Annotated in this window: 56 protein-coding genes and 4 tRNA genes (2 of these 60 cut by a window edge); 34 read left to right on the top strand and 26 right to left on the bottom strand. The window is 51.5% G+C overall.

The annotated features are described in order from the left end of the window. Positions 1-1,066: the 3' portion of a hypothetical protein gene (locus tag LWL52_RS19970; protein WP_242923717.1), read on the top strand. The gene continues 20 nt to the left of window position 1, outside the view; only the last 1,066 of its 1,086 coding nucleotides appear in the window; the start codon falls outside the window, past its left edge; it ends in the stop codon at positions 1,064-1,066. Between the two features lie 98 nt (positions 1,067-1,164). On the opposite strand, the gene murQ is transcribed toward LWL52_RS19970, so the two are convergent. The 4 genes from murQ to LWL52_RS19950 form a co-directional block, all read right to left on the bottom strand. Next, on the bottom strand, positions 1,165-1,989 hold the full coding sequence (gene murQ, locus LWL52_RS19965) for an N-acetylmuramic acid 6-phosphate etherase (protein WP_255749840.1): 825 nt from the start codon (positions 1,987-1,989) through the stop codon (positions 1,165-1,167). A gap of 117 nt (positions 1,990-2,106) precedes the next feature. Next, on the bottom strand, positions 2,107-2,970 hold the full coding sequence (locus LWL52_RS19960; RefSeq protein ID WP_242923716.1) for a hypothetical protein: 864 nt from the start codon (positions 2,968-2,970) through the stop codon (positions 2,107-2,109). A gap of 64 nt (positions 2,971-3,034) precedes the next feature. Next, entirely contained in the window at positions 3,035-3,292 is a 258-nt protein-coding gene (locus LWL52_RS19955; protein ID WP_242923715.1) for a cytochrome b5 domain-containing protein, read from the bottom strand. A gap of 136 nt (positions 3,293-3,428) precedes the next feature. Next, positions 3,429-4,595 (bottom strand): formimidoylglutamase, encoded by a 1,167-nt coding sequence (locus tag LWL52_RS19950; RefSeq protein WP_242923714.1) that lies wholly within the window; start codon positions 4,593-4,595, stop codon positions 3,429-3,431. A gap of 236 nt (positions 4,596-4,831) precedes the next feature. Between LWL52_RS19950 and LWL52_RS19945 the strand changes: the two genes are divergently transcribed. The 8 genes from LWL52_RS19945 to LWL52_RS19910 all read left to right on the top strand — a co-directional run bounded on the left by LWL52_RS19945 (position 4,832) and on the right by LWL52_RS19910 (position 14,734). After that, positions 4,832-6,595, top strand: coding sequence for an AMP-dependent synthetase/ligase (locus LWL52_RS19945; protein WP_242923713.1), 1,764 nt, complete (start codon positions 4,832-4,834; stop codon positions 6,593-6,595). A gap of 245 nt (positions 6,596-6,840) precedes the next feature. Continuing rightward, on the top strand, positions 6,841-7,275 hold the full coding sequence (locus tag LWL52_RS19940) for a MarR family winged helix-turn-helix transcriptional regulator (protein WP_242923712.1): 435 nt from the start codon (positions 6,841-6,843) through the stop codon (positions 7,273-7,275). Between the two features lie 25 nt (positions 7,276-7,300). Further along, complete coding sequence (locus LWL52_RS19935) at positions 7,301-9,703, top strand: 3-hydroxyacyl-CoA dehydrogenase/enoyl-CoA hydratase family protein (protein ID WP_242923711.1); 2,403 nt, start codon at positions 7,301-7,303, stop codon at positions 9,701-9,703. A gap of 92 nt (positions 9,704-9,795) precedes the next feature. Next, on the top strand, positions 9,796-10,974 hold the full coding sequence (locus LWL52_RS19930; RefSeq protein WP_242923710.1) for a thiolase family protein: 1,179 nt from the start codon (positions 9,796-9,798) through the stop codon (positions 10,972-10,974). A 36-nt stretch (positions 10,975-11,010) separates the two neighbouring features. Then, positions 11,011-11,340: a four helix bundle protein gene (locus LWL52_RS19925; RefSeq protein WP_242923824.1), complete on the top strand. Its 330-nt coding sequence runs from the start codon at positions 11,011-11,013 to the stop codon at positions 11,338-11,340. 90 nt (positions 11,341-11,430) lie between these two features. After that, on the top strand, positions 11,431-13,224 hold the full coding sequence (locus LWL52_RS19920) for an acyl-CoA dehydrogenase FadE (RefSeq protein WP_242923709.1): 1,794 nt from the start codon (positions 11,431-11,433) through the stop codon (positions 13,222-13,224). Between the two features lie 172 nt (positions 13,225-13,396). Beyond that, on the top strand, positions 13,397-14,140 hold the full coding sequence (locus LWL52_RS19915) for a glycosyltransferase family 2 protein (protein WP_242923708.1): 744 nt from the start codon (positions 13,397-13,399) through the stop codon (positions 14,138-14,140). A gap of 366 nt (positions 14,141-14,506) precedes the next feature. Further along, positions 14,507-14,734, top strand: a complete 228-nt coding sequence (locus LWL52_RS19910; RefSeq protein WP_242923707.1) for a hypothetical protein — start codon at positions 14,507-14,509, stop codon at positions 14,732-14,734. 7 nt (positions 14,735-14,741) lie between these two features. Here the strand turns inward: LWL52_RS19910 and recG are convergent, their stop codons facing one another. From recG to mutY, 5 genes are all read right to left on the bottom strand, one after another. Continuing rightward, on the bottom strand, positions 14,742-16,841 hold the full coding sequence (gene recG / locus LWL52_RS19905; RefSeq protein WP_242923706.1) for an ATP-dependent DNA helicase RecG: 2,100 nt from the start codon (positions 16,839-16,841) through the stop codon (positions 14,742-14,744). 250 nt (positions 16,842-17,091) lie between these two features. After that, on the bottom strand, positions 17,092-17,634 hold the full coding sequence (gene gldD, locus LWL52_RS19900; protein ID WP_242923823.1) for a gliding motility lipoprotein GldD: 543 nt from the start codon (positions 17,632-17,634) through the stop codon (positions 17,092-17,094). 37 nt (positions 17,635-17,671) lie between these two features. After that, positions 17,672-18,943: a gliding motility-associated protein GldE gene (gene gldE / locus LWL52_RS19895; RefSeq protein ID WP_242923705.1), complete on the bottom strand. Its 1,272-nt coding sequence runs from the start codon at positions 18,941-18,943 to the stop codon at positions 17,672-17,674. 125 nt (positions 18,944-19,068) lie between these two features. Further along, positions 19,069-19,545, bottom strand: a complete 477-nt coding sequence (locus tag LWL52_RS19890; protein ID WP_242923704.1) for a single-stranded DNA-binding protein — start codon at positions 19,543-19,545, stop codon at positions 19,069-19,071. A 107-nt stretch (positions 19,546-19,652) separates the two neighbouring features. Continuing rightward, a complete protein-coding gene (gene mutY, locus LWL52_RS19885) occupies positions 19,653-20,747 on the bottom strand; it encodes an A/G-specific adenine glycosylase (RefSeq protein ID WP_242923703.1) in 1,095 nt (364 codons plus the stop codon). A 334-nt stretch (positions 20,748-21,081) separates the two neighbouring features. Here mutY and LWL52_RS19880 point away from each other — a divergent pair, with 334 nt between their 5' ends. From LWL52_RS19880 to LWL52_RS19870, 3 genes are all read left to right on the top strand, one after another. After that, positions 21,082-21,387 carry an HU family DNA-binding protein gene (locus tag LWL52_RS19880; RefSeq protein ID WP_242923702.1) on the top strand — a complete coding sequence of 102 codons (306 nt, stop codon included), beginning with the start codon at positions 21,082-21,084 and terminating at the stop codon, positions 21,385-21,387. A 66-nt stretch (positions 21,388-21,453) separates the two neighbouring features. Next, the gene (locus LWL52_RS19875; RefSeq protein WP_242923701.1) at positions 21,454-22,326 is read left to right on the top strand and encodes a tetratricopeptide repeat protein; all 873 of its coding nucleotides are present in this window, start codon (positions 21,454-21,456) and stop codon (positions 22,324-22,326) included. Positions 22,327-22,536: 210 nt separating this feature from the next. Continuing rightward, a complete protein-coding gene (locus LWL52_RS19870; protein ID WP_242923700.1) occupies positions 22,537-24,135 on the top strand; it encodes an Rne/Rng family ribonuclease in 1,599 nt (532 codons plus the stop codon). Between the two features lie 73 nt (positions 24,136-24,208). Here LWL52_RS19870 and LWL52_RS19865 read toward each other — a convergent pair whose 3' ends face one another. Beyond that, positions 24,209-24,871: a porin family protein gene (locus LWL52_RS19865; RefSeq protein WP_242923699.1), complete on the bottom strand. Its 663-nt coding sequence runs from the start codon at positions 24,869-24,871 to the stop codon at positions 24,209-24,211. Positions 24,872-24,977: 106 nt separating this feature from the next. On the opposite strand from LWL52_RS19865, the gene gldB reads away from it, so the two are divergent. The 3 genes from gldB to LWL52_RS19850 all read left to right on the top strand — a co-directional run bounded on the left by gldB (position 24,978) and on the right by LWL52_RS19850 (position 28,151). Then, positions 24,978-25,952, top strand: coding sequence for a gliding motility lipoprotein GldB (gene gldB / locus LWL52_RS19860; protein ID WP_242923698.1), 975 nt, complete (start codon positions 24,978-24,980; stop codon positions 25,950-25,952). A gap of 176 nt (positions 25,953-26,128) precedes the next feature. Next, positions 26,129-27,325 carry a glycosyltransferase family 4 protein gene (locus LWL52_RS19855; protein WP_242923697.1) on the top strand — a complete coding sequence of 399 codons (1,197 nt, stop codon included), beginning with the start codon at positions 26,129-26,131 and terminating at the stop codon, positions 27,323-27,325. Positions 27,326-27,686: 361 nt separating this feature from the next. After that, positions 27,687-28,151 (top strand): DUF4890 domain-containing protein, encoded by a 465-nt coding sequence (locus LWL52_RS19850; RefSeq protein WP_242923696.1) that lies wholly within the window; start codon positions 27,687-27,689, stop codon positions 28,149-28,151. Between the two features lie 90 nt (positions 28,152-28,241). Here LWL52_RS19850 and LWL52_RS19845 read toward each other — a convergent pair whose 3' ends face one another. The 9 genes from LWL52_RS19845 to LWL52_RS20700 all read right to left on the bottom strand — a co-directional run bounded on the left by LWL52_RS19845 (position 28,242) and on the right by LWL52_RS20700 (position 34,483). Beyond that, the gene (locus LWL52_RS19845) at positions 28,242-28,934 is read right to left on the bottom strand and encodes a hypothetical protein (protein ID WP_242923695.1); all 693 of its coding nucleotides are present in this window, start codon (positions 28,932-28,934) and stop codon (positions 28,242-28,244) included. A gap of 127 nt (positions 28,935-29,061) precedes the next feature. After that, positions 29,062-29,547 (bottom strand): GyrI-like domain-containing protein, encoded by a 486-nt coding sequence (locus LWL52_RS19840; protein WP_242923694.1) that lies wholly within the window; start codon positions 29,545-29,547, stop codon positions 29,062-29,064. A 10-nt stretch (positions 29,548-29,557) separates the two neighbouring features. Beyond that, a complete protein-coding gene (locus LWL52_RS19835; protein WP_242923693.1) occupies positions 29,558-29,956 on the bottom strand; it encodes a hypothetical protein in 399 nt (132 codons plus the stop codon). Positions 29,957-29,999: 43 nt separating this feature from the next. Next, complete coding sequence (locus tag LWL52_RS19830; protein WP_242923692.1) at positions 30,000-30,371, bottom strand: hypothetical protein; 372 nt, start codon at positions 30,369-30,371, stop codon at positions 30,000-30,002. A gap of 202 nt (positions 30,372-30,573) precedes the next feature. After that, the gene (locus LWL52_RS19825) at positions 30,574-31,107 is read right to left on the bottom strand and encodes a hypothetical protein (RefSeq protein WP_242923691.1); all 534 of its coding nucleotides are present in this window, start codon (positions 31,105-31,107) and stop codon (positions 30,574-30,576) included. Positions 31,108-31,308: 201 nt separating this feature from the next. Beyond that, on the bottom strand, positions 31,309-32,457 hold the full coding sequence (locus tag LWL52_RS19820; RefSeq protein WP_242923690.1) for an alpha/beta hydrolase-fold protein: 1,149 nt from the start codon (positions 32,455-32,457) through the stop codon (positions 31,309-31,311). A 145-nt stretch (positions 32,458-32,602) separates the two neighbouring features. After that, positions 32,603-32,788 (bottom strand): hypothetical protein, encoded by a 186-nt coding sequence (locus LWL52_RS19815; protein WP_242923689.1) that lies wholly within the window; start codon positions 32,786-32,788, stop codon positions 32,603-32,605. A 100-nt stretch (positions 32,789-32,888) separates the two neighbouring features. Continuing rightward, a complete protein-coding gene (locus LWL52_RS19810; protein ID WP_242923688.1) occupies positions 32,889-33,170 on the bottom strand; it encodes a hypothetical protein in 282 nt (93 codons plus the stop codon). Between the two features lie 119 nt (positions 33,171-33,289). Next, positions 33,290-34,483 carry a THUMP-like domain-containing protein gene (locus LWL52_RS20700; protein WP_242923687.1) on the bottom strand — a complete coding sequence of 398 codons (1,194 nt, stop codon included), beginning with the start codon at positions 34,481-34,483 and terminating at the stop codon, positions 33,290-33,292. Between the two features lie 164 nt (positions 34,484-34,647). Here LWL52_RS20700 and LWL52_RS19800 point away from each other — a divergent pair, with 164 nt between their 5' ends. Both LWL52_RS19800 and ahcY read left to right on the top strand, forming a co-directional pair. Then, on the top strand, positions 34,648-35,337 hold the full coding sequence (locus tag LWL52_RS19800) for a DUF4397 domain-containing protein (protein ID WP_242923686.1): 690 nt from the start codon (positions 34,648-34,650) through the stop codon (positions 35,335-35,337). Positions 35,338-35,481: 144 nt separating this feature from the next. Further along, positions 35,482-36,789, top strand: a complete 1,308-nt coding sequence (ahcY, locus tag LWL52_RS19795; protein ID WP_242923685.1) for an adenosylhomocysteinase — start codon at positions 35,482-35,484, stop codon at positions 36,787-36,789. A gap of 218 nt (positions 36,790-37,007) precedes the next feature. Here the strand turns inward: ahcY and LWL52_RS19790 are convergent, their stop codons facing one another. From LWL52_RS19790 to LWL52_RS19775, 4 genes are all read right to left on the bottom strand, one after another. Beyond that, positions 37,008-37,760 (bottom strand): LytR/AlgR family response regulator transcription factor, encoded by a 753-nt coding sequence (locus LWL52_RS19790; protein ID WP_242923684.1) that lies wholly within the window; start codon positions 37,758-37,760, stop codon positions 37,008-37,010. Between the two features lie 29 nt (positions 37,761-37,789). Beyond that, positions 37,790-40,759, bottom strand: coding sequence for a two-component regulator propeller domain-containing protein (locus LWL52_RS19785; RefSeq protein WP_242923822.1), 2,970 nt, complete (start codon positions 40,757-40,759; stop codon positions 37,790-37,792). Positions 40,760-40,877: 118 nt separating this feature from the next. Then, positions 40,878-41,984: a glycosyltransferase family 4 protein gene (locus LWL52_RS19780; RefSeq protein ID WP_242923683.1), complete on the bottom strand. Its 1,107-nt coding sequence runs from the start codon at positions 41,982-41,984 to the stop codon at positions 40,878-40,880. Positions 41,985-41,986: 2 nt separating this feature from the next. After that, positions 41,987-42,748, bottom strand: a complete 762-nt coding sequence (locus LWL52_RS19775) for a glycosyltransferase family 2 protein (RefSeq protein ID WP_242923682.1) — start codon at positions 42,746-42,748, stop codon at positions 41,987-41,989. A gap of 291 nt (positions 42,749-43,039) precedes the next feature. Between LWL52_RS19775 and LWL52_RS19770 the strand changes: the two genes are divergently transcribed. The 6 genes from LWL52_RS19770 to LWL52_RS19745 all read left to right on the top strand — a co-directional run bounded on the left by LWL52_RS19770 (position 43,040) and on the right by LWL52_RS19745 (position 47,455). Continuing rightward, positions 43,040-43,633 carry a sigma-70 family RNA polymerase sigma factor gene (locus LWL52_RS19770; protein ID WP_242923681.1) on the top strand — a complete coding sequence of 198 codons (594 nt, stop codon included), beginning with the start codon at positions 43,040-43,042 and terminating at the stop codon, positions 43,631-43,633. Between the two features lie 22 nt (positions 43,634-43,655). Then, positions 43,656-43,943, top strand: a complete 288-nt coding sequence (locus LWL52_RS19765; protein WP_242923680.1) for an anti-sigma factor family protein — start codon at positions 43,656-43,658, stop codon at positions 43,941-43,943. 6 nt (positions 43,944-43,949) lie between these two features. After that, the gene (gene gmk / locus LWL52_RS19760; RefSeq protein ID WP_242923679.1) at positions 43,950-44,534 is read left to right on the top strand and encodes a guanylate kinase; all 585 of its coding nucleotides are present in this window, start codon (positions 43,950-43,952) and stop codon (positions 44,532-44,534) included. Next, positions 44,531-45,103, top strand: a complete 573-nt coding sequence (gene nadD, locus LWL52_RS19755; RefSeq protein ID WP_242923678.1) for a nicotinate (nicotinamide) nucleotide adenylyltransferase — start codon at positions 44,531-44,533, stop codon at positions 45,101-45,103. Before gmk ends, nadD begins: the two co-directional genes overlap by 4 nt. 302 nt (positions 45,104-45,405) lie before the next feature. Then, entirely contained in the window at positions 45,406-46,518 is a 1,113-nt protein-coding gene (locus tag LWL52_RS19750) for a glycoside hydrolase family 26 protein (protein ID WP_242923677.1), read from the top strand. Between the two features lie 43 nt (positions 46,519-46,561). Further along, on the top strand, positions 46,562-47,455 hold the full coding sequence (locus tag LWL52_RS19745) for a 3-keto-disaccharide hydrolase (protein WP_242923676.1): 894 nt from the start codon (positions 46,562-46,564) through the stop codon (positions 47,453-47,455). 113 nt (positions 47,456-47,568) lie between these two features. Here LWL52_RS19745 and frr read toward each other — a convergent pair whose 3' ends face one another. The 3 genes from frr to LWL52_RS19730 all read right to left on the bottom strand — a co-directional run bounded on the left by frr (position 47,569) and on the right by LWL52_RS19730 (position 49,554). After that, positions 47,569-48,132, bottom strand: coding sequence for a ribosome recycling factor (gene frr / locus LWL52_RS19740; protein ID WP_242923675.1), 564 nt, complete (start codon positions 48,130-48,132; stop codon positions 47,569-47,571). Between the two features lie 59 nt (positions 48,133-48,191). Then, on the bottom strand, positions 48,192-48,977 hold the full coding sequence (gene pyrH / locus LWL52_RS19735) for a UMP kinase (protein WP_242923674.1): 786 nt from the start codon (positions 48,975-48,977) through the stop codon (positions 48,192-48,194). A gap of 79 nt (positions 48,978-49,056) precedes the next feature. Further along, complete coding sequence (locus tag LWL52_RS19730; protein WP_242923673.1) at positions 49,057-49,554, bottom strand: acyl-CoA carboxylase biotin carboxyl carrier protein subunit; 498 nt, start codon at positions 49,552-49,554, stop codon at positions 49,057-49,059. An 86-nt stretch (positions 49,555-49,640) separates the two neighbouring features. Here LWL52_RS19730 and LWL52_RS19725 point away from each other — a divergent pair, with 86 nt between their 5' ends. From LWL52_RS19725 to rplA, 11 genes are all read left to right on the top strand, one after another. Then, on the top strand, positions 49,641-52,184 hold the full coding sequence (locus LWL52_RS19725) for a M1 family aminopeptidase (protein ID WP_242923672.1): 2,544 nt from the start codon (positions 49,641-49,643) through the stop codon (positions 52,182-52,184). Between the two features lie 141 nt (positions 52,185-52,325). Further along, positions 52,326-53,345 carry a YncE family protein gene (locus LWL52_RS19720; RefSeq protein WP_242923671.1) on the top strand — a complete coding sequence of 340 codons (1,020 nt, stop codon included), beginning with the start codon at positions 52,326-52,328 and terminating at the stop codon, positions 53,343-53,345. A 638-nt stretch (positions 53,346-53,983) separates the two neighbouring features. Next, positions 53,984-54,066, top strand: a tRNA-Tyr gene (locus LWL52_RS19715). A gap of 85 nt (positions 54,067-54,151) precedes the next feature. Beyond that, positions 54,152-54,224: transfer RNA gene (locus tag LWL52_RS19710), tRNA-Gly, on the top strand. Between the two features lie 118 nt (positions 54,225-54,342). Beyond that, a tRNA-Thr gene (locus LWL52_RS19705) sits at positions 54,343-54,414 on the top strand. 73 nt (positions 54,415-54,487) lie between these two features. After that, positions 54,488-55,675: an elongation factor Tu gene (tuf, locus tag LWL52_RS19700; RefSeq protein WP_242923670.1), complete on the top strand. Its 1,188-nt coding sequence runs from the start codon at positions 54,488-54,490 to the stop codon at positions 55,673-55,675. Positions 55,676-55,785: 110 nt separating this feature from the next. Next, a tRNA-Trp gene (locus LWL52_RS19695) sits at positions 55,786-55,858 on the top strand. A gap of 28 nt (positions 55,859-55,886) precedes the next feature. Next, complete coding sequence (secE, locus tag LWL52_RS19690; protein ID WP_242923669.1) at positions 55,887-56,078, top strand: preprotein translocase subunit SecE; 192 nt, start codon at positions 55,887-55,889, stop codon at positions 56,076-56,078. 8 nt (positions 56,079-56,086) lie between these two features. Continuing rightward, positions 56,087-56,647: a transcription termination/antitermination protein NusG gene (nusG, locus tag LWL52_RS19685; protein ID WP_242923668.1), complete on the top strand. Its 561-nt coding sequence runs from the start codon at positions 56,087-56,089 to the stop codon at positions 56,645-56,647. A gap of 10 nt (positions 56,648-56,657) precedes the next feature. Further along, positions 56,658-57,101 (top strand): 50S ribosomal protein L11, encoded by a 444-nt coding sequence (gene rplK / locus LWL52_RS19680; RefSeq protein ID WP_242923667.1) that lies wholly within the window; start codon positions 56,658-56,660, stop codon positions 57,099-57,101. A 13-nt stretch (positions 57,102-57,114) separates the two neighbouring features. Then, positions 57,115-57,462: the 5' portion of a 50S ribosomal protein L1 gene (gene rplA / locus LWL52_RS19675; protein WP_242923666.1), read on the top strand. It continues 345 nt past the right edge of the window; the window shows 348 of its 693 coding nt (coding positions 1-348); the start codon lies at positions 57,115-57,117; the stop codon falls past the right edge of the window.

Raw genomic sequence — 57,462 nt, 5'->3', positions numbered from 1 at the left:
TACCCTTACCGTTCTCCTTCGGCAACAGGCCCTGTTGCTAGTATCAGGTATCTGCTTTGCTTTAGGAACGGCTACGGCCGTCGCCCAAACGCCTGATTATGTTAAAGTATACCACCCGGTAATAAACCAGGCGGAGCTAAGCATTGTAGCGGAAGCGTATGGCCCGGCTCTGGAAGCCTACCAGCAGGCCTTTGCCGCGGTACCCTCGCCCTTTGCCCGCGATTATTATAACGCGGCTATCTGCGCCCTGCTCGTGCAGGACGAGAAGCAGACCTACCATTACCTGCAGAAGCTGGTAGAGAAAGGCGTTAGCGTAGACTACCTTGAGCGCCAGCCCTTGCTTGACTCATTAGCCGGCACCAAAAACTGGAAAAAATTTAACCGCAAGTCTAAGAAATACCGGCGCATATATAAGCGCCATGTTAATCTCGATCTCCGCGCCGACCTGGACGAGCTGTATGCCCGGGATCAGTACTTCCGGCAGGCGCAGGGCGGCCTGCGTGTTTACGGCGACACGCTGCGCAAAATAGAGACGAGCAATGTAGAACAAATGCTGGCCTGGGTAGAGAAGTATGGCTATCCGGGAGAAGACGTGGTGGGGCTGGCAGATACCCTGGAGCAGCTGCCGCGCTTTTCCATCGTTATTCAGCGACAAACCAAGGCACGCAAAGGCTATGATTTTACTCCCATACTACAGGAAGCGGTACACCAAGGCAGGCTGTTACCGCATGCAGCGGCCTACCTGCTCGAGCAGCAGCAGGGCAAAAGCACGTATGGCGCCAAGGTCCTGTTCCGGGTTAATTGCAGCACCTGTGAGAAAGACAAGAAGCTGAAGCACCTGGGCCAGTACATGGTAGCGGACAGAAGCAAAAAAGAGCTGGCAAACGTAGCCGCCCAGCGCGAGGAACTGGGCCTGGAGCCCCTGAAAGATTACCGCAAAAAGGTGGTATACAGCCTGCGTGATAACCGCTTCAAGCTGAGCTACGACTGGTCGGTGGTGAATTATTATGTGCCGAGCAACGAGGCAGCCAAAGTGATGCTGGAAAATCTGGCCGTGCTGAAGTAAGGGGCCGGCAAAGTATAGCGATAGTATAACGGAAGTAAAAGAGCCGGGCCCCGGGAGTTCATACGAACCTCCGGGACCCGGCTCTTTTGTTTGGCAGTTTATAGTTGCTTCTGAGCGCCGCTGTTTCTGAAAGCATCGCTGGCGGCACGCACGCTGCCATACTTCTTTAGCAGGGCGGCTGCTTCGGGGCGGGGTAGTTGCAGTTCTTCCATCAGCATGCGGATGCCACGGTCTACCAGCTTCTTATTCGAAAGCTGCATGTCTACCATCTTGTTTCCGCGCACATGGCCTAGCTTTATCATTACCGAAGTGGTGAGCATGTTGAGCGCCAGCTTCTGGCCGGTGCCCGCTTTCATGCGGGTGCTGCCCGTTAAAAACTCCGCCCCCGTAATAACCTCTACCGGGAATGCTGCAACGGCCGCTACCGGCGTGCCTGCATTGCACACAATACAGCCGGTGCTTATCCCTTGCTGGCGGCAGGCTTCCAGGCCGCCAATTACGTAAGGTGTGCCCCCCGATGCGGCAAGGCCCACCACCATATCTTTCTCGTTTACGCCGTAATGCTGCAGGTCTTTCCAGGCCTGTTCGGTGTCGTCTTCGGCAAACTCCACCGCTTTACGGATGGCCCCATCACCGCCGGCTATAATGCCGATCACCAGGCCGTGCGGTACGCCGAAGGTGGGCGGGCATTCCGAGGCATCCACAATGCCCAGGCGGCCGCTGGTGCCAGCCCCGATATAAAACAACCGGCCGCCCTGCTGCAGGCGCTCCACAGTGGCATTTACAAGAGCTTCCAGCTGCGCAATAGCCTTTTCCACGGCAAAGGGCACGGTCTTATCCTCCCGGTTTATGTTTTCCAGCAGTTCCCGCACGCTCATCTGCTCTAGTGCATCGTAATTGGAAGCCGATTCTGTAGTAGACAATTTTATCTGATTATAAAGTCGAAATGATGCATTAAGAAGCGGAAAGTCAAAAGATAGGGATGCGGCAAATATGCCTGGCATTCCCTGCTACTTCTAGCTTTCCGCTTTAAGAAGAAATTATTTCTCGCCAATCGTTGCTAGCAGCTCCTGGTGATACTGGATTAGGCCTTCGCTGGGGCTGGTGAGTATCTGGCCTATTTTGGCGCCATACTTTTTAGCTACCTGCTGCAGGGTATCCGAAAAGTGGTAGGCAATAGAGCCCACAAAATGGATCGGAAGTTCTGTAAAGCCTTCATACTTGCTTACATGGTGCTCAAAAAAGCCATCAAAGTTCTCGTAGATCATGGCATGGATGGCAGGATGCTTTCGCTTGTCGAAGCAGAACTTGGCAAAGGTAGCCAGGTACGTGCTGGGCATATCAGAATAGTATACCGAGTCCAGGATGCCGTTTTTGGTCAGGCTGTAGGTGTTCTTCAGCGAGGTGGCCAGCTCCTCGGGCAGCTCACGGTACAGGAACGCGCGAATCAGCATTTTGCCCAGAAACGCGCCGCTGCCTTCATCTCCCATCAGGAAACCAAGGGAAGGCACATTGTCGGTGATGTTCTTGCCATCGTAGAGGCAGGAGTTGGAGCCTGTGCCCAGGATGCAGGCAATGCCCGGCTGGTGGCCGCAAAGCGAGCGGGCAGCAGCAAGCAGGTCGTGGTCTACATGCGGGTTGCTGTTCGGGAACGCTTTGCGCAGCGCCTGCTCTACCCGCAGGTTACGCTCGGGCGAGCTGCAGCCTGCGCCATAGTAATAAATAACCGTGGGGTTCTTCTCCTTTAAGTTGGGGAGCAGCTCGTCTTCGAAAATGGTATAGATCTGGTCGGCTTCCAGGTATTGCGGGTTGATGCCTGCCGTATATACCTGTTCCAGAACACCGTTGGTATCCATCAGGCGCCAATCTGTCTTTGTCGAGCCGCTATCAGCTATTAAAATCATAAGTATGCTATAGTTTAGGTGTTTCGGGGCATGTTCCGCTTTCGGAAGAAAGGGAACACTTCCTTTATACTTTATTTTCGGTAAAGTGATGCCTGACGAGGCCGACTGCCTCAAACTTATCAAACACATTTGCATTGTGTGGGGCGTCTTTCAGTTCCGCTGTCAGGTCCTGGCCTGCCCAATGCTCGTAGTGGCGGCCATTGCGCCACAGCCTTGATTTTTTTACATCGTAAATGATGCCCTTGTACGCTACCCAGATATCTTCCCGGTCCTGGCCATTGCGTAAGGCCAGCTGCTGCAGGGTGTATTCCGGGAGGTTCATAATTTTGAAGCTTTGAAGATGTGAAAATTTGAAGATGAAATAAAATCAGGTAAGGTAAAGCAGCTTAAGATTTTGTCATACATAAGAAAAGCTTAAACGCTGCATTTTCACATTTTCAAATTTTCAAATCGCCCAATTACCCAATGCGTGCCTGCGTCATGATCCAGCGGTTGGGCACTTCGCCTTTGGTTGCCTGCACATAATCGTCGTAGCTGCAGGGCACCACGCGGCTGCCATTGCCACTGCCCGAAAGGGGCTCTACTTCCAGCCACCATTTCTCGCTTTGCTTGCTTTTGTAAAACACCATCCGGTCTGGGCCTTCGTTAAACGCCACCGCATACTTGGTGAACTGCCGGCTGGTAAATCCCAGCTCATTTTTACGATGATAATAGCCTTCTATAAAATACCAGATCATGGTAGCAATGGTGGTGGCCGTTAGCTCGCGCTCGTCCAGTTCGGGCTGGTATTCATAAATGCCCAGCGAAGTGAGCGCATCGTTCTGGCCCGCATACCAGCAGAGCTGGCAAGCTTCCTCGCCCGTCAGGCCAAAAGGGTTTGCCGGTTCGTAGCCGGGCGCATCCTGGTGGCGTATGGCCGACACATCGAACGTGAGCAAGTCTGCCACGCGTACTACGGGTTCCATTTCCTGTACGTTGCGGTGCACTTCGCCCACCCGGTAGGCTTCGAAATGCATTTTCTCCAGGGTGCCCATTACTTCCGGCTCCACCAAATAGGATTGATACCCGATCTGGCCGAGGCTGAAAAGGTAGTTGGGCTCATGCATTAGGATCTGGCGGAGCTGCTTTTTATTGGGCATCACATCCTGGTCTTCCGTCATGTCCACGCTGCTGTCTACTGTCACCATGTTCACGGCGCGCTCCAGGTGCTCGTAGCCCAGGTACTGGCCATACTCCAAGTCCTGCGAGCCGCCGATGATGATGGGGATGGTGTGGTGCGAAAGCATCACTTCTACAATTTCTTTCAGGCGCAGGTAAGTATCCTCCAGCGTAATGCCCGGCCGCAGGTTGCCCAGGTCCACAAGCCGGCAGCGGCCGGCTCCTTTGTTCAGGCTGTAGAGCTTCTGGCGCACAGCACGGGCCGGCGCGCTGGCCGCGGGTTGCTCGGCGGGGGCGTCAGCCTGGCGGCCGCGGGTCTCGTTTATACCTATCAGGGCAATATCGGCCCCGCGCCAGTCCGGGAACTTGCTTACAAAGCGGCTGACGTAAGCGCCCAGCGTGCGCGGCTTTGTAAGGGAGGCAAATGCATCCTCGTTCAGGGGCTCAAAAAAGATGGCTAGGTTCATGTGGCGTTAACTGAGGTGCCAAAAATAGTAAAAATACAGGAGTGGCAAAGCCTTTCGGGGAAGTTGCTTTCTGTAAACCCAAGTAAATCCTTTAAATATAATACTGGTTAAATATTTATGGCTGCTAAAATGGCAGAATTTAAAAAAAATGGTTAAAATGCACTTAAAATAGTTCTCACAGCCGTTGCTGTACCCGTTACCAGGCACATTCCATCACCTTTTTGAACCTATAGAGCATGAATATCAGCCGTACGTTTGATCTGCTTCCTGATCAACTTCAGAAGTATCCGCAGCCCGATTGCCTGGCTGTTAAACTTAATGGTAAGTGGGAGAAATACAGTACGCAGGAGGTGCAGGACTATGCCAACCGGGTGAGTCTGGGCCTTTTGAAGTTAGGTGTCGGCAAAAACGATAAAGTAGCCATTATCTCGTTTAACCGCCCGGAGTGGGTGCTGGCCGATTTTGGCATTCAGCAGATCGGGGCCATCAGCGTGCCCATGTACCCAACCATTACGGTTGAGGATTACCGCTATATTTTTAACGATGCGGAGGTAAAGATCATTTTTGTATCGGATTCCAGCCTGTATAACAAAGTAGTGGCCGCTACCGAAGGCATGGCCAGTGTGCAGGCCATTTATACGTTTGAGGAGGTGAAAGGCGCCAGCAACTGGCAGGAAGTGCTGGCCCTGGGCGAAGGAGAGGACGTGCAGCAACTTGAGCCGCTGAAAGCCGCCGTGCAGCCCGACGATACCCTGACTATTATCTATACATCGGGCACCACCGGAAATCCGAAGGGCGTTATGCTGACGCACAAGAACCTGGTGAGTAACGTGCTGGGAACCGAACCTTTTGTGCCTTTTAACAACACGCACCGGGCGCTTAGCTTTTTGCCGCTTTGCCATGTGTTTGAGCGCATGCTGCTTTACTTATACTTTAGAATGGGCGTGTCTATTTACTATGCCGAAAGTATAGAAAAGGTAGCCGACAACCTGAAAGAAGTAAAACCGCATGTGTTTACCACTGTGCCGCGGCTGCTCGAAAAGATCTACGACAAGATCGTGGCTACCGGCATGGAGCTGACCGGTGCAAAGCGCAAGCTCTTTTTCTGGGCGCTGGAGCTGGGCCTGAAGTATGATACACAACAGGACCAGGGTTGGTGGTATAACCAGCAACTGGCGCTGGCCAATAAGCTTATCTTCAGCAAATGGCGCGAGGCGCTGGGCGGCAACGTCATCTGCATTGTGTCGGGTGGCGCGGCGCTACAGCCCCGTTTGGCGCGCGTATTCTGGTCGGCCAACATCCGCGTGTTGGAAGGCTACGGCCTGACCGAAACCTCGCCTGTGATTACGGTAAACCGCTACGAGCCTGAAAACAATATGATTGGCACCGTTGGGCTGCCCATTGATGGCGTGGAGGTGAAAATAGCCGAAGCCGATAGTGAAATACTGACGCGCGGACCGCATGTGATGAAAGGCTATTACAAAAAGCCCGAGCTGACAGCCGAAGCCATTGATGCGGACGGCTGGTTCCACACCGGCGACATCGGCGAAATGGTAGAGGGCAAGTACCTCAAGATCACGGATCGCAAAAAAGAGATGTTCAAGACCTCCGGCGGCAAGTATATCGCGCCGCAGCCAATTGAGAATAAACTGAAGGAGTCGGTGATGATCGAGCAGGTCATGGTGGTGGGCGAAGGCGAAAAGTATGCCGCGGCGCTGATCGTGCCCTCATTTGTAGCCCTGCAGGATTGGGCGAATCATAAAGGTATCAACTATACGTCGGATAAAGAGATGCTGACGCACCCGGACGTGCTGGAGAAATTCAAGCGTGAGATAGCCAAAACAAACGCCGACCTGCCGCAGTACGAAACCATCAAAAAGTTTAAGCTCCTGCCCAGCATGTGGACGGTAGAAAGCGGTGAGCTGACCCCAACCCTAAAAGTGAAGCGCAAGATGATCTCCGCCAATAACAAAAGCCTGATCGAAAGTATGTTTAAGTAAGCTGCGGCATTGCCCTGCAAGTGATACTGACGTATAAAAACGCAAACAAAAATCCCCTGCCGGGCTCCGGCAGGGGATTTTTGTTTGCTTATACTTTCAACTTGGCTCGGTTAGGTGCTGGTGTGCTGCGCCTCATTTTCCAGAACTGCCGTATAAAGAAGTATGCATGCAGCTAAAATATTTTACGCAAATAGTATGCAAGCATAACAAATTTTCCCTATCTTGGTATACCTCATAGATCGTACATGAAGCCCGAAGAAACTGTAGACTATAACTTTAAAGTATGTTGGCATGCCATCGCGCGGATGTATAACACCGAGGCGGCCAAAAACGATATTACCACTTCCATTGGTTTTGTGCTGCTCAACATAGACCAGGAAAATGGCACGCCCGCCACTAAAATTGCCCCGCTGCTCGGCCTGGAAGCACGCAGCCTCACCCGTATTCTCAAAAGTATGGAAGAGCAGGGACTTATCTACAAAGTATCTGACGAGCGCGACAAGCGCCTGGTACGCATTTTCCTGACTGAAAAAGGGTTGGAGAAAAAAGAAGTATCGCGCCTGACGGTAAAGCAATTCAATCATAAAGTGCGGCAGGAGGTACCCCAGGAAGAACTGGAGGTATTCTTTAAAGTATGCGGCCGCATTCTGGGCCTGATAGAGAACAAAGCAATCTTTTAAAACCATAGACAACCATAGCTCTTCTATGAAAAGAATTATTAAGAAAGTAGCGGTATTAGGCTCCGGTGTGATGGGCTCCCGCATTGCCTGCCACTTTGCCAACATTGGCGTGCAGGTGCTGCTGCTCGATATAGCACCGAAAGAGCTCCTGCCCGAGGAGGAGAAAAAGGGCCTGACGCTGGAAAGCAAAGCCGTACGCAACCGCCTGGTAAACGGCCACCTGCAGGCAGCCATCGCCTCTAACCCTTCGCCGCTTTACAGCAAATCCGATGCGCGTCTGATCCAGACCGGCAACTTCGACGATAACATGAAAGACATCGCCACTGCCGACTGGACTATTGAGGTAGTGGTAGAGAACCTGAAAATAAAGAAACTGGTGTATGAGCAGGTGGAGCAATTCCGCAAGCCTGGCACGCTTATTTCGTCTAACACTTCGGGCATTCCGATCCACCTGATGCTGGACGGCCGCTCCGACGATTTTAGAAAGCACTTCTGCGGCACGCACTTCTTTAACCCGCCGCGCTACCTCAAGCTGCTGGAGATCATCCCGACGCCGGAAACGGACCGCGAAGTATTGGATTTCCTGCTGCATTACGGCGATCTATACTTAGGGAAGACAACCGTGCTGGCCAAAGACACGCCGGCCTTTATTGCCAACCGTGTGGGCATTTATGCCATTATGCAGGGCCTGCAGGTGATGAACAAGCTCGGACTGAACGTGGATGAAGTGGACCGTATCTCCGGCCCGGTTATCGGTCGCCCTAAATCGGCTACGTTCCGCACGCTGGATGTAGTGGGGTTGGATACCCTGGCCAATGTGGCAAACGGCCTCTACCAGACCGGCGAGCAAGACGAATCCAGAGAGCTGTTTAAGCTGCCGGGCTACCTGCAGCAGATGGTAGAGAACAAATGGCTAGGCGATAAGACCGGTCAGGGCTTTTACAAGAAAACGAAAGACGCCAGCGGTAAAACCGAGATCCTGACGCTTGACCTGAACACGCTGGAATACGGCCCAAAACAACGCGCCAAGTTTCAGAGCCTGGAAGTGCTCAAGCCCATCGAAGACCTGAAGAAACGGGTAAAAGCATTTTCCGGTCAGTCCGATAAAGCCGCGCAGTTCTTTAATGAGTCGTTGTATGGTTTGTTCCAGTATGTGAGCAACCGCATTCCGGAGATCTCCGACGAACTATACCGCATAGACGATGCCATGCGTGCCGGCTTTGGCTGGGAGCTGGGCCCCTTCGAATACTGGGATGCTCTGGGCGCCCGCGAAGGCGTGCAGCGCATGTTGGAAGCGGGCTACAAACCGGCAGCCTGGGTCGAGGAGATGCTCAACCACGGCAAAGAATCCTTCTATATTGTGGAGAACGGCCAGCGCCGCTTCTACGACATCCAGAGCAAAGAATACAAAGCCATACCGGGTGCAGAGAGCTTTATTATACTAAATAACTTGCGCGGCAGCAAAACGGTGTGGGAAAACAGCGGCGCCAGCCTCATCGACCTGGGCGATGGCATCCTGAACGTAGAGTTCCACACCAAGATGAATACCATGGGCGGCGACGTGATCATGGGGCTGAACAAAGGAATTGAGCTGGCCGAGAAAGAATTCCGGGGCATGGTGGTCGGCAGCGACGGCGCTAACTTCTCTGCCGGTGCCAACGTGGGTTTGATCTACATGTATGCCCTGGACCAGGATTTCGATGAACTCAACATGATCATCCGCCAGTTCCAGAACACCATGATGCGCATGCGCTACTCGGCCATACCAGTGGTGGGCGCGCCGCACGGCCTTACGCTGGGCGGCGGCTGCGAGCTGAACCTACACGTGGACCACATTCAGGCAGCTGCCGAAACCTACATGGGCCTGGTAGAGTTTGGCGTAGGCCTGATTCCGGGTGGCGGCGGCACCAAAGAGATGACCTTGCGCGCTGCCGACATGTATGCCGACGGCGACATCGAGTATAACGACCTGAAGAACGTTTACCTCAACATCGGCATGGCCAAAGTGTCTACCTCGGCCAAAGAAGCGGTAGAACTGGGCTATATGCGCAAGCGCGACGGCATTACCATCAACAGCAACCGCTTGCTGGCCGATGCCAAAGCACAGGCCATCCTGCTGGCCGAAGCAGGCTATACCAGGCCGGTGCCGCGCACCAACATCAAAGTGCAGGGCAAAGGCGCGCTGGCCATGTTCCTGACCGGTGCCAACGCCATGTATACGGGCCGCTACATCTCCGAGCACGACAAGAAGATCTCGCACAAGCTGGCTTACGTGATGTGCGGCGGCGACCTGTCGGCGCCAACCGAAGTGAGTGAGCAGTACCTGTTGGACCTGGAGCGCGAAGCATTCCTGTCCTTAACCGGCGAGCGCAAAACGCTGGAGCGCATCAAAAGCATTCTAACCACCGGCAAGCCGCTGCGGAATTAAGGTATAAAATAGTGGTAATGTAGTTGGTACGAGCTGCAAGCTCGCACCAGCGAACAACAATCAACCATTTAACAATTTAGCAATTCATAGATATGAACAATGCATATATCGTAGCCGGATTTCGTAGCGCTGTGGGCAAAGCAGGCCGTGGCGGATTCCGGTTTACCCGGCCAGATGACCTGGCTGCCGATGTGATCAAACACCTGATGGCGTCTGTGCCGGTACTGGACCCGGAGCGCGTAGACGACCTGATCGTAGGGAACGCCGTGCCCGAGGCCGAGCAGGGCCTGCAGATCGGCCGCATGATTTCGCTGCTGGCTCTGCCGCTGTCCGTGTCGGGTATGACGGTGAACCGCTATTGCGGCTCGGGCCTCGAAACCATCGCTATTGCCGCCAATCGCATTTCGGCGGGTATGTCTGACTGCATCGTGGCGGGTGGCACCGAGTCTATGTCGCTGGTACCAACGGCCGGCTGGAAAACAGCGCCCAACTATACGATCGCCAAAAACAACCCGGACTGGTACTTAAGTATGGGCCTAACGGCCGAGGCAGTGGCAGCCGATTACAATGTTTCACGTGAAGACCAGGATGCGTTTGCTTTCAGATCGCATCAGAAAGCTATCAATGCCATCAAAAACGGCTACTTCAAAGAGCAGATTGTGCCGATTACGGTAGAGGAAACCTACCTGGACGAGAACGGCAAAAAGAAAACCCGCACTTATGTGGTGGATACCGACGAAGGACCACGAGCCGATACTTCGCTGGAGGCATTGGCCCGCCTGAAGCCGGTGTTTGCAGCAGGCGGCACGGTAACAGCGGGTAATTCTTCTCAGACGTCTGATGGTGCTGCTTTCGTTATAGTGATGAGCGAACGCATGGTAAAAGAGCTCAACCTGGAGCCGATAGCCCGACTGGTGGCTTACGGCACAGGCGGGGTAGACCCGCGGATTATGGGCATGGGTCCGATTGCCGCGGTGCCAAAAGCCCTGAAGCAGGCCGGCATGACGCTGAACAACATCGACCTGATCGAAATGAACGAGGCGTTTGCCGCCCAGTCTATAGCTGTGATGCGCCACCTCGATTTCGATCCGGAGAAGCTCAACATCAGCGGCGGCGCCATCGCACTGGGCCACCCGCTGGGCTGCTCCGGTGCCAAACTCAGCATCCAGCAGTTCCACGACCTGCGCCGCACCGGTGGCAAGTTCGGCCTGGTCACCGCCTGTGTCGGCGGTGGCCAAGGCGTAGCTGGGATTTATGAACTACTAAAGTAGACACAAGACACAGGACGTAGGACACAAGACTTTTTGATGCACAATTTTAAGGAGTTGATTATTTGGAAAGAGGCAATGGAATTAGCAAAAGCTGTTTACCAGGCCTCATCCTTATTTCCTTTAAACGAAAAGTATGGTCTTACTTCTCAAATAAACAGGTCTGCGGTGTCTGTTCCTTCAAACATTGCTGAGGGAGCAGGAAGAGGCTCAGACAAAGAATTTAATCAATTCTTAAACATAGCGCTAGGATCGGCTTTTGAGCTTGAAACACAACTTCTTTTAGCCCATGCATTTGGTTTTATTACTGAAGAAAGGCTTAAGGAGCTCCTGGGGCCACTTCGTAAGATTCAGAGAATGATTGATTGATTTAAGAAAAAACTAACAAAGCAAGCATAGAGACAAGTCTTGTGTCCTGTGTCTAATGTCTTGTGTCCAAAAGGTAAAATCTTTAAAATAATGGAAAACGCAACTAACCAAGCCGCTGCAATTAAAGGCGGCGAGTTCCTGATAAAGGAAACCAGTCCGCAGGACGTATTCATTCCTGCCGAATTTAACGAAGAGCAACGCATGATGGCCCAGACCTGCAAAGACTTTGTGCAGGACGAGGTGATGCCGTTGCTCGACCGCCTCGATAACCACGAGGAAGGTTTGATGGAAAGCCTGATGAAAAAAGCAGGCGAGCTGGGCCTGTTTGCCGTGTCAATTCCCGAGCAGTACGGCGGCCTGAACATGGATTTTAACACCGCCCTGCTAGTAACAGAATCAGTAGGAGGGGGCCACTCCTTTCCGGTAGCTTTTGCGGCGCACACCGGTATCGGCACCTTGCCAATTTTATACTTCGGCACCGAAGAACAGAAGCAGAAGTATATTCCCAAGCTGGTGAGCGGAGAGTGGATGTCATCTTACTGCCTCACCGAGCCCGGCTCTGGTTCGGATGCGCTAGCAGCAAAAACCAAGGCGGTCTTAAATGAGGCCGGTACGCACTACATCCTCAATGGCCAGAAAATGTGGATCACTAACGCCGGTTTTGCCGATGTGTTCATTGTATTTGCGCAGGTGGATGGCGATAAGTTCACGGGCTTTATTGTGGAGAAAGATTATCCCGGCCTGAGCCTGGGTAACGAGGAGCACAAAATGGGCATCAAAGGCTCGTCTACCCGGCAGGTGTTCTTCTCCGATTGCCAGGTGCCAAAAGAGAACGTGCTGGGCCAGATCGGCAAAGGCCACCTGATCGCGTTTAACATTCTTAACATTGGACGCATAAAGTTGGGAGCGGCTACCTTGGGAGCTGCCAAAAGTGTGGCGAACATTTCCATTAAGTATGCCAACGAGCGGGTGCAGTTCAAGCTGCCAATCTCCAAGTTCGGCGCTATCCGGCACAAACTGGCCGAGCAGGCCATCCGCATCTTTGGCGTAGAGTCGGCGCTGTACCGTGCCGGCACCGACATCGACCGCATGGAGCAGGAGCTGCTGGCTTCCGGCAAAGGCGAGAACGAAGCCCTGCTGGGTGCTGCCCGCGAGTTTGCCGTAGAGTGCGCCATCCTGAAGGTGGAAGGCTCAGAAGCGCTGGATTACGTGGTAGACGAAGGCGTGCAGATTTACGGCGGGTATGGCTTCTCTGCCGATTACCCCATGGATCGCGCCTATCGCGACTCCCGCATCAACCGCATTTTTGAAGGCACCAACGAGATCAACCGCATGCTCATTGTGGACATGATCCTGAAAAAAGGCATGAGCGGCGAACTGGACCTGATCGGCCCGGCACAGGCCGTACAGCAGGAGCTGATGGAGATCCCGGATTTTGGAGACCAGGAAGAAGGCCTCTTCGTTTCTGAGAGCAAAGCCATCCGCAACCTTAAAAAAGCCATCCTGCTGGTAGCTGGTACAGCCGTACAAAAGTACATGAACTCGCTGGCCAAAGAGCAGGAGATCCTGATGAACGTGGCTGATATGGCCATCAAAACCTACGTGGCCGAGTCTACGTTGCTGCGCGTGCAGAAATTGGTCGGTATGAAAGGCGAGGAAGCTGTAGCCAACGAGATCGATATGGTGCGCGTGCTTGTAAACGATGCGGTAGATATAAGCTTTGTGGCCGGCAAAGAAGCCATTGCAGCCATGGCCGAAGGCGATGAGCAGCGCCTGTTGTTCATGGGCCTGAAGCGCTTCACCAAAAAGGAGCTTTTCAATACCAAAGAGGCACGCCGCCGCATTGCTGCCCGCCTGATAGAGGCAAACGAATACGTGTATTAATTTTTGATTGCTTCAAGTATAAAGAGGCCCGTTCCGGCAGGAATGGGCCTCTTTTTTGCTTTTTAAAGAGGGTAACAACCGCAGTTTTCCCAGGAAGATAGCCGAAGGCGGGCAGGTAGAAGCGGTTTTGCCGTATTAGAAATAGCACGCCAGCTAAAATAAACCAGGAGCTATGGGAATAACCTGTTTGATCCCTTTTTACAATGAGCGCGAACGCATCAGCCAGGTATTGGAGGTAATTACAACTATACATGCTGTTACGCAGGTGCTTTGTATCGACGATGGCTCTACCGACGGAACAGCGGAGCTGATACACCGGCATTGCGCCGGGGCGGAGGTGGTGCGCCTGCCATACAACAAAGGAAAAGCGGCCGCTATCCGGTTCGGCCTGAAGTATGTGCGCCAGGAGCATGTGTTGCTGATGGATGCAGACCTGCAGGACATCAACAAAAAAGAACTGGTAGCCGCCATAGAAGCCTATACTTCTCATGCGGCAGCCATCGATATGCTGATACTCCGGCGCATCAACGCACCCTGGTTTGTGAAATGGTACCGCAGCGATATTCTGCTGTCGGGGGAGCGGCTGCTACGCAAGTATGACCTGGCGCAAGCCCTGCTGCATCCCATTAAATGCTACCAGCTGGAAGTGGCCATTAATCGCTACATGCTGCACCATAAAAAAGTGGTGCGCTGGATGCCCTGGTCGGCTATAAACACCTATAAAGTAGATAAACTGGGTGTGATCGACGGCTCGCGGAAAGAGTTTAAGATGTATGTGGATATTGTTTCTTATGTAGGATTCGCACACATGATGCTGCAACTGGCCTCCTTCACAAAACGGCTCCGCCACGAAAGGCAGCAAAAGGGATACTCGAACCTTAAAAAGCAGCTTGCCTTGCTCACCTTTAAAAGATAACAGGAGCTGTTTTATACTTAGCATGGCCTTGCCAGCAAGTTTTTAGCTGGCTATACTTCAAGGGTAGCGCAGTCGGTTATTGGCTGCTACAGGTATAGCAGTAATGCTATTGTTTCGCGTGGAACGAATGTATGAAGCTGGTGCAGGCTAGTGATGCTGCAGTGGCTGGTTATCGTTAGAGATGGGAGGGGAGCTTTCATGTATAAAATTCCCAGTTCTGCGTAAGTTTTCCCATCACCGGAAAACGAAAGCCCTGCAAGGTATAAGAAAGCCGCTTTTAACTTTAAATACCGCATTTCCCTAATATTGGCACATGGCTTGAAGCAGAAGCATCAGACAAGACGTTTCACTTCCAACAGGCGCCACATGGATTTTAAAATTTTACTTAAAGTACTTCCCTTTACTCTCTTACTCCTGGCTGGCCGTTTTCTGAAAGAAGCTTCCGCTCCAACAACTGTCGCCAGCAAACCTGCCGAAATCCTGGCGCACAACACGGTGCAGCCCGTAAGTCAGTTGATTGTTGCTACCGGTAAGGACCAGCTGGTTGTTGCCACCGGTAAAGAAATAAAGCCCCTTCCTGGCAAAAGGCTCTAACACTTTTTTAGCTGATCCGGCTCCAGTTCACTGCATATGCGCTTAGGGATTGAATGTGTCGCCGGATATTCTGGTTTTGTGCCTGCTCCAGTTGCGGATCGGCCTGCAGCACGCGTTGCGCCGCTGCCCGCGCCTCCTGAAGGATTGGCGCATCTTTGGCCAGGTCGGAGATCAGTAGGTCCAGCACGCCGCTTTGCTGCGTGCCCATCAGATCGCCGGGGCCGCGCAGTTTCAGGTCGATGTCGGCAATCTCGAAGCCGTTGTTGGTGCGCACCATCGTCTCCAGCCTTGTTTTGCTGTCTTTGCTCAGCTTGTAGCCCGTCATCAGGATGCAGTAGCTTTGCTCGGCGCCCCGGCCTACGCGCCCGCGCAGCTGGTGCAGCTGCGACAAGCCAAAACGCTCGGCACTCTCAATCACCATTACTGAGGCATTCGGCACGTTCACGCCAACCTCGATCACGGTGGTGGCTACCATAATGTGCGTCTCGTGCTTTACAAAGCGCTGCATCTCGTAATCTTTGTCCTGCGACTTCATTTTGCCGTGTACCATACTTACCTTATACTCCGGGAAAGCGCGTTTCACGCTCTCATAGCCGTCCATCAGGTCTTTGTAGTTCTCCATCTGCTCCGATTCCTCTATAAGCGGGTACACAATGTATACCTGGCGGCCCAGCTTTATCTGGTCGCGGATAAACTGGAAAACGCGCAGGCGGTGCGAGTCGAAGCGGTGCACGGTCACGATCTCTTTCCGGCCCGCCGGTAGCTCATCAATTACCGATACATCCAGGTCGCCATACAAGGTCATGGCCAAGGTGCGAGGGATCGGGGTAGCCGTCATTACGAGTACATGCGGGATTATGCGCGGGTTCTTGCGCCACAGCTTGGAGCGTTGCTCCACGCCGAAGCGGTGCTGCTCGTCCACAATGCACAGGCCCAGGTTCTGGAACTGCACCACTTCTTCGAGCAGCGCGTGCGTGCCCACAATCATTTTCATCTCGCCGGAGCGCAGTTGTTCGTGCAGCACCTTGCGTTCGCTGGTTTTGCTCGAGCCGGTCAGTTTGCCCAGGTTAATGCCTAAGCTGTCGGCAAATTTCTTCAGGCCCACATAATGCTGGTCGGCCAGGATCTCGGTCGGCGCCATCAGCACCGACTGCGCCCCGTTGTCGGCCGCAATGAGCATGGTAATAAATGCCACAATGGTTTTGCCGGAGCCCACATCTCCCTGCAACAGCCGGTTCATCTGCTTGCCAGCTGTCAGGTCTTTGTAAATTTCCTTTACCACCCGCTTCTGCGCGTTGGTCAGATCAAAGGTGAGGTGATTTTTATAGAAGTCGGTGAGCGTGGGCACCTGGTTAAATACCTGGCCTTTGAGATCGGCTTTGCGCACCAGCTTTTGCCGGAACAGGCGCAGCTGTATGTAGAAAAGTTCCTCGAACTTCAGCCGGAACGTGGCCGCTTTATACTTCTCCGCCGACTCCGGGAAATGAATGTTGCGCAGCGCATTGCGCTTGTCCATAAGCCGGTAGTGGTCGATGAGCTCTTCGGAAAGGGTTTCCTGCACCTGTGGCAGCGCCACTTTTAGCAGGTGCTCCATCATCTTACTGATGACTTTGCTGTCGATGCGGTGGGCTTTTAGCTTTTCGGTGGTATGGTACACGGGCTGCAGAAAGGCCGAGGTTTGTTTCTCCTCTTCCAGCTCCTCCAGCTCGGGGTGCGCCATACTATAGCGGCCGTTAAACTCGGTGGGCTTGCCGAACACGATGTAATCGGTATGGTTCTTCAGCGTTTTCTGCATCCACTGCACGCCCTTAAACCAGACCAGCTCCAGCTGGCCGCCATCCTCGTCTACCAGCGTGGCTGCCAGGCGTTTCTTGCGTCCCTCGCCCAGCACTTCTTTGCCCCGGATGCGGCCGCGCACCTGCACATACGGCATGCTTTCGTCCAGCTCGGCTACTTTGTAGAACTGCGTACGGTCGAGGTAGCGGAAGGGGTAATGCTGGATAAGGTCGCCGTAGGTGAACATGTTGAGCTCTTTCTGCAACAGCTCCGCCCGCATCGGCCCCACGCCTTTCAGGTACTCTAGCTTTGTATGGAAAAAGTTGCTCAAGGCTTTGGCTAAGGGTTCCGTATGAAGTATGGCAAGTATACGTACAAAAATAAGCAAAAGCCCCGACAGGTTGAAGTGCTGCCGGGGCTTTATACTTTATATATACTTGCTTTATACTTGTGCATCAAGTCTCAAAACCTCGCAGTGTGCGCAGCTCCTGCGAGTGTCTGGTGCTAGGTATCCAATCAGGCACTCGCAGCTACGAGGTAATCAGTTTATACTTGCTGATCAAACAAGCATGTATAAACACCTACTTCTCTTCCCGCCACTTGAGCGTGTTCAGCAAATGGATAATATCTTTTTTTACGAATTCAATTACCGGAGCCAGCGAGTCGTTGGCGGTAGCGGTGCGGAAGTATAAAGCGCCGCGCAGGAAGTGCTCGGTGGAGTCGGTAACGTAAAATTGGAACTGGCTGGGTACTTCGCCGGTCAGCTCAAACACAGCGGCTATATCGCCGGCCGGTGTTTTTATCTCCGATTCCTCAATAGAATAGGCCTTGATCTGGTGCTTGGACGTAAGCTTGCGGGAGTCTTCGATGAGGCTGTTGAGGACCTTGTCGCTGTGGCCGATGTTTTTGTAGGTAAGCTGCACGTTGGCACCCAGCTGCGGGTAGATGATGTTGATCCAGTGCGGCTGCGCTATACCCGAAGAATCGGGGCGGATCTTGGCATACTTAGAGTACTCAAAGGTATAAGGGTGCTGCGCCGGCAGGGACTGGTAGGCCGCTGTGGGCAGATCGATGCGGTTATAGCCTTTGGGTTTGGGTGTATACTCGGCACTGCAGGCGGCCATGGCAGCAGCCAGGCTCACCCACAAAAATGCTTTCAGCTTAGCCAACTTTATGGTAGTTTTCTTTTTTAGTGGCAACATTTATCTTCACTCGTTTTACACGCTTTAAGTCCGCCGACTCGATGGTGAAATGGAAACGGCCGTAGGAAGTTGCCTGGCCCACTCTCGGAATATTGGAGAAGAGCGCCAGCATCAGGCCTGCCACTGTTTCGTTGTCGCCTTTTACCTCGTTAAAAGCATCAAAAGGTACTTCTGTTATTTTACAAAAATCGTGTAGCGACGTTTTGCCGTCAAAGATATAGGTATTTTCGTCGAGTTGCGAGTAGATGATATCATCGTCATCGTCAAACTCGTCGTTTATCTCGCCCACAATTTCTTCCACAATATCTTCCAGCGTCAGCAGGCCCGAGGTGGTGCCATACTCGTTTACCACAATGGCCATGTGCACATGCTTTTCTTTAAAATCCTGGAAAAGGTCGGAGATGCGCTGTGTTTCGGGCACAAAAAAAGGCGGCCTGATGAGCTGCTGCCAGTTAAAACCAGCAGTTTCGGCCAGGTAAGGCAGCAGGTCTTTTATGTAGAGGATACCTTCTATTTTATCCATGCTCTCGGAGTAGACCGGAATGCGCGAATAGCCCCATTTCACAATTTGCGGCAGTAACTGGGGCAGCGTGGCCGATGTGCTGAAAGCTTCCATATCGATGCGCGGGCGCATGATCTGCCGTACCGTAATAGAGCCGAAATTCACTACGCCCCGCAAAATGCGGCGCTCTTCCGGCGAGGAGTCCTCGTTGGTCAGGGCCACGTCTAGGTTATGGTGCAGGTCTTCGATGGTATGGTTGTAGCCCCGGATCATGTAATGCTTTTCGATGTGGCCGCTGATAGCCATCAGCAGCTGCGAAAGCGGACTGGTAATGGTTTGCAGGGCCCGCAGAAAGGGAGCAGTGCGCCGGGCAATGTCAAGCCGTTTTTTCTGGGCGTATACTTTGGGCAATACCTCGCCGCAGAAAACGATAAGGAACGTAACAAACAGCAGGCAGGCAATGAGTGCACCGGCTGGCAGGCTGGTGGTGCCGTACAACTGCCAGGCTACATAAGCAAACAGTGTAATGATGCCTACATTGATGCCGTTGTTGAGTACCAGAATGTTGGTAAGCAGTTTGCGGGGCTGCTGCAGGAGGGAGTAAACCAGGAGCTCCGATTTTTTGGTGCTGGTTTTACAGCGTGCGATCTCCTGCTCGCTAAGCGAGAAAAAAGCTGCCTCCGCCCCCGATGTGAGGGCAGAGAGCAGCAATAGGAGAAACCCGGCCACAAGAGCTATTATATATTCTATCCTGAGTAAAGGAAGAGCATTCTGAAATAGCTGGATAAAACTATAACTCAGGGGGTCGCCGGAATCTATACTGTCCAAGATCAGATGATTTAGTTACACATAGGTTAGAACGGCAGGTCGTCCGGCTCATCGCTGTTCTGGAACGATGAGGCATTGCTGCCTGCCGAAGAAGCAGCGCTTCCGCCGCCAAAGCTGCCCGAAGAAGCAGCAGTTGATTGTTCCTGGAAGTTGCCGCTACCGCCATTTTCTGAGCGGCCGCCCAGCATGGTCATGTTATCGGCTACAATCTCGGTGCTGTAGCGTTGCACGCCTTCCTTGTCCTGGTAATTATTAGTGCGGATCTTGCCTTCGATGTAGACAGACTGGCCTTTGCGCAGGTATTTTTCGGCTACCTCGGCCAGGCCACGCCACAGCACAATGTTGTGCCACTCGGTACGCTCCTGCTTGGCGCCGTTTTTGTCTTTAAAGGTTTCAGAAGTCGCAATCGGGAAACGGGCTACTGCCACGCCACCTTCCAGGTGACGGATCTCGGGGTCCTTGCCTAAGTTCCCTACCAGGATTACTTTGTTTACACTTGCCATGATTTCTAAGATAATATTTATGTGAATTGGGCTACTCCAGCAACCAAGCTGGAGGCAATATGGCTTACTGAACCAGATAATGCTTTGTTGGCCTAAATAGTTTCAGTCTATAAATATACTAAAATCTTGGCATCTTTCAAATAGCTGTTTATAAGAATTGGTTTTGGTAATTGCTCTATTTGTGGCACGGTATAAAGTGCCAGCCGGGTTTCCTGCAGCACCTCTTCTTTTAAAGGCGCCGGAAGCAGGATGCGGTAAAAGCGGGCGGTTAATTTTTGATGGCTGAGCACGTGGGTATAATCCTTTGCGGGCAGTTGCAACTGCGCCTCCTGCACCGGAATGCCGGCCGCTGCCAGCTCCTGCAGCAGCGCCTTCGGGGGCAGGTTTTTCTCGTCGCTTTCGTAGAGGTAAAAATCATACAAGCCCTGCCAGATGTCGCCTTCCAGGCGCTTGCGCAGGTAAAAAGCACCTGCCAGCTCAAATACCAGGTAATGGAAGTAACGCGGGCGCGGCTTTTTTGCTTTTGCTTTTACAGGGAGTTCCTGCACCAGGCCATGCGTAAAAGCAAAGCACTCCTGTTGCAGCGGGCAAAAGAGGCAGTCGGGTATAACGGGCGTGCACTGGATAGCGCCAAACTCCATAATGGCTTGGTTGTAAGTGTCCGGGGCATCAGCCGGCACCAGCGTATCGGCCAGTTGCTGAAAGATCTTGCGCGAAGCCGGCAGGGCAATATCATCCGACAGGCCAAACACACGCGCCAGCACCCGGAAGACGTTGCCATCCAGCACGGCCACCTGCTCTTTGTAGGCGAAGGCCGCAATGGCCGCCGCGGTGTAGGTGCCTACGCCTTTCAGTTTTAGCAGCTCGGCATAGGTATTCGGAAAGGTGCCGTTATACTGCTCTACCACCAACCGGGCCGTATGGTGCATGTTGCGGGCCCGGGAGTAATAACCCAGTCCCTGCCAAAGCCGCAGTACTTCGTCCTGAGGCGCTGCCGCCAGTGCTTCCACCGTGGGGTAAGCATCTACGAACTTCAGGTAATAGGGCAGGCCCTGCGCCACACGCGTTTGTTGCAGAATCACTTCCGAGAGCCAGATATAATATGGGTTAAGGGTGTCGCGCCAAGGCAGGCTGCGTTTGTGCTGCCCGTACCAGCGGATAAGCGTGCGGGCAAAATGCGCATGAGCGGAGGGGTGCATCATTAAAGTATAGCGGATGGCAGGTAAGCAGGAAATTGAACAGCCAAAGGTAGCAATTTGTTTTCAGCGGGGCTGAAAGGCAGTAACATACTGAGTGGTTGAAATATAAACTGCAAACCTGCGTTAAGGGGTCATGTGCCTTGTAAAATACACAGCCCGGGGTGTAAAAGTTTAACACTCAGCAGGTAATAATTTAAAGGTAATGCTTTTACTTATCGAAAAGTCAAACTACCTTTGTGCCCCGAAAATCACTAAGTCAGGCGGCAAGCTGCCTGCTTTTTCGGGTCGCAATTGGACGTGAATTTATCTTATTATTTAATTTATAAAACCTAAAAAAGTGACTAAAGCAGAAGTAATATCAGAGATTGCTGATAAAACAGGGATCGATAAGGCGGATGTGCAGGCTACCATTGAAGCTTTCTTTAAAGTAGTGAAAGACTCTATGGCCGATGGTAACAACATCTATGTGAGAGGTTTTGGTAGCTTTGTGAACAAGAAACGTGCGAAGAAAGTAGCTCGCAACATTTCCAAGAACACATCGATCATCATCGACGAGCATTTTATCCCAAGCTTCAAGCCATCTAAAACCTTCATCCAGAAGATCAAAAACAGCAAAAAAATCAAAGAGTTAGCGCATTCCTAATTCTTTTGTATCTTTGTTGTCTTCATTTTTGTTATTGATTCATAAATAATCCCTTACGCAGGAAGAATGTCACGGTCTCAAATACTGATAGTTGTTGCAGCCATTGCTTTGGTGGCCGCTATGTTCTTCTTGCCGAAGGTGATTGTAAACGAAAAGGACAAAGAAAGCTTTGCCAAAGACGGCGCAGCCGCAACGGCAGAGGGGCACTCGGCTGATGATGGCCATGGCCATGAGGCAGAAGCGACTGCTGCAAGCCCTGCGGGCGCGCACACAGAAGCAACGCCGGAACAGTTAATGGCGCTCACCACGGCCCGTAGCAAGTATAACAAGGCCACTGACGAACATGCGCGGGCAAAAATGGCCTCGCAGCTGGCAGATGCTTATTTTTCGGCCAGCAAGTATGACAGTGCCGGCTATTATTTTGAAGAGGCTGCCAAAGCCCGACCAGGCGAGACAACCTACAAAAAAGCAGGCGACAGTTATTACGAAGCCTTTACGTATGCTCCTACACAGGAGCGTGCCAACGAGCTTGGCGCCAAAGCCCGCGAGATGTATGAGCAGGTGCTGAAAAACAACCCCGCTAACCTGGATGCTAAAACGAATGTAGCCATGACTTACATTGCTACAACCAACCCGATGCAGGGCATTACGCTGCTGCGTGAGGTGATCTCGGCAGACCCGAAAAACGAGAAGGCGCTCTTTAACCTGGGCGTGCTTTCCATGCAGTCGGGGCAGTACGACAAAGCAGCGGAACGTTTCCAGAAGCTTGTTGACCTGAACCCGGAGAACGTGGAGGCTACTTTTTATTTAGGTGTATCGCTGGCCAAAACAGGAAAGCGCGACGAAGCCAGAACGCTGTTTAACAACGCGAAGGCCATGAGCAAAGACCCGGCCCTGACAGCCTCGGTAGATGAAGCGTTGGCAGAACTGGACAAGTAGAAAAAAGAAATTATTTATACAATCAAAAAAACAAGACTATGCCTTGCGGAAAAAAAAGAAAAAGACATAAGATCGCTACGCACAAAAGAAAGAAGCGCTTAAGAAAGAACAGACATAAGAAGAAGTAATTTCTTCTGCGTGATTTGAGGCCCACATTGCTCGTGCAATAGTGGGCTTTGGTCTATACATCCAACTAATCTTTGAGAGAAATTGAGTAACGAACTAATCATCAATTCTACTCAGGATGGCGAACGCATTGCGCTTTTACAGGATAAAAGGCTCGTAGAATATCACTTCGAACGAAAAGACACGAATTACATCGTGGGTGATATTTTCCTGGGCACTGTAAAAAAAGTAATGCCCGGACTAAATGCTGCTTTTATTGATATTGGCTACCAGAAAGATGCTTTCCTGCATTACCATGACTTGGGCGCCAATTTCAAAACCCTCAACAAGTTTGTAAAAACAGCACAGACACAGAAGAACGCAACCCCCAAACTCAACCAGTTTAAGTTTGAGCCGGAAATAGACAAACTGGGCAAGATAGCCGACGTCCTTAAAAAAGGGCAGCAGCTGCTGGTCCAGATCGTAAAAGAACCTATTTCCACCAAAGGCCCACGGCTTTCCTGCGAGATATCTTTAGCCGGCCGCTACCTGGTGCTGGTGCCGTTTTCAAACACGGTCAGCGTATCCAAGAAGATCGTCAGCAAAGAAGAACGCACCCGCCTCAAGCGCCTGATCACAAGTATAAAGCCGGAGAACTTCGGCGTGATCATCCGTACGGTGGCCGAAGGACGTGAGGTAGCAGAGCTTGACAAAGATCTGCGCAACATGCTCGACAACTGGGAGGAAGGGTTTAAGACATTGCGGGTAGCCAAACCATGTGATAAGATCATTGGGGAGCTCAACCGTTCTTCTTCCATTTTGAGAGATCTGTTAAACGAGAGTTTTGACAACATAGTGGTGGATGATACCACGCTCTATGACGAGATCAAAACGTACATCGGCAGTATTGCGCCAGAGAAACTACGGATTCTGAAGCATTACACCGGTAAAACCAAAACCTACGAACACTTTAACATTGAAAAGCAGCTGAAGGCTGCCTTTGGTAAAACAGTAACTATACCTGGTGGCGGATACCTGGTAATAGAGCATACCGAAGCCCTGCATGTGGTAGATGTTAACAGTGGGAACAAGTCCAATACCGAAACCGATCAGGAGGCCACGGCGCTGAATGTGAACATGACGGCTGCCAAAGAAGTGGCCCGCCAGTTACGCCTCCGGGATCTTGGTGGTATCATTGTCATTGACTTCATCGATATGAAGTCGCCCGAAAACCGCCAGAAAGTTTTTGAAGTAGTGAAAGAGGAAATGCGGAGAGACCGTTCAAAGTCTACCATTCTCCCCATCTCTAAATTTGGCCTCATGCAGATTACCCGTCAGCGTGTAAGGCCGGAGCAAAACATTATTACCGGCGAAGTTTGCCCCACCTGCGGCGGCACCGGTAAAATTACCGCCAGTATTCTGGTGACAGACGAAATTGATGCAGCGGTAGACGACCTGCTGACAAGCCACAACCACAAAAGCCTGGAGCTTTACCTGCACCCTTTCGTGCATGCCTACTATACCAAAGGGCTGCTCTCGAAGCAGGTAAAATGGTTCTTTAAGTACTTTAAGTGGATCAAGCTGGTAAAAGATACATCGCTTGGCATTACCGACTTTAAGGTGATGGACGAACGGGGCGATGAAATTGAATTGCGTGCCACACTGACCGATGTGAGCGTGGTGCCGGATACTGACGAAGAATAATAAAAGGATTAAAACAAAGAAGCCGCTCCGATAGCTATCGGAGCGGCTTCTTTATGAAATAGGAAGTATAGGCTTAGAACTTGACGCCAAAGTCCAGCGAAACGCTGTTGTTCTTGACCGACACGTTTTTATCGTCGAGCACTTTGCGGTAATAATCATCTATATTGTTTAAGCCGCGGTGATAGGTGAGGCCGGCAAATAATTTGGTGCTTTCACCCAGCTGAAACTCGGCACCGGCACCCAGCAGGGCATCCGCTTCGAACACGTTAAAGCGCTTGCCTACCTTCTGGCCGTCTATTACTTTTTTGTCGTTCACGGTGGCCGCTACTTTGGTGTTTAACGAGCCGCCTACCTGGATGTATGCCACTGTGCCGGGGGCCACCTCGTTGGTGAACAGCTTAAGCGAAACCGGAATTTCAATGTACTGGAGCGAAATATCATCCTTTCCGCTAACAGGCGGGTTACCATCCTGGCGGTTGTAGCTATACTTGATCTCGCTACCCTTGCCGCGGTACATCAGGCCGGTGCTGAAAGCGTAGTTCTGTGCAAAGAAATAATCGGCTACCACGCCGACTCCCAGGTGCAGGCTGCTGCTCTCTTTTTGCAGGTTATACTTGTCTTCGGCCACAAAACGGTTGCCCGCAATGGTAGGCGATACCTGCAGGCCGATTTCGATCTGCGCCATAGCCGTGAAACCGGCGCATAAAAAGAGCAATAAAAGTGTAAGTTTCTTCATTAGCGTAGTTAAATTGAAGCAATGGTGTTACCCTAATACGTAACATCAGGCTATTTTTGTACAAACATACGAAACAATGTATTATAGATTTTCCATATTAGCAATAATGCTCTGCTGCCTGGGCTGCGGCAAGAAAGGCTGCGAGCTGCCGGACGATATTGCCAAAATGCCTGTGGATGTGAAGATTGAACGGTTGGAAAAGCCTTTTTTTGCAGCCACGAGCCGCCAGGATATTGCCCGCTTCCTGCAGGAGCACCCGCTTTTTGCAGATAAGTATTTGCAGCGCAGGCAATACCCCTCCGACTCGCTGCTAATAACGCCCCTTTATGAGCTGGCTACCAACCCGGCGCTGGACACGCTGGAGATGCAGGCCGAGCAAACATTTGCAGATATGCGCTCTGAAGAGCAGCAACTGGAAACGGCATTTAAAGTGATCAAATACCATTACCCCAAGTACCATGTGCCGCAGGTAAAGACCTTCGTGACCGGGCTGGGAAGTATGGGCAATGACCTGTTCGTGTCGGATAGCCTGCTGGTATTTGGCCTAGATTATTTTATCGGACCCAAGGCAAAGTACCGGCCCAAAGTATACGAGTATATCCTGAAGCGCTACCAGCGGCAGGGCATGGTGCCGGCGGCTATGTTGCTGCTGTCTAACAACTTTAACAAAACCAGCACAAAGGATCGTAATCTGCTGGCCGAGATGATCAACACAGGTAAGGCCTATTATTTTGTGCAGTCCGTTATGCCCTGCGCCCCTGATTCGGCTATTATCGGGTACTCGGGGCAGCAGGTGGCGGATATTAACTACAACGAAGGCCGCATCTGGGCACATTTTATTGAGAAAGGCCTGCTGTATGAAAAAAGCCCGTTCCTGGTAAACAAGTATATCGGCGAGCGGCCGGCCACGCCTGAGATCGATGCCAAAGCGCCCGGCCGGCTGGGCACCTGGGTAGGCTGGCAGATCGTGCGCAAGTATATGGAACGCAACCCCGATGTAACGTTGCCCCAGCTGATGGAGGAAACCGATTACCAGAAGATCTTCAGCGGATCAAAGTATAAGCCTGAGCGAAGACGTTAAGGTTGGTTGTTAATGGCTGTATTGTTAAATGGTTGATTGTTGTTTTGATGTATAAACATTACAGGAGCCCGGGCCAGAAGAAGTTTGATTCAGCCATTCAAGAAAAAACAATTCAACAATGCAGCAATTCAACCATTAACCATTAACAACTAACAAATAGCAATCAACAATCTGAAATGCACATTGCCGTTGTAAACCAGCACCACCACAACCCCGATTGCCCTGCTACCTGCCGCCATTATACTTTTCTGGCGCAGTTGGCCTTGCGGCACCGGGTAAGCCTGGTAGCCAGCGATGGTTGGCGGCGCACGCGCATTACGGATACCTATAGCTGGGCACCAACAGGGGTGGAGTTGCACGAGTGCCCGGTGCCCTATGCCAACAGCATGGGCGTGGTGCAGCGGCTCAAATCGTTCATTGGGTTTGCCATGGCTGCTTTTAGAAAAGCCATGCAGCTGCAAACGCCGGATGTGTTGTGGGCCGTGTCTACCCCGTTGAGTACGGCGTGGGTAGTAGCGCAGGTAGCCCGGCTGCGGGGCGTGCCCTGGGTGTTTGAAGTGCAGGACCTGTGGCCCAGTTTTCCGATACAAATGGGCGCCGTAAAGAACAGCCTGTTGCAGAAGCGCCTCTACCGCATGGAAAAGCGCCTTTACCGCAGCGCCAGCCATATTATTACGCTCTCGCCCGATATGACTGAGTATGTGGTAAGCCTAGGCATCAGCCCGGATAAGATCACCACAAACTATAACGGCACTGACCTGGCGCTTGCAGCAGCGGTGCAACCCGAAGAAATGGCGGAGCTGCGCCATACCTATAAACTGCAGCACAAAAAAGTAGTGTTATATGCCGGCACCTATGGCCGCGCCAACGACATACCTACCCTGCTGCAGACAATCGAAGCGATGGCTGCCAATCTAAGTATAACCTTTGTGCTGGCAGGCAGCGGGTACTATGAGTCGCAACTGCAGGCACTCGCACAACGCGTACCCAACCTGCTGCTGCTGCCGCCGCAACCCCGCCCCGAGATATTCAAGTGGTTTAAACTGGCCGACCTGAGTCTGATCACCTTTAACGACCTGCCGGTGCTGCAAACAAACTCCCCGGCGAAGTTCTACGACAGCCTTGCCTGCGGTACCCCGGTGATTGTGACGAACCCTGGCTGGACGAAGCGCTTTGTAGAGCAGCATGGCTGTGGCTGGTATGTGCCCGCCGAACAGTCGCAAGCATTGGCGCAAGGTATAGTGCAGGCGCTAGCCCAACCGCAGGAGCTGGAAGCAGCCGGCGCCCGTGGCGCAGCCATCAGCCGCCAGCTTTTCGACCGGCAGCAACTGGTCAAAGAGGTGGAGGCGGTGCTGGAGCAGGTGGTACGCTAAAGCCGTTTCAGCAATGTCTTTGGAAGCTCATGGTATTGCATCTGCGGCTTGCGGGCAAGTATGATGTTGAAGCCGGCTGGCGTTATTCCGGATCAATCCTTTCTGTCGCAAGCGTCTAGCTACAAGGCATAAGCGGACGATTACGCTAAGTGGATTTACAGAGCACACAATAACACCAGGCCCAAAGCGGTAAACAACGTCGTTATTTTCTTCTCCTATAAAATCCGTTTCATTACTGTTGCTTTTGTGAAAGTACTTGTTACAAAACTGGCATAGCCTTTGGTATAGTATAACCGAAGCAAAAAGAGGCCTTCCGCTTTGCGTTATATCAAGATCAATAACAGGTTTTAAGAGAAATAAAATGAAAAAGATAATCGTAGCCCTTGCCCTTGGGCTGTTTGTAACCGGAAGTACGTTTGCGCAGACTACCACGCCGCAAGAGAAAAAAACACGCACCGAACGCCATGACGGCAACCGGCAGCGGGTAAAGAAAAGCCCGGAAGAGCGCGCCAAACTACGTACTGAAAAGCTTACGAAGGAACTGGGTTTAAATAATTCGCAGGCCAAACAGCTGGAGGCACTTAATTTAAAGCAGTCGCAGGAAATGCAGGCCCTTCGGGCCGACCATACACGCGGAGAAAAGCTGAGCCCTGCGCAACGCGAGCAAAAGAAAGCGCACCATGCCGCCTATGAAGCCAGCTTGAAAGATATCCTGACCAAAAAGCAGTATGCCCAGTACCAGGAAAAGCGGGAGCAGATGCGGGCACAGCGTAAGGAAAGAGGCACACGCCAGGGCGGGGAGCGCCATCAGAAGTATAACGGCTAATACAAACCAAGTATCAGCATAAACGCAAAGCGGCAGGCCATTTGGCCTGCCGCTTTGCGTTGGTGAGGGCTATACTGCCTTTCTCTTTTTTTATAAAGCTGGCTGGATGCCGGAGGGCATTTGCAGGGGCTTTGCTTTCACGGCACGATTGCGGTCTACCCAGTAGGCCCATAGTATAAACAACCATTGCAGCTGCGAACCCCAGGCTACAGCTGTTTCGCTTGGTGGCACCGGGCCGAAAACATTGGCTACGTACACGATCACAAGAAAAACCACCAATGCCCATAAGCTGTATACACCCGTTTTGTTTTTAGGAGTCGTTCTGCGCAGGTATAGCCCCACGCCAAGTATAAAAAGCAGTCCCTCAACCAAAAGGGTGGCTGTGGTAGATTTCCAGAGGCCCAGCCCCAGCAGGGGCGAGTTGCCCGGGTATAACGGCAGGTCGGGCAGGTGCACCGCCAAGTCGAGGAACCAGTGGCTGATTACCAGTAAGCCCAGTACTACGGCGGTGCGCAGGTCTTTGCGCAGCATCCAGTAGACTGCCCCGAACAGCAAGCCCCAGCCCAGTACCAGCAGCAGGCTGTGTGAGATAGGATAGCTGGTAAAGTGCAACGGGTTAAAGCTCTCCGGCGAAGGAGCGATCTCGACATGCTCCAGGTGTAGGAGCAGCAACGTAGGCCAGAGCAGGTCTAAAAACTGTGCTGCCAGAAACAGCGTGCCGAGTGATAGTTTGGGTGCTGCGGATTTGCCTGCAAACCCGGCAGCAAAATGGCCGATAAACATAGTTTTACTCTTTCTAGTAGATGAAAGCATGGAAACACCTGCGGATCCTGGTTTCAGCCCGAACATAGTAACAGCCGGAGAGGGAGCAGACAGTACCGAAAGTTAGAAGTAAGACAAGAGGCCGGTACTATACTTTCTTTCTGATCGGGATCCAGATATCTTCTTCCGATGCGGGATCGTTGTTTTTGTATTTTGGCCCCAGGATTTCGAAATGCGGCCTGTTGTCCAGTTCGTACCCAGAATGTGGCAGCCAGGAACCGAAAATGTAGCGGAACGTTTCGGGACCGGTAGCCGCAGCACCTTTATGCAGGAAAACGGCATATAAGCCGCCCGACAGGGTAAAGGCTTCCATGCCGGCCGGCACATCCGCAAAGTCAGACACTTCTTTTGCCGCCCAATTCTCAAACTCTGCCGCGGGGTTCAGAAACGTAAAGTCATGGGCTGCCTCATACACCTGGAGCGAGAACAGGTCAGTAGAAACGCCGTGCTTTATGCTGTTGCGTTCCGGCATAAAGCTGCGCCACAACTCGAAGGTGCGGTCGTGGGCGAAGCTCATTCTAAGCCGCTTTCCGACCAGTTTCTTTTCCGCCAGCGTTTCTATCCGTGGTTCCATTCCATGTTGGTTATACTTTAGCGGGCTTGTTGTTCAGGGCAGGGGAGGTGAAGAAAACGTATCCAAAAAGCAAGGCAAAAACAACATAGATCAAAGTAGCAACCCACAAGTAAGGCAGGCTACCGGCATCCTTCACGGTAAGTTTGATCAGGGCAAGGGCCGCGATCATGAAATGCGCCAGGTTGCCCACAGCCACCGGCTTGCTGTAAATGCCCCCAATCAGGTTGGCTTTGGCTGTCCAGTTAAGGATGGCGAATCCGAAATACAGCGCGCCTAATACCTGCAGGAGTATGGCAGAAGCGCCGGTCATACCGAGGTGATTGGAAATCTCCTCTGGGAAAAAAGAGAGACAAAGGCCTGTTACGCCAAGTACAACAGCGCTTACCGACATGAGTAATTTTGTATTCATTTTAAAGGGTATAAAGGTTAGGTGATAAGTATGATTACGTTATTTACTCTGCCTTCTTAACCCGCATATGATACTGAATAGTAGTATCAGGTACGGCAGCGAGAATATGAAATTTTATGGAAGAATCTGGCTGCATAACGGGCATTTGAGACTGCAGCTTCTCTGTCTTCTGGCGCACATTTACTTCTTTCTGCTGTGTCAGGTATCTGCTCGCCACACCATACTTATTGATGCGCTCTAAAACAGAGGAGGAATCACGTCCAAGGTATTTTAGATCAAGCGGCTTATTCCCAATTGGTGGAAACTGCTTGACATGCCGTTCGGCAGTTTGCGCATAGGCACCAGCCATACACAAGTTCAGGAAGGCTGCGGTTAACATCACTCGTTTTATTTGTTCTATGGCTCTTGAGTTCATATAGCGTTGTTTATCCTTGCAGTGAAGCTCGGATTAATAATCTTATTCTTCTGTAGCGCAGCTTTGCACATAACGCGAGCAAGGCGTCAGCTGCAGTATGGCTTATGTGCTGGGTTGACAAAAGTTTGCTCAGAACCACTGTTATAGTATTAAGTAACTATAGGAGCACTGTAAATCTTATTTTTCAAACGCTCATCTTCCTTTAGAAGCTATACCCTGCTGAGACACCAAAATTTTGTGCTAAGAAGCCTGTGCTGTTAATTACAGGAGTCCAATTGAGCCTAAACATCAATCCTTTGCTCAACGGTTGAAAGCGGTACCCTACATTCAAATAGCCGTTTGTCCCCCAACCATTCTGATCTACAATTTCAGGTCTTGTGGAGCTGTAAATGTCAGTTTGCGCATAATGAGGCGTTAGTCCAATACCAGCTTCAAATGAGTTTCTATTTTCGCCAACCAGGTAATTTAAGCCTACTGGAAAAGCTATTACACCTGTGGCTTCCTTTCCTGCGTCAGCATTCGCTGTTCCTGTAAAAATTCCGCCAACACCCAAACGGAAACCAAGCCCACTCTGCACCCCCTTGTTAAATCGCATGTCGTAGTTAACAGATGCATGTAAGCCTTGACCAAAAGCTTCTACAAAGATTGCCTTTTTGCGACTGTCAGTAGATGCTGTTTGGGCTTTCACTTGAAAAGAGAAGGCTATAAGAAATGCTGCAAAGAGTTGTGTTCTCATTTATAAAAATTTTTGTCAACTACTTTACATCCTTCACTATGACGCTTCTCTGCCTTCTATCTATAGGTGCAGTTTCAGTTGAAAGATTACAGGTATAGCATATATCCTATACAAGATAAATAAAGATTATGATAATCAGTCGGAGAAACTAAACATATCAGCAGGAAGCTTTGAAATTCCATCTACCAGAAACCAGTCGGTTTACTTAGCCGGAAAAAATAGCTTTAATACGGCGGGCATGCGTTTGGACCAGTCCGCTTCTGAATGCCGGGCGTTGGGTGCTTTGTGCCAGTACAGGTCTTTGCCCTGCCGGTAGCCTTTTGCCTTCAGGGCAGCCAGCATCTCGTCTACTCCCGGTTGCAACCTGTTTTCCAGTTCTATGCCGCCATTGTCGATGTAAAAGGTGAGGTCCTTCTTTTTGCCCTGGTATGCCTGCACGTCGTCTACGTAATCAATGGTTTCGATCTTAAAGGCCGGCGACATACAAATGGCTTTCGAGAAAATCGCCGGATGTTCCCAGGCCAGCATAAACGCCATGATACCACCGGCCGAAGAACCGCCAGTAGCCGTGTGCCTGCGGTCGGGTTTGGTGCGGTACGTCTGATCGATGAAAGGCTTTACCGTGTTTACCACAAAATCCATGTAAGCGATGCCTTTCTCGCCGGGCACGTACTCCTCGCTCCGGTCGGGTGTGTTATAAATGCCTACTATAATAACGGGTGTCATGGCGTTTGCCCTAATCAGGCTATCGGCAATTTCGTCCATGCGCCAGTCAACGCCAAAGGTGCTGGTAGCCGGGTCGAAGATGTTCTGGCCGTCGTGCATGTAGAGCACTGGGTAGCGCCTGCTTTTATCCGTTTCATACTGCGGTGGCAGCCATACGGTCAGGTCGCGGCTTTGGAGGTTTTTGCCCTTCAGGTTGTGGTGGTAAGTTACGTGGCCGGTTACGCCACCCGTCAGCGGCTTTTTCTTTCCCTTTAGCCAGCTATTTACCTGGTTTTTTACCACGGTATCGTTTACCACCTGCAGCCGGAAGTTTGGCAAGGCTGCTCCCTCTGCATCGGTAGCTTCCTGCTCCCAGGAGCCCAGCGTATACTTGTATTCCAGGTAGTCGAGCTGCTGCAACTGTATCTGCTTCTGCCAGGTATGGTTTCCTGTAAATTCCATGGCCACTTTATCGGGGCGCCAGTTGCCCAACTGTGGTAGGTTGCCCGTGATGTATACTTTGGCCGTATCGGGCAGGGTAGGCGATTGAAGGATGAACGTTACTTTTTTGCCGGCACCAGGCTGCGCTACTGCGGAGAGGGTGCAAAAGGCGAGAAAGAGAAGTAAGAGTAGGTTTCTTTTCATAGGAGGCGGAATATCAGCAATCCTCTCCGATTTGCAAAACAGAAGCGGTTTCAGCAGGAATGTTGCCGGTATGCAGGGAGCACAAATAAAACAGCCACAACGGGTAAGGCTGTGGCTGTTTTGATTTGATAAAGTAACGGTTCGCTTACTTTTTATTGTTTTTCATCTGACGATCTTCTTCATTGTCGGTGCGGTTCTGAGGTGTTTTGCCGGCTGGCATGTCTTTGCGCACAACGTCCCGGGCCAGGCTGTTAGAAGTGTCCTTCTTATCGCCTTTGCTGGTATCCGTCAGATCGGAGTTTTTATTTTTATTCTCTTTGTCTTTGTTCATAGCTGTATGGTTAGGTAAATGGTTTTATGACTTGATCAAGGGCAAAAAGCATCCGATGCGTCCTGTTTTAGAAGGCAACCAGACTATTTGCCACTGGCGTTTACTTTTCTTTCTTGTTTCCGCTGTTCTTCTTATGGCTCTGGCTGCCGGCTTTGGCATGGCCTTCCGGGTCGCCGTGCCAGCCACGGCCCTGGTGGCTACTGCTGCTGCTAATGTTGGTAATGCTGCCGCTTCCGCCTAAGCCCGGGGAAGAGGTGCTGTTCTGGGACGTAGTGGTGGAGCCGTCCTTTATACTTCCGGGCTTCATGCTGCGGGACATGTCGTTCATATCCTGCTCTCTGCTGCCTGGCTTTTGCTGTTTCTTACCTTTCTCGTTTTCCATCTTCTGCCTCATTAAGTACTACAAAACCGGACAGCCACCTGGCACGCCCTTTATAGGTTGTACGGTGTTGCAGCCGGCTTGTTAACCCTGCTGCGGGAATGGCAGCCCCGGAAGCGGTTTTATACTTTGTGGCAAAAGAGAACCACAGGTTTCTGGTGCCTGTCGGTCGTGAAGAAGAGGTATGTGTCGCCGCCTTCGCGGATGCCTGTTTTGCGGCGTATTTCGGCCACAGATTCCGGGAAGTTGCGCACGGTGATATTGGCTTTACCCGATGGCAGCTGGCGCAGCAGTTCTTTTTTGCTGTAGCGGCTCACGTGCAGGCAGCGGAAAGAACGGCCTGGAAAGTCAGGCAGCAGCGCCGCCGACGTATACAGGTGACTGTTGGGGTGCAGCTTATCCAGGTGCAGGTGCTGCGCCAGGTAGCGGTAGGCCCCGGCTTTAAGGATGGCCGCATTGGGCTCATAGATATACTCCAGCGGATCGGTGTAGGTAACCTGAGCGGCCTCTTCGGCGGCTTTGGTGAAGGGTAGTTGCTGGGGCTGGCCGGTGGGCAGCAGGTTAACGGCCGTGCGCACAACCTGGCCAGGCTGCGGCGCAACCGGCTGTAACAAATAAAGAACCTCTTTCACCTCGTTCTGCACGGCTACTACCCACAGCTTGGCCACATGGCCCAATTGCGCCAGGGCGAGGTCAATATCCAGCATAGGCGATGTTTTCAGCAGCACGGAATCCGCTTTGGAGAACAGCTGCGGAAGCAGGTTAAGTATGTCCGGTTCACAGTCCTGCAGCAGGTGGAGCTTTTCGTTGCTGTTGCCGCGCCGCGCGGGGTCCAGGTACAGGATAGTGGCTTTACCTGTAAAGTGCTGCAGAAATTCCTCGGCCGTGGTATTCATACTTTGGATGTTGGCTGCCTGCAGCAGCTTAAAATTATAGCTTGCAATGGCCTGCAGTTCCGGGTTCTGTTCCACGTGCATCACCTGCCCAAAGCGTTTGGCAAAGTATAAACAGTCTACTCCAAAGCCGCCGGTCAGGTCTGCCAGCAGCTCGCCCTGCACAAGCGAGGCTTTAAAAGCGGCTGTTGCTTCCGAGGAGCTTTGCTCTACCGATAACGTAACCGGGAAGATCACATCAGGGTTTGCCGCCCAGGTGGGGAGCTTGCCCGCTGCTTTCTGGCGGGCCTGTATCTGCTGTACCAGTTCCAGCACCGGCAACTGCGGGTAGCGCCGCGCCTGCAGCATCAGTTGGGCCACATCCTGGTGCTGGTGCTCCTCTATAAACTGCTTTTCCTGCGGGGTAAAAATGCGTAAGGCCACGTGCTGTCCATTTTTCTTTGTGCAAAGATACCCATTTTAAAACGCGGTTGCCTGACAAGGATTATTGTTTAATTAAAAACATAAAAAGTTAAACAAAATAATTGCTGCCGGGTTCTTCCAGTAGTTTAATCTTCTTTCATTTAAACCGTTATACTTTCATTGCTATGAGAAACTGGTCAAAACTCTTGCTGCTGGCTGTACTGCCGGTGCTCCTTTTTACGCGTTGCGACGACAACGATGATGACGACGACATGATGCGCATGGCGCAGGTCATGGTGGTGCATGCCTCGCCTGATGCGCCGGGCGTAGACCTGCTGGTGGATAATACCAAAGTGAACGCCTCGGCGCTGAACTACCCCGACAACACCGGCTACCTGGCGGTGGCTGCCGGCAACCGGAACATTAAAGTGAATGCCGCCGGTACCTCCACCACGGTGATCGATGCTGATGTGCCGCTTTCCGAAAATAAAAGCTATACGATCTTTGCGGCCAATACCCTTGCCGACATAATGCCGGTGGTGCTCGAAGATGACCTGACCATGCCTGCCACCGGCAAAGCCCACGTGCGCTTTGTGCACCTCTCGCCGGATGCCCCGGCCGTGGACATTGCTGTGAAGGACGGCCCGGTGCTGTTCCCGGACAGGAGTTTTAAATCAGCCACTGCTTTTACCCCGGTAGATGCCGGCACCTATACCCTGGAGGTGCGGCTGGCCGGAACAGAGAATGTGGTGCTCACCGTGCCCGACGTGCAGCTGCAGAACGGCAAGATCTATACTGTGTTTGCAAGAGGGTTTGTAACGCCGCCATCCGGCAACAACAACAGCCTGGGCGCTGAAGTGATCGTGAATAAGTAAACTGAAAAAGGATAGGAGCAGGCCCGGCTATTCCGGGCCTGCTTTTTTATGTGTAGTGGCGGCTGGCAGGTAGGCGAGCACTAAAATTGTTGTTTCGCAACAAATTGCGTATTTTTGGGTTATAATTCGAAAAAACGATTGAGCATGGTAGAGACATATCTGAAATACAAAGTAAAAGATATCGCACTGGCCGAGTGGGGCCGCAAAGAAATTAGACTGGCTGAGGCCGAGATGCCGGGCCTGATGGCGATCCGTGAGGAATATGGCCCCAGCAAGCCGCTGGCCGGCGCTCGTATTGCCGGTTGCCTGCACATGACCATTCAAACGGCAGTGCTGATCGAAACGCTGGTAGAACTGGGCGCGGAAGTGACCTGGTCTTCCTGCAACATCTTTTCTACCCAGGACCACGCTGCCGCGGCGATTGCTGCTGCCGGCATTTCGGTGTATGCCTGGAAAGGCATGAACGCCGAGGAGTTTGACTGGTGCATTGAGCAGACCCTGTTCTTTGGCGAAGACCGCAAGCCTCTGAACATGATCCTGGACGATGGCGGTGACCTGACCAACATGGTGCTGGACACGTATCCGGAGTTGGCTGCGGGCATCAAAGGCCTGTCGGAAGAAACGACTACCGGCGTACACCGTCTGTATGAGCGCATGAAGAACGGCACCCTGCCGATGCCTGCCATCAACGTGAACGACTCGGTTACCAAATCCAAGTTCGATAACAAGTATGGCTGTAAAGAATCACTGGTAGATGCGATCCGTCGTGCCACCGATGTGATGATGGCCGGTAAAGTAGCGGTTGTGGCTGGTTACGGTGATGTGGGCAAAGGTTCTGCTGCTTCGTTGCGTGGTGCCGGTGCCCGTGTAATTGTAACCGAAATTGACCCGATCTGTGCACTGCAGGCTGCGATGGATGGCTTTGCCGTGAAGAAAATGGCTGATGCAGTAAAAGAAGCCGACATTGTGGTGACTGCTACTGGTAACAAAGACATCATTACCGAAGAGCACTTCCGCGCACTGAAGGATAAGGCGATTGTTTGTAACATTGGCCACTTCGACAACGAGATCGATATGGCCTGGCTGAACAACAACTATGGCCACACCAAAGACACGGTGAAGCCGCAGGTAGACCTTTATAACATCGAAGGAAACGACATTATTATACTGGCCGAAGGCCGACTGGTAAACTTAGGTTGCGCCACCGGTCACCCGTCTTTCGTGATGTCTAACTCCTTCTCGAACCAGACACTGGCGCAGCTGGAGATCTGGCTCAACGGCGATGCTTACGAAAACAAAGTATATACTTTACCTAAGCACCTGGACGAAAAAGTAGCTCGCCTGCACCTGGGCAAGATCGGGGTAGAACTGGACGTGCTGCGGCCGGACCAGGCGCAGTATATCGGTGTGGAAGTAGAAGGACCTTTCAAGCCGGAATATTACAGATACTAATTTCTGAAGAAATAAGGCAGAAGGTATATGCGCTTCTGCCACGCTTAAACACAAGGGGCCGGTGCAGCAATGCGCCGGCCCCTTGTGTTTAAGTATAACTGCTATCCAAAACCCTGGAGGCCGGGCTGTATAAACGTATCTTTCCCACCTCCGGATAACGGGCGTTAGCCGGAAAATGGGAAGCGTGCGGAAAGGAGGTTAAAGAAAGTAAGTATGCCTCATATAATATTGAACCGCGACATCAACGTTTTCTTGTAAGACTTGCCGATGGGGATATCTCCTTTGGCAAATACGACCGAGTTTTCTTCCAGCGCCTCTATCTTGTCCAGGTTGGCGATGTAGGAACGGTGCACTCGCACAAAGTTCTGGGAGGGCAGTTTCTGCTCCATATCCTTTAATGTAGAGCTGACAAGGTACTTCTGATCGGCCGTAACGATAAAGGAGTAGTTGTCATAGGCTTCTACCCACAGGATATCACTGTAGTGCACTTTAATGATGCGGTGCTTTACTTTTACGAAGATGTAATCGGCGGCTACTTCTTGTTCTTTTGTGGATTGCTGCATGCCGTCTATTTCTTTTCCATTAGTATGATGACTGGTATTGTCGTGTTTGTATAAAGCAATTTCGATAGCGGAGCGCAGGCCTTTCTCGTCAAACGGCTTCACCAAAAAGCCATCCGGCTCGGTTTTCTTGGCCCTGTCCAGCGTTCCTTTGTCGGCGTAGGCGGTCAGGTAAATGAACGGGATATTGAATTCCTGGCGGATGCGGTGACCAATTTCTACGCCATCTGCCTCGCCCCGCAGGTTAATGTCGAGCAGCACCAGATCCGGCTGGGTTTCCCGGATCATGTCGAGGGTATCTTCACCGGTATCTATTGCGCAGATTTCATAGCCCAGTTCCTTCAGGCTTGCGGCAATATCCTCGGCAATGATGACCTCGTCTTCTGAAATAAGGATTTTTGGTTTCGTCATAGCATTTAGAGCATACGAGAATAATTAAATTATGATGGCAAAACAAAATGTAATGTTGATTTTGTACCATTGTTATTTTCAAAGTACATCTCTCCCTTTAACTTTCTGCTGAGCGTTGAAACAAGCTGTAAGCCAAACGACTGGCTTTTACGGCTGGCAAAATCATCGGGTAAACCTTTCCCGTTGTCGGCAACTACTAACGTATAATGCTGGTTATCGTTATACTTCAACGACACCCACAAAGCGCCGTTATGCTCATTTGGAAATGCATACTTCAATGAATTGGATACAAGTTCGTTTACGATCAGCCCTAACGTAATGGCTGAATCTATGTCTGTTTTTATAGGCAAAATCTGCAGGTGTAAGGCTATTCTGGCCGGGTCAATGCCATAGGCTGCATACAGGCTCTCGCAGATACCTTTAAAATAATCTTCCAGGTCGATCTGCCCCAAGTCATCATGGCGATAGAGGCGCTCGTGCAAAATAGCCATCGACCGCACGCGGCTTTGGATGGCCCGCATCACATCCCGGGTCTGTGGGTCTTCCACATGCCGGGCCTGCAGGTTCACCAGGCTGATCACGATCTGTAGGTTGTTTTTTACGCGATGGTGAATCTCCTGCAGCAGGGTTTCTTTTTCCAGGTTCTTGCGCTCCAGCATGGTGGTCCGGTGGCGCACCTTCATCTCCAGCAGGCTGTTCATCTTCACCAAGTTCTGCTCGCGCAGGCGCACCACACTTAGTATAATGCCAGCCAGCACCAGGAGCATGAGCCCGATAAACCATTCGCGGCGCCAGATAGGTGGCACAATGGTAAAGGTATAGGTAAGCGGCTGCGGCGTCCAGATCCCGTCGCCATTGCGGGCCATCAGCTCGAATGTATACTTGCCTGGGCCCAGGTTGGCATAGGTGGCATATGTTTGCCGGGTTACTGCCGACCATTGCTCTTCGTTTCCTACCAGCCTATACTTGTACCGTACCTCGGTCGGGGACGAGAGGCTGATGCCATGGAAACTGAAGGTGACATGGTTCTGGTTAAAAGGCAGGTGCAGCTTAAGGGGCAGGCCGGAGGCAGAATCGGTTTTATATCCAAGCTTGCGCCACTCGGTAGGCTTTTGGTAGAGCAGAATGTCGGTTAGCAGCAGTTGCGGACACTCCTTGTTCGGTCGGTCCAGCTGCGGGAGGTACTTGGTCAGGCCCTTGGCCGTACCAAACCACATCGTACCGTCAGGCGTCTGGGTAATGGCGTTATACCCTACCTCGATGCCGCGGAAGCCATCCTGGTAGGAGAACACGCGGTAGCTGAGTTTGCGCTTGCGGCGCAGCGAATCCAGCTGTATTTTGAGCAGGTTGCGGCTGGTACCCACCCACAGGTTGTCGGCTGTATCTACATACAGGTTCCGGACCCCTTCGTTTGGCAACCCCCAGCCCGAATTGACCAGGTAGGAATCCTTTGCAGCGCGCAGCACCACAATCCCAAAGTTAAAGGCGCCGAAGTATAAATTGCCCGTTTTATCTTCTGCCATAGCCGTGACCTCCTCCATGGGGTAAGCGCTTAATTCGGGGGGACGTTGCAGTTTGCCGCTTACCAGCCGGTACACGCCCGACTCGGTGCCGAACCACAGGTTGTTTTTACGGTCATTGAGGATACAGAATACGCGCTGCGGGCTATCCGCTGTACCTGTTGTTACCTGCCGGAAGGTATTTCCTGTTCGGGTAGCGACGCCATTGGCGGTGGCAAACCACAGGTTTCCGGCCGAGTCGGGCATGCACTGGTAAATGGTGTTGGAAGGCAGCCCGTCGGCAACGGTATAGTGGCGTACCGTTTTGGGGGTCAGGTTCCAGAGGCCGTTGCTGGTGCACACCCATACATTGTCGCTGTTCTGCACCCACATGTTATACAAGGTGGTGCCGACAGGCCATACATCGGTATAAAGCCAGTTAAGCTTGTTGCCGTCCTGCACATAGGCCGCATGCCCATCGTCGGTGCCCAGCCATACGCGCCCGTGCATGTCCTGGGCCAAGGCTGTTACCCGCGATTCAGTATTGCCGGCAAAATCAAAGTAATGGACAAACCAGGGCGCTTTATACTGCTGCAGGCCGTAGCCATCGGTACCAATCCAGACGTTGCCTTCGGTATCAGAGGCCAGTGCTGTGACGTGGTTGGTCCGAAGCCCGTTTTGCCGTGTGATATGGGTGATGCTGTCGTTGCTGAGCTTGAGCAGGCCGTCTGTTGTTAAGCCGATCCACAGGTTGCCGTACTGGTCTTGGGTAAAACTGCTAACCGCCGGGGAAGAAACGGAGCGGGGCAGGCGCTGGCGGGTAAGTTTGCCCTTGCTGATGCGGGCAAGGCCTTGCTGGGTACCCACCCATACCTGGCCCTGGTGCAGCAAGAGGCTGGTAATGCTGTTACTGCCCAGGTCGCTGTTCGCTGCCGTGTAATGCCGAGGCTGTTTGCCAAGGGCATAAAGCCCGGCCGTTTTGCTGCCCACCCAAACCTCGCCGGCAGGGGTGGTAAGCAGCGCGGTGTAGGGCTGCAGGGGAAGTTGAGAATATAGCCGGAAGCCGTTGTCTGCTAAAAAGTACAGGCCTTTTTTGGTGGCCACCCAGATCTGCCCCGTCGCATCCTCGGCAACAGCAAGTATGCCCGTGTCGGGTAAGCTGTTAAAATGCCGGAAGTGCTGGTTTGTGTACAGGTTAAGGCCATGGTCGGACGTGCCTATCCAGAGGCGTTTGCGGCTATCCTGAAAAAGGCAGGAGATGTTGTTGCTGCTAAGTCCCTGTTGCCGGGTGTAGGTAAGAAACGTGCTGCCATCAAATTTGCTTACGCCGCCGCGGGTAGCCAGCCATAGTTGCTTTTTGTCGTCCTGCAACATGCCATTTACCTGCGACTGCGGCAGGCCGTCCTCCAGCATCCAGTTGCGGAAGTTATACTGCTGCGACCACACAGCATGTGGCGGAGCAAGCAGGCATAACAGCAAGGAAAGTCGCAGGAGGTACATCACAGCTTTTATACGTTTTACTCCGATAGCTGCAGCTTGCGGGCACCTTAACGAAGGTAGGAGGTTGTATAAAAGTTACTACGGATGTAAGACTAAAAGGTAAACAAGTAAAGGTTTGCTAAATTTTGCTAACCTCCAGAATTTCCTTGTAAACAGCTAGCGTGCGCTGGGCAGTATGCTCCTTCGAGAATTTAAGCACTTCCTGGCGGGCATTCTCCGTTAGGCTGTTGCGCAGCGTTGAGTTTTGCAGCACCTGCAGCACCTGTTGCGCCAGCAGGTCCGGGCGGCGGATGGGTGCCAGCAGGCCCGTGATGCCGTGCTTTACCATTTCCGGAATACCGCCCGCCTCGGTAGCTACCACCGGCACACTACAGGCAAAGGCATCGAGTACCGAGGAGCCCAGGCCTTCTTTCACGGTCGTGAAGAGGAAGAGATCCAGCTCCGGCAGGATTTCTTTTACATTGCTTACAAAGCCCGTGAAAATGACATCTGCTGCTAAGCCCAGAACTGCGGCATATTGCTTTATTTCCTGCTCCAAAGGGCCACTGCCAATGGCAAAATACCGGGCTTTTACCCCGCTCTCCTTTAAAAGCTTAACCGTGTCCAGGAAAGTATAATAGTCCTTGTGCTTATCTAAAGCCGAAACATTGCCAATCAGCAGGTGATCGGTGGGAATGGAGTACTTGCGCCGCAGGTAAGTGGCATTCTGGCGAGTATATTGCTCGAACGCCTCCAGGTTAATGCCGCTGTAAACAGTTACACACTTTCCGCTGTCTTTTATACTAGCGGCCATCTGTTGGCGCACGCTGTCTGAAACGCACAGAATACGCCTGATTCCGCTGTAATTGTATTTGAATTGGGAGAGTGGGTTGCGGCCGATTTCAAACTCTACCCGCCGGCTTAACACCAGTTCCGCTTTGGCGCCTAATACATGCGCCAGCACCCCCAACGTATGAGCATGGCTGGTATGCAGGTGCATCAGCTGGATGTGGTGGGAATTAACGTAGTTTTTGAGCTTTGTAGCCGAAGCAAAGGGGAAGACCTTCGAAAAAGAGAGCGTTACGTACGGAATTTGCATGCGCTGTGCATACGCCTCAAACCGGGAGCCTTTGCGGCAGCCAACAAAGTTCTCTACGCCGTGCCGCTGCAGTTCTTCTATCAGGTAAGCGGCTTGTTGCTCGCCTCCCCGCCACGTCTTTTCCGATATCAGATGCAGGATGCGCATGCTCAGGCAAGTATAAATTTTTCTTCCTGCATACGCCAGATCTTCAGGTAACGCATAAACACGCTGCCGGCGGCCAGGCAGGCAATCGTAAAACCTACTTTGCCATCCAGCACGCCCAGCTTCAGGATATACTGGCGTAGAAAACGCCCCAGCGGTTTTATAGCCAGATGAAAAAGCGTAACCTGCTTTGTTTTCCGGGCCCGGTCTTTGGCTGCAAGCCAGCTATACTCGTTCCACTTATCCAGGTAGTGGGGCAGGTCTTTGTAAGTATAATGCAGCATTTTGTGCTGCAGCGTGCCTGTGCTGCCCGGCACCTGCAGTTCCTCGTGCACATGCTTGTCGGAGTATTGGCACCTGCTCCGGTCAAAGAGGCGCACCACGGCATCGTTTCGCCAGCCACTGAAACGCACCCGCTGGCCCATAAAAAAGTTTTTGCGGAAAATGCGGTAAGCGGCATGTGTGGGAGAGCCGGTGAGCAATTGCTGTAATTCCTGCTGCAGCCCGGCTGGTATCCGCTCGTCGGCATCCAGCATCAGCACCCAGTTGTGGGTAGCTTGCGCTAAGGCCCAGTTGCGTTGGCGCGAATAATTCTCGAAGGCATGCTGCTGTATTTTTACCGGGTATCGGGCGGCAATTTCCAGCGTAGCATCTGTGCTGAACGAGTCGATTACCAGTACTTGGTCGGCCCACAGGAGCGATTCTATAGCCGCAGCTATATTTTTTTCCTCATTTTTACAGATGATAATGGCGCTAACTCCGGGCATGGCAACGTATATACACAATGGCTGTTGCTGCAAAAGTACGACAAAGCGGTATACAATTTTAAAATCCGGCTATAATTGCATCGGCCACCGCTGCCGGCAGCAACTGCGCCTAACGTGCTCAGGTATAGCACGGCCGCCTGTTTTGCGTATAGTGCAGGTATAGTAAAAAATTATGCGCTTGCCGTGAAGCCGCTGCAACCCTGCGGCGGCAAGCAGGGTATGTAATTAAAATTTCTATATTTGCGTATAATACGCGATGGCGGACTTCATTAAAGTACAAAATCCAGATAGATGAGCGATCAAACAGGGAAACAAATGAGTAAGGAGGAAAAAGATGCACGGTTTGAGGCCGAATTGCTGCCCGTGCTGGACCCTCTGTACAACTTTGCCTACAGGCTCACCCTAGACGAAGACGACGCGAACGACCTGGTGCAGGAGACATATCTGAAAGCCTACCGCTTCTTTGACTACTTTGAGCAAGGAACTAATGCAAAAGCGTGGCTGTTCCGAATCCTGAAGAACTCGTTCATAAACGAATTTCGAAAAAAGAGCAAGCAGCCGGCAAAGGTTGACTACAGCGAGGTAGAGGGGTATTATAACTCGGAAGATGTAGAAGGGGAAAGTGGCGTGGCCACCACCACCGATATGCGCACCGAAAGCGTGCAGGATCTGATAGGCGATGAAGTGGCCAGTGCCCTGAATGCTTTGCCTGTCGATTTCAGAACCGTGATCATCCTGTGTGACCTGGAAGGGTTTACGTATGAGGAGATGGCCAAAATACTGGACATTCCGATCGGAACTGTCCGTTCCCGCCTGCACCGCGCCCGAAATTCTTTGAAAGAGAAGTTAGAAAAGTATGCCAGAAGCATGGGGTATAATGATTAAAGAATTTTAAGAGTTTGAGGTAATGGAATCAAAATTTACGGAAGCTTACGAGCAGAGTGCCTCAGAGTCGGGGCATGAAACGAACTGTGAGAAGATCATAAAATTGCTGGACGCCGTCGTGGACGGAGAGGCCTCGGCAGAGGAACAGATCTTTTTCAACGGGCACATCGAAGAGTGTGTTCCCTGCTTTGAAAGCCATCAAAAGCAGAAGCTTCTCAAAGGCCTTGTCAGCGGCCACTTAAAGCGCAGGATCGTGCCGGACCGCCTGGCATTCTCGATCAAAGCTAAAATCCAAGAAACTACGGTATAACCCCTGATGCAAGGCAAAATCATCATCTTTTCGGCACCATCCGGTGCCGGCAAAACTACTATAGTAAAGCATCTGCTCAATGTCATGCCCCATTTGAGCTTCTCTATTTCGGCCTGCACCCGCGATAAGCGCGGCCGCACCGAAGAAAACGGCAAGGATTATTACTTTATCACCCCCGAAGACTTTAAGCAAAAGATTGCAAACGATGAGTTTGTGGAGTGGGAGGAAGTATACGAGGGGGCTTTTTACGGCACCCTTAAGTCCGAGATCGAGCGCATCTGGAAAAGCGGCAAGCACGTGATTCTGGATGTGGATGTGAAAGGCGGCCTAAGTATAAAGCACTTTTACAAAGAGCGCGCCCTGGCTGTGTTCGTAAAGCCTCCCTCCATCGAAGAACTGGCCAAGCGCCTCACAGCCCGCAACACCGACTCGGCCTCAAGTATTTCCAGCCGGGTTTTTAAAGCTAATTTTGAGTTAGGATTCGAAGACCAGTTCGATAAGGTGATCGTAAACGACAACCTTGAAAGAGCCTGTGCCGAGGCCGAAAAGCTGGTGCATGAGTTCCTGGCTTCCGAACCGGCCATTGTATGAAAGTAGGGCTGCTGTTTGGCTCCTTTAACCCCATCCATACCGGGCACCTGATCCTGGCCAATTACATGGCTACGAACACCGACCTGGATACCGTTTGGCTGGTTGTCTCGCCGCAAAACCCTTTTAAGCCCAGCAACACGCTGCTGCACGAGTTCGATAGGTTGCAGATGGTTACCTTGGCTATTGCCGATAATCCGAACCTGAATGTGTCTAACATCGAGTTCAGCATGCCCCGGCCCAGCTATACCATCGATACGCTCACCTACCTGCAGGACAAGTATCCAAGCTATGAGTTTGTGTTACTGATGGGCGAGGACAACCTGCCTCTGTTCCCAAAGTGGAAAAATGCCGACCGGATCCTCGAATACCACCGGGTCTATATTTACCCGCGTTCGGGCTCCGTTACCGTGGCGTTGCCGGAAATGCCCAACGTGACCTTTGTTAAAGCCCCTATACTTGATATATCTGCTACCTTTATCCGCAATTGTATCCGGGAAGAGAAAGACATCAAATACCTGGTACCCGATGAGGTAGCCGACTACATTAAAGTGCATAAACTGTACCGGTAGCTTTCCCAAAAAACAGCAGCTGCAAGGCACAAGCATCGTATAAAATAGAACGCACCCACGAAACGGTTTCGCAGGTGCGTTCTTTTTTACTGCAGTTTATATTTGCGTAGGCTAGGCCCAGGCAATGCGGCGCAGCAGAAACGATAGCGCCGCGCCGCTGGATGCCGGGCACAAGTATGGCTGCCCGTAAAATGGCCGCCCGTCCGGATTGCAAGTGCCGGGAAGCCATGCTATATTGCTGATAACTATATAGCTGCCTGATGTATACCCGACTTTTAATAAAGCCTATTTTACGATGGCCCTTGCTCTGCTGCCTGTTGCTGGCGGGGTGTGCTCCTTCAAAACCAATTGATGCCGGTGCCACTGCCGAAACCACAGCCCTGTATCAGAACCTGGGCAAGCTGGCAAAGCATCACACCCTGTTCGGACACCAGCACGCCACAGAGTATGGTCATGGCTGGGCAGGCGACAAAGACCGCTCGGATGTGAAATCGGTAACCGGTTCGCACCCCGCCGTAATCGGGGTGGACTTCAGCGGGTTTTCGGGCCGGCCGGCAGAGGAGGTGCGCCTGAACAAGGAGCGTGTGCGGCAAACAGTGATTGCTACCTACAACCGCGGCGGGGTAACCACAGCTGCCTGGCATTTTCCCAACCCGGTGTCCGGCGGTAGCTTTTACTGGGTCGATACCGTTTCGTTACCGGCCGTCAGTTACATTATTCCCGGTGGAGAAGCCCACGAGGCGTATAAACAGATCCTGAACGGCATAGGCGAATGGGCGCACACCCTGAAAGGAGCCAACGGCACGCTGGCCCCCGTCATTTTCCGGCCTTTCCATGAGTTTGACGGCGGCTGGTTCTGGTGGGGCAAACCACATGCCTCGCGCGAGGAGTTTATTGCCCTGTGGCGTTTTACAGTTGCCTACCTGCGCGACAGCCTGGATGTGCATAATTTTATCTATGCCTACTCGCCGGATAATAGATTCCGAACGGAAGCCAAATACCTGGAGCGCTACCCGGGCGATGAGTGGGTTGATATGGTGGGTATGGATAACTATGGCGACATGGGCCGCGACCGTTATGCCACTGATACGGCCGCTATGAAGCTGAAGATCCTGTCAGATTACGCCCGGAAAGCCGGCAAGCTGGCGGCTTTCACCGAAACCGGCCTGGAGTCGATACCCGATACGACCTGGTGGACGAAAACGCTTTTACAAACCATGAAACGGGAGGACCTGCACCTTTCTTACGTGCTGGTGTGGCGCAACGACACCCGCAGCCCCACGCACTTTTATGCCCCTTTTCCCGGACAGGTGAGTGTGCCTGATTTTATGCGGTTCTATCAAGACCCTTATACTTTGTTTGAAAAGGACCTGCAGCAAATTTATAAGAAGAAGAAATTTCTGGGCATTTTTTAGCGGCTACAGCAAGCACATTGTTATACCCATTTTAACCTGACATATGAAAAACAGATCTTTTATGGTGAAGGGGCTGGCAGCCTGTGCATCGGTTTTAATTTGCCTGTTCTGTCTGAGCTCCTTTAACAGGGAAGAAGTATGGACGCCGTTGCTCGACAAAAACCTTTCGAACTGGGAGATGTACTTGAGCTACCGGCACCAGGATGGCTACAAAGGCGAAATGCCGAAAGGCAAGGACGGGAAAGCGCTTGCGCCGATTGGGTACAACAAAAATGAGAACAATGTATTCTCGATGGTAGAAGAAAACGGGGAGCCGGTGCTGAAAATAAGCGGCGAAATTTACGGGTGCCTCTTTACAAAGCAGGACTTCGAGAACTACCATCTCAAGCTGAAAGTGAAATGGGGCAACAAGAAATGGGTACCCCGCACAGCAAAACTAAAGGACTCCGGTATTGTGTATCACTCCCAGGGCAAAAGCGGGGTAGATTACTGGCGCTCCTGGATGCTGGGGCAGGAGTTCCAGATCATGGAAGGGCACATGGGCGATTACTGGCCTATTGCTTCCTCGGCCATCGATGTGCGCGCTTACATTCCGGAAGGTGACATGAATACCGTAGCCAGCCCAAAGCAGCCTTTCCTGCCGCTTGGCGCCGGTTCTGATATCGGAAATTTCTGCCTGCGCAGCGAAGACCATGAAAGCCCGCCAGGCGAATGGACCGAAATCGAGCTGATCTGTTATAAGGGCAAGAGCCTGCATCTTGTGAACGGCCACGTGGTGATGGTGCTGCAGAACTCCCGTTATATGCAAAATGGCAAGCCGGTGCCGCTTACCAAAGGCAGGTTACAACTGCAAAGCGAGGCCGCAGAAGTATACTACAAAGACATCAAGATCAGGCCCCTGGCCGCGATGCCTGAAAAGTATGCCAGCCTGTTTTAAAGCCAGGCACAAGTATAGGCGCAGCAAAGTATAAACAAGTATAAAAAGGAAGCCCTTCTGATTTCTCAGAAGGGCTTCCTTTTTATCTAAAATCTAATGTCTAACATCTAAACTTACACCGTCATGATCTCTGCTTCTTTCTTAGAGAGCAGCTCGTCGATCTTCACAATGTAGGAATCGGTCATTTTCTGCACCTTGGCTTCGGCATCGCGCACGGCATCTTCGGCGGTACCTTCTTTCTGGAGCTTGCGCAGCGAGTCGTTCACATCTTTGCGGATGTTGCGGATGCTGATCTTGCCGGCTTCCGTTTCGTTTTTCACCTGCTTTACCAGGTCGCGGCGGCGCTCCTCGGTCAGGGCCGGAATGTTCAGGCGGATGGCATCAGCCTCTTGCTGCGGGTTCAGGTTCAGGTCGCTGTTTTTGATGGCTTTGTTTATCTCGCCCAGCATGTTTTTTTCCCAGGGCTTGATGAGCAGCGTGCGGGCGTCTGGCGTCATTACGTTGGCTACCTGCGAGATGGGCGTTGGCGTGCCGTAATAATCCACGCGCAGGTCTTCTACCATGGCAGGCGAGGCCTTGCCGGCGCGGATCTTGATCAACTCGCTGCCCGTATGCTGCACCGCTTTCTGCATCGACTCTTCTGCTTCGCTCAGGTAAAACTGAATTTCTTCCGTCATATCAATTGTAGCTTAATAGGATTCTGATAAAACTAATAAGTATGGTTTGTGCAAAAGTATTAAAAATTGCCGGATTTCTGATTGGCCTCTTCCTGCTGCAACTTCGTCATGGTTTCTTCCATGGCTTCGGCAATATCATCCATCGACACCAGCGTGCCGATCGACTCGCCTTCTACCAGGCGCTTCAGGTTGCCGGGCTTGTTCATGTTAAAGACTACAATGGGTAAGTTATTTTCTTTGCAAAGCGTAAAGGCGGTCATGTCCATTACGTTCAGGCCTTTTTCAAACACATCTTTGAACGAGATGTTGGAGTAGAATTCGGCATCCGGGTTTTTCTCCGGGTCGGCCGAGTAAATGCCGTCTACGCGGGTTCCTTTTAATACCACGTCAGCCTCGATCTCAATAGCACGCAGCGATGCGGCAGAGTCGGTGGTAAAGTATGGGCTGCCAATGCCGGCGCCAAAGATCACCACGCGGTTTTTCTCGAGGTGGCGTACGGCGCGGCGGCGGATGTAAGGCTCGCATACCTGCTGGATGTTGAGACCGGAGAGCAGGCGGGTATAAACGCCCAGTTTCTCCATGGCACTCTGCAGCGCCATACTATTGATAACGGTAGCCAGCATGCCCATGTAATCGCCCTGCACGCGGTCCAGGCCCACTTGCTCGGCCTGCACGCCTCTGAAAATGTTACCGCCGCCAATGACAACAGCTACCTGCACCCCCATTTGCGCAATTTCTTTAATCTCTTCGGCATACTTGAGCAGCCTGTTGGAGTCGATGCCATACTGCTGATCTCCCATTAGCGCCTCGCCGCTTAGCTTTAACAAAATTCTTTTATACTTCACGGTATCTATTGTATTGGTTATGGTTCTGGTTTACACAAAAAACGGCCACCGTGGCAGCCGCTCTCATTATACGCACACTTTAAAAAAGAATCAGGACCTGGTTTTTTTCCACGTTTTGCCTTACCTGTACTTTGATTTCCTTCACAACGCCGTCGCCGGGTGATTTGAGGATGTTCTCCATCTTCATTGCTTCCAGGATCATGATCGGGTCGCCTTTTTTTACTTCCTGGCCGGGTTTCACTTTTATTTCCAGTATAAGGCCCGGCATGGGAGCCTTTACGTCATTCACCTTCTGTATGTTGGCATCGCTCATGCCCAGTTGGTCGAGCAGTAAATCAAAACGATCTTTGACGCGTATGGTGTGCGTGGTGCCGTTTATTTTAAAAGTAAACGTTTTGGCCTGATAGTCTGCCTGCACCACTTCTGCCGTATAGGACTTATTATCCTTTAAAATATGAAAGGTACGGGGGCCGATAGGTGAAATGTCCCAGTTAAACGGAGTGCCATCCAGCAGGATCGCGTCTTTCTGCAGCTCAACCTGCCATGCTTTACCGTTTGGGGTGGTTACCTGGAGCATCTTTCGTGTGTTGGTTCAGACCTTAAAGTTAAAGGTTTTCTCAGAGTATTTTTAGAACTTGACCTCAAAATTAAAAACTATCCCGCATGAATCATAGATTTTTGAGTGCTGTAAGCCTGGCTGCTACCATGGCTTTTCTGGTAAGCTGCAATGCCAGCAAAGGCGTGAGTGAAAGCAGCAAGGTGCCGGCCGCCACTACGACCCATGTAGCCGCCCCGGCTGACAGCGTGCCTGCCTGGGCACCCAAAAAATTTGCCTTTAACCCCAGCCGCACCCTGGAAAACGACCTGCTGCACACCACCCTGCGCGTTAGCTTCGACTGGCAGAAACAATATCTGAACGGCACTGCCGAGATCACGGCCAAGCCCTGGTTCTATCCGCAAAATACCCTGGTGCTCGACGCCAAAGGGTTTGATATACACGCCGTGAGTTTGCTGAAAGGTACCGACGGTATGCCCCTCAAGTATGACTACAACGGCCAGCAACTCACCATCCACCTCGACAAGACCTATACCCGCAACGACAAGTATGTGGTGGAGATTAGTTATACTGCCAAACCAAACGAACTGCCGGCTGGCGGCAGCACCGCCATTACCGAAAACAAGGGCTTATACTTTATCAACCCGCTGAAGCAGGACCCCGACAAGCCGCAGCAGATCTGGACCCAGGGCGAAACGGAAGCAAACTCGGCCTGGTTCCCCACCACCGACTCGCCAAACGAGCGCATGACACAGGATGTCTATATTACTGTCGATCCGAAGTTTACGACCCTGTCGAACGGCGCTTTTGTGTACTCCCGCAAAAATGCCGATGGCACTAAAACCGATTACTGGAAGCAGGAGCTGCCTGCTGCGCCCTACTTAACTATGCTGGCGATAGGGGAGTTTGCAGTAGTAAAAGACAAGTGGCGCGACAAAGAAGTCAATTACTATGTGGAGCCTGCCTATAAGGGCACCGCTAAAAAGATCTTCGGCCATACCTCCGAAATGATGGAGTTCTTCTCTACCAAGCTGGGCGTGGCTTACCCCTGGGCCAAGTATGCGCAGGTGGTGGTGCGGGATTTTGTGTCGGGCGCCATGGAAAACACGTCGGCCACGGTGTTGATGGAAGATCTGCAACTGAACGAGCGCGAGCTGCTGGATAAGAACTGGGACGGCATTATTGCGCACGAGCTGTTTCACCAGTGGTTCGGCGATTATGTAACCACCGAGTCCTGGGCAAACCTGCCGCTCAACGAGTCGTTTGCCAACTATTCGGAATACCTGTGGGCCGAGCATAAATTCGGCCCCGATGAGGCGGCTTACCTGCAGCGCGATGAGCTGGACCAGTACCTGGACGAGGCGCAGACAAAACGCGAACCCCTGATCCGCTACTACTACAAAGACCGCGAAGACATGTTCGACAGCCACTCCTACGCCAAAGGAGGACGTGTGCTGCACATGCTGCGCAAGCTGGTTGGCGACGATGCCTGGTGGGCGTCGCTGAACCTATACCTGACGCGCAACAAATTCACCGCTGTGGAAATAGCCGAACTGCGCATGGCGTTCGAGGACGTGACAGGCCGCGACCTGATGTGGTTCTTCGACCAGTGGTTCGCCAAGCCCGGCCATCCGGAGCTAAAAGTAACGCATACGTATCAGAACGGGCAACTGGCCCTGCATGTGGTGCAGCAGCAGGATACCACCTACATGCCCGTGTACCGGCTGCCGTTGCAGGTAGCAGTATGGGCAAATGGCAAGCGCACCGATTATCCGATCGTGATCGAAAAGGCCGACCAGACCTTTACTTTCCAGGTGCCTGCGCAGCCGCAGCTGGTGCTCTTTGATGCCGAAAACCAATTGCTGGGCACCGTAACCGATGATAAATCACAACAGGAGCTGCTCTTCCAGTTTAATAACACGAAAGGCTATGCTACTAAAATAGAAGCCATGGAAAAGCTGCAGGACAAGCTTCCGGATCCAGAAGTGGTAGAAATGCTGCAGACAGCCCTGAAAAGTGATTACTGGCGACTGCGCAGCGCAGCCATTAACATTTTGAGCAACCTGAAAGCAAACGAGGCTACTGTAGTGGAAGGCGAGATCCAGCGCATGGCGCAGCAGGATAAGCAGGGCGCAGTGCGGGCCGATGCCATACTTGCGCTGGCCGGATGGGGAGGCGCCAAGTATAAAAACCTCTACGAACAGGCTCTGAAAGACAGCTCGTACCAGGTAGCCGCTTCGGCTATACTTGCCTATGCCGGCACCGGCGCCCCGGATGCTAAAGCCCGCCTGGCCCAGTTTGACCAGGAGAAAAGCGACGACATCATCCTGTCGCTGGCAGCTTATTATGCCGTGCAGGGCGGCCCCGAGAAGTATGACTGGTTTATGAAACAGCTCCGCCAGACAAAAAGCGGTACTTTATACTTTGTACTTCAGAGCTTTGGCGCCTATTTAGCCGGAAACAACAATGCCAACCGACCGGAAGCCATTGCCTTGCTGGCCGATATTGCGCAGAACAACAACATCTACCAGGTGCGGGGCTCTGCTTACCAGGCGCTTATGGTGCTGTCGGAGCAGCCCCAAATACAGGAACTGCTAAAGAAGATCAGGGAAAACGAGAAGGATGAACGGTTGCTGGAGATGTATAAGTAATCACCATTCCATCCTGAACGAAGTGCCATACTTCGTTCAGGATTACACTTCCGAGCAGCGAGCAAAGGCTTAAGGCGGCCATAGGCAAAACAGGATCGTAGAAAGAAGGGCGAATACTTACCATCTTAAACCGCTATGCGTTTGCCCTCTGGAATCAGTCTGAAAAGTATCTTTTTTGCCTTGCTCTCCGGGTTCGTGGTGCTTTCTTCCTGTTGCAAGGCGCAGGAAAGCTACGGCACCCGGTTTCTTTCCCTGCAGAAGGTGATAAAACTCCCCGGCGTTAGCGGCCGCATCGATCACCTGGCCGTGGATACAGCGCATCAGGTCGTATACCTGGCGGCCCTGGGCAACAACACCGTAGAGGTAATCGATCTTTCCAAAGGAGAAGTGGTTCATACCTTTAAAGGATTAAATGAGCCGCAGGGAGTTGCATACCTGCCCCGGACAAATGCGGTTTTTGTCGCGAATGGGGGGAATGGCATCTGTACCTTCTATGATGCCAAAACCTACAAACAGGTGGCGGCGCTGGACTTAGGAGAGGATGCTGATAATGTGAGCTATTTGCAGGCTGATCAGACTATTTATGTCGGGTATGGGAATGGCGGGATTGCAATGATCGATGCAGGAACCATGAAAGTGCTCGGAACCATCCGGCTTTCAGGTCATCCCGAGGGCTTTGTAATAGATCCGCTCACAAAGAAAATATGGGCCAATGTGCCCGATGCAAGCGTTGTGGCAGTGCTGGACGGTAAAAACAGCAAGGCCCTTGATGCGTGGAAAATAAAGTCGCCATTAGGCTGTTACCCGATGGCATACAGCAGCCGCGATCACCGCCTGTTCATTGGCGGCAGAACACCTCCCAGCTTACTTGTACTGGATAGTGAGACAGGCAGGAAGATAACCCAACCGCCCTGCGTAAGCGATGCCGATAACGTTTTTTATGACACAGCCTCTAAAAGAATCCTGGTCAGCGGAGGCGGCGGCTACGTCGATCTCTTTCAACAGCAAAAGGCAGATCGCTACACGCAAATTGCACATGTTGCGACACGCCCAGGGGCCCGTACTTCGTTATGGGTGCCGGAATGGAAAGAACTACTGGTAGCGGTACCAGCGCACAAAGGGCAGCCGGCAGAATTATTGGTTTATAGTATGAATGATTGAAGCACAAAAAGCCAAACTGCCTGCTTTTTTTAAGTATGTTAAAGGAGCACGCGTTGGAAAAGCCATGCTGGTTTTGTAGGAATTGAGGCGATTAAGCTATTCCGCCTGTAAATGGGTAGAAGTATAAACGGCAAGGTGTATTCCGCTAGTCATTGGTTGCCTGTTACTCTTTGTCCTGCAGCCAGGGGCTTCACGAAGCAGAAGAAGATGAGCTTTGGGGAGAAGGTAAAAGGAAGGCAGGCGACCGCACCAGCCAAAGGGCCATTGCTTGATACGAACCTATCCCCAGAGGAAACGAGCTTGGAATGCCGCCATATTAGGTGCAGACTGGCAAAAGCCATAAACAATGTAACAAGTCAAAGGAAAGCTTCCTCTTGCTTTATTCCTTCTATCCGAAAAAGTATAAAGTTCTCAAAACGAAGGTTCCAACGCACTTAAAGCTAGTTTTAAAAGCCAGCCGATAGGATTAAAGAGCAGCTTTAAAACATGCGTATCGTAATTTTTTTCACTTTTTTTGAGAGAATATTTGACAGGTAAGAAAAAGCGCTTAATTTTGCATCTCCTTAGAACAAAGACGGGTTCTGAAGCCAGCGGTTTTAAGGGAAATGTTCTGCTGATTTACTGTAAAATTAGCGTTTGGGGAGATTCCAGAGCGGCCAAATGGAACGGACTGTAACTCCGTTAGTGTAAACTTTCGCAGGTTCGAATCCTGCTCTCCCCACGAACTGAATTTTGAATGACTGAATGAGTGAATGATTTTGAATTATTCACTCATTCAAAATTTCTAAATGCAGCATTAAAAGAAAGCGGGAGTAGCTCAGTTGGTAGAGCGATAGCCTTCCAAGCTATAGGTCGCGAGTTCGAACCTCGTCTCCCGCTCGTAGAAATTTAAAGAAGAGATTAAGCTTAACTTACGGGTTTTGTCAGGGAGGAATTTCATCTAGATGAATTTCCTTTTTATTGTAAGTTAAGATTTAGGCGCTTCGGAAAGTTTTAAGCCGACGTAGCTCAGGGGTAGAGTACTTCCTTGGTAAGGAAGGGGTCGTGGGTTCAATTCCCATCGTTGGCTCAAAGTCCGTTACGTGTTTTTAAAAAAGCGCAACATAAACTTAAACGTTTTAACCTTAATTTAATATCATACAATGGCTAAAGAATCATTTGACCGTTCCAAACCGCACGTAAATATCGGTACTATTGGTCACGTTGACCACGGCAAAACTACTCTTACAGCTGCTATCACTACAGTGTTGGCTAAAAAGGGTCTGGCTGCTCTTCGTGACTTCTCTTCAATTGACAACGCTCCTGAGGAAAAAGAAAGAGGTATTACTATCAATACTTCTCACGTAGAATACGCAACAGAAAACCGTCACTATGCACACGTTGACTGCCCAGGTCACGCTGACTATGTGAAGAACATGGTTACTGGTGCTGCTCAGATGGACGGCGCTATCCTGGTAGTAGCTGCAACTGACGGACCAATGCCACAAACTCGTGAGCACATCCTTCTTGCTCGTCAGGTAGGTGTTCCTCAGCTGGTAGTATTCATGAACAAAGTGGACATGGTAGACGATCCGGAGCTTCTTGAGCTGGTGGAGATGGAAATCCGTGAACTGCTTTCTTTCTATGATTTCGATGGTGATAACATTCCTGTAATCCAGGGTTCTGCTCTTGGTGGCCTGAACGGCGACGAGAAGTGGGTGAAAACTATCGAAGAACTGATGGATGCTGTTGATAGCTGGATTCCGATCCCTGCTCGTCTGACAGACCTTCCATTCCTGATGCCAGTAGAGGACGTGTTCTCTATCACAGGTCGTGGTACTGTAGCTACAGGCCGTATCGAGCGTGGTGTAATCAACTCTGGTGAGCAGGTTGAGATCCTGGGTATGGGTGCTGAGAACCTGAAGTCAGTAGTAACAGGTGTTGAGATGTTCCGCAAGATCCTTGACAGAGGAGAAGCTGGTGACAACGTAGGTCTGTTGCTGCGTGGTATTGAGAAAACCGATATCCGTCGTGGTATGGTTATCTGTAAGCCAGGTTCAGTGAAGCCGCACATGAAGTTCAAGGCTGAGGTTTACGTTCTTTCGAAAGAAGAAGGTGGTCGTCACACGCCATTCTTCAACAAGTACCGTCCACAGTTCTACTTCAGAACCACAGACGTTACAGGTGAGATCATGCTGCCAGAAGGCGTAGAGATGGTTATGCCTGGTGATAACATCACTATCGAGGTAAACCTGATCAACAAGGTTGCCATGGAAAAAGGTCTGCGTTTTGCGATCCGTGAGGGTGGTAGAACAGTAGGTGCCGGCCAGGTAACTGAAATCCTTGACTAATATTATATTACAAACCCGTTCTCAGAAGATTTTTTGAGAACGGGTTTGTTTTTTTAAAAGGAATACCTAAATTTGCACTCCATTTAGCAAAAAGTGGCGTGCATTTTTTTACGGGTGTAGCTCAATTGGTAGAGTAGTGGTCTCCAAAACCATTGGCTGGGAGTTCGAGTCTCTCCACCCGTGCAATTTTAACCTTCTGGTAAAGCGAAGTATGAGCAAGATTAGCAGCTATATTAACGAAACAGTAGAGGAAATGAAATCGAAGGTTTCATGGCCTAGCTACCCTGAATTGCAGAGCAGCTCTATATTGGTACTGATTGGCTCCCTGATTTTTGCGCTCATAGTTGGTGTGATGGACTTTGCGTTCGATTCGACATTGACGTGGTTTTACAACCAGTTTTAAAGAAACCCATGGCTGACTTAAAGTGGTATGTAGTTCGCGCTGTAAGTGGACAGGAAAAGAAAGCGAAGGCTTATCTGGAAAATGAAGTGATCCGCCAGAACCTTGGGGAGTATGTTCCGCAGGTGTTGATCCCGGCAGAGAAAGTATACGAAATGCGCGCTGGCAAGAAAAGGATCAGAGAGCGCAATTTCTTTCCAGGTTATGTGCTGGTGCACGCCGACCTTTCGCATGGCGAGGCTGAGCACATCATCATCAGCACTCCGGGCGTGATTGGTTTCCTGGGTACAGAGGAGAAAGGACAAGTGAGTAAAAAGCCGGTGCCTTTGCGCCCGTCAGAAGTAAACAGGATCCTGGGCACGGTAGACGAAGCAGAAGAGCAGGCAGAAGTACTGGATACGCCGTTTATTGTAGGTGAAATGGTGAAAGTGATGGATGGTCCTTTCAGCGGTTTCTCCGGAACAGTAGAAGAGGTGTTTGAAGAACGTAAGAAGCTCAACGTGATGGTGAAGATCTTCGGAAGAAACACCCCGGTAGAGCTGAATTACATGCAAGTAGAAAAAGAATCGTAGTAAATAAATAATGGCAAAGGAAATAAAAGGTTATCTGAAACTTCAGATAAAGGGAGGTGCCGCGAATCCATCGCCACCGGTTGGACCTGCACTTGGTTCTAAAGGTCTTAATATCATGGAGTTCTGCAAGCAGTTTAATGCCAGAACACAGGATAAGCCTGGGCAAGTGTTACCAGTATTGATTACAATGTACGCAGATAAGTCCTTCGACTTCGTGGTGAAAACTCCACCTGCTCCTGTATTGTTAATGGATGCTGCTAAGATCAAGGGTGGTTCGAAAGAGCCAAACCGTAACAAAGTAGGTTCAGTAACCTGGGATCAGATCAGAGAGATTGCAGAAACGAAAATGCCTGATCTAAATGCTTTCAAAGTAGAAGCCGCTATGAGACAAGTAGCCGGTACTGCCAGAAGCATGGGCATTACAGTGTCTGGTAACGCTCCGTGGAACGAATAATTAGCTGAAGGATATGGCGAAGATTTCAAAGAAAAGGAAAGCAGCTTTAGAGAAAGCTGACCTTACAAAAGAGTATGCTTTAGCAGACGCAGCCGGTGTCGTAAAAGAGATTACGTACACTAAATTTGATGCCTCTGTGGATATCGACGTGCGCCTGGGTGTAGACCCGCGTAAGGCCGACCAGATGGTACGTGGTATTGTTACCCTGCCCCATGGTACTGGTAAAGATATCAAAGTTCTTGCCCTGGTTACTCCTGACAAAGAGCAGGAAGCAAAAGATGCCGGTGCCGACTTTGTAGGACTGGATGATTACATTCAGAAAATCGAAAAAGGATGGACGGATGTGGACGTGATCATCACG

It is taken from the genome of Pontibacter liquoris (assembly GCF_022758235.1).
Lineage (GTDB): Bacteria > Bacteroidota > Bacteroidia > Cytophagales > Hymenobacteraceae > Pontibacter > Pontibacter liquoris.
Note: the sequence above shows the minus strand (reverse complement) of the source record. Positions and strands in the feature narration are given on the sequence as shown.

Coding starts and splice junctions, on each gene's coding strand:
- LWL52_RS19960 (WP_242923716.1), bottom strand. CDS start 2,970: ATGATTTTAATAGCTGATAGCGGCTCGACAAAGACAGATTGGCGCCTG.
- LWL52_RS19955 (WP_242923715.1), bottom strand. CDS start 3,292: ATGAACCTCCCGGAATACACCCTGCAGCAGCTGGCCTTACGCAATGGC.
- LWL52_RS19950 (WP_242923714.1), bottom strand. CDS start 4,595: ATGAACCTAGCCATCTTTTTTGAGCCCCTGAACGAGGATGCATTTGCC.
- LWL52_RS19945 (WP_242923713.1), top strand. CDS start 4,832: ATGAATATCAGCCGTACGTTTGATCTGCTTCCTGATCAACTTCAGAAG.
- LWL52_RS19940 (WP_242923712.1), top strand. CDS start 6,841: ATGAAGCCCGAAGAAACTGTAGACTATAACTTTAAAGTATGTTGGCAT.
- LWL52_RS19935 (WP_242923711.1), top strand. CDS start 7,301: ATGAAAAGAATTATTAAGAAAGTAGCGGTATTAGGCTCCGGTGTGATG.
- LWL52_RS19930 (WP_242923710.1), top strand. CDS start 9,796: ATGAACAATGCATATATCGTAGCCGGATTTCGTAGCGCTGTGGGCAAA.
- LWL52_RS19925 (WP_242923824.1), top strand. CDS start 11,011: ATGCACAATTTTAAGGAGTTGATTATTTGGAAAGAGGCAATGGAATTA.
- LWL52_RS19920 (WP_242923709.1), top strand. CDS start 11,431: ATGGAAAACGCAACTAACCAAGCCGCTGCAATTAAAGGCGGCGAGTTC.
- LWL52_RS19915 (WP_242923708.1), top strand. CDS start 13,397: ATGGGAATAACCTGTTTGATCCCTTTTTACAATGAGCGCGAACGCATC.
- LWL52_RS19910 (WP_242923707.1), top strand. CDS start 14,507: ATGGATTTTAAAATTTTACTTAAAGTACTTCCCTTTACTCTCTTACTC.
- gldD (WP_242923823.1), bottom strand. CDS start 17,634: ATGGCCGCCTGCAGTGCCGAGTATACACCCAAACCCAAAGGCTATAAC.
- LWL52_RS19890 (WP_242923704.1), bottom strand. CDS start 19,545: ATGGCAAGTGTAAACAAAGTAATCCTGGTAGGGAACTTAGGCAAGGAC.
- mutY (WP_242923703.1), bottom strand. CDS start 20,747: ATGATGCACCCCTCCGCTCATGCGCATTTTGCCCGCACGCTTATCCGC.
- LWL52_RS19875 (WP_242923701.1), top strand. CDS start 21,454: ATGTCACGGTCTCAAATACTGATAGTTGTTGCAGCCATTGCTTTGGTG.
- LWL52_RS19865 (WP_242923699.1), bottom strand. CDS start 24,871: ATGAAGAAACTTACACTTTTATTGCTCTTTTTATGCGCCGGTTTCACG.
- gldB (WP_242923698.1), top strand. CDS start 24,978: ATGCTCTGCTGCCTGGGCTGCGGCAAGAAAGGCTGCGAGCTGCCGGAC.
- LWL52_RS19855 (WP_242923697.1), top strand. CDS start 26,129: ATGCACATTGCCGTTGTAAACCAGCACCACCACAACCCCGATTGCCCT.
- LWL52_RS19850 (WP_242923696.1), top strand. CDS start 27,687: ATGAAAAAGATAATCGTAGCCCTTGCCCTTGGGCTGTTTGTAACCGGA.
- LWL52_RS19845 (WP_242923695.1), bottom strand. CDS start 28,934: ATGTTTATCGGCCATTTTGCTGCCGGGTTTGCAGGCAAATCCGCAGCA.
- LWL52_RS19840 (WP_242923694.1), bottom strand. CDS start 29,547: ATGGAACCACGGATAGAAACGCTGGCGGAAAAGAAACTGGTCGGAAAG.
- LWL52_RS19835 (WP_242923693.1), bottom strand. CDS start 29,956: ATGAATACAAAATTACTCATGTCGGTAAGCGCTGTTGTACTTGGCGTA.
- LWL52_RS19830 (WP_242923692.1), bottom strand. CDS start 30,371: ATGAACTCAAGAGCCATAGAACAAATAAAACGAGTGATGTTAACCGCA.
- LWL52_RS19825 (WP_242923691.1), bottom strand. CDS start 31,107: ATGAGAACACAACTCTTTGCAGCATTTCTTATAGCCTTCTCTTTTCAA.
- LWL52_RS19820 (WP_242923690.1), bottom strand. CDS start 32,457: ATGAAAAGAAACCTACTCTTACTTCTCTTTCTCGCCTTTTGCACCCTC.
- LWL52_RS19815 (WP_242923689.1), bottom strand. CDS start 32,788: ATGAACAAAGACAAAGAGAATAAAAATAAAAACTCCGATCTGACGGAT.
- LWL52_RS19810 (WP_242923688.1), bottom strand. CDS start 33,170: ATGGAAAACGAGAAAGGTAAGAAACAGCAAAAGCCAGGCAGCAGAGAG.
- LWL52_RS19800 (WP_242923686.1), top strand. CDS start 34,648: ATGAGAAACTGGTCAAAACTCTTGCTGCTGGCTGTACTGCCGGTGCTC.
- ahcY (WP_242923685.1), top strand. CDS start 35,482: ATGGTAGAGACATATCTGAAATACAAAGTAAAAGATATCGCACTGGCC.
- LWL52_RS19790 (WP_242923684.1), bottom strand. CDS start 37,760: ATGACGAAACCAAAAATCCTTATTTCAGAAGACGAGGTCATCATTGCC.
- LWL52_RS19785 (WP_242923822.1), bottom strand. CDS start 40,759: ATGTACCTCCTGCGACTTTCCTTGCTGTTATGCCTGCTTGCTCCGCCA.
- LWL52_RS19780 (WP_242923683.1), bottom strand. CDS start 41,984: ATGCGCATCCTGCATCTGATATCGGAAAAGACGTGGCGGGGAGGCGAG.
- LWL52_RS19775 (WP_242923682.1), bottom strand. CDS start 42,748: ATGCCCGGAGTTAGCGCCATTATCATCTGTAAAAATGAGGAAAAAAAT.
- LWL52_RS19770 (WP_242923681.1), top strand. CDS start 43,040: ATGAGCGATCAAACAGGGAAACAAATGAGTAAGGAGGAAAAAGATGCA.
- LWL52_RS19765 (WP_242923680.1), top strand. CDS start 43,656: ATGGAATCAAAATTTACGGAAGCTTACGAGCAGAGTGCCTCAGAGTCG.
- gmk (WP_242923679.1), top strand. CDS start 43,950: ATGCAAGGCAAAATCATCATCTTTTCGGCACCATCCGGTGCCGGCAAA.
- nadD (WP_242923678.1), top strand. CDS start 44,531: ATGAAAGTAGGGCTGCTGTTTGGCTCCTTTAACCCCATCCATACCGGG.
- LWL52_RS19745 (WP_242923676.1), top strand. CDS start 46,562: ATGAAAAACAGATCTTTTATGGTGAAGGGGCTGGCAGCCTGTGCATCG.
- frr (WP_242923675.1), bottom strand. CDS start 48,132: ATGACGGAAGAAATTCAGTTTTACCTGAGCGAAGCAGAAGAGTCGATG.
- LWL52_RS19730 (WP_242923673.1), bottom strand. CDS start 49,554: ATGCTCCAGGTAACCACCCCAAACGGTAAAGCATGGCAGGTTGAGCTG.
- LWL52_RS19725 (WP_242923672.1), top strand. CDS start 49,641: ATGAATCATAGATTTTTGAGTGCTGTAAGCCTGGCTGCTACCATGGCT.
- tuf (WP_242923670.1), top strand. CDS start 54,488: ATGGCTAAAGAATCATTTGACCGTTCCAAACCGCACGTAAATATCGGT.
- secE (WP_242923669.1), top strand. CDS start 55,887: ATGAGCAAGATTAGCAGCTATATTAACGAAACAGTAGAGGAAATGAAA.
- nusG (WP_242923668.1), top strand. CDS start 56,087: ATGGCTGACTTAAAGTGGTATGTAGTTCGCGCTGTAAGTGGACAGGAA.
- rplK (WP_242923667.1), top strand. CDS start 56,658: ATGGCAAAGGAAATAAAAGGTTATCTGAAACTTCAGATAAAGGGAGGT.